At 60.1% G+C, this 56,574-nt stretch carries 50 protein-coding genes (2 of these 50 only partly in view); 27 read left to right on the top strand and 23 right to left on the bottom strand.

All coding sequences use genetic code 11. The annotated features are described in order from the left end of the window. Both nagZ and J3P95_RS16320 read left to right on the top strand, forming a co-directional pair. Positions 1 to 612, top strand: partial view of a beta-N-acetylhexosaminidase gene (gene nagZ, locus J3P95_RS16325; RefSeq protein ID WP_434563859.1) — the 3' portion only. Its footprint begins 387 nt before the window's first position; 612 of the gene's 999 nt are visible here — the last part of the coding sequence; the start codon falls outside the window, past its left edge; it ends in the stop codon at positions 610 to 612. A 12-nt stretch (positions 613 to 624) separates the two neighbouring features. Continuing rightward, complete coding sequence (locus J3P95_RS16320; RefSeq protein ID WP_434557824.1) at positions 625 to 1,365, top strand: S-methyl-5'-thioinosine phosphorylase; 741 nt, start codon at positions 625 to 627, stop codon at positions 1,363 to 1,365. A gap of 87 nt (positions 1,366 to 1,452) precedes the next feature. Here the strand turns inward: J3P95_RS16320 and J3P95_RS16315 are convergent, their stop codons facing one another. The 3 genes from J3P95_RS16315 to mfd are packed head-to-tail and all read right to left on the bottom strand — an operon-like array spanning position 1,453 to position 8,184. Further along, complete coding sequence (locus J3P95_RS16315; protein ID WP_434580521.1) at positions 1,453 to 4,146, bottom strand: DEAD/DEAH box helicase; 2,694 nt, start codon at positions 4,144 to 4,146, stop codon at positions 1,453 to 1,455. Positions 4,147 to 4,157: 11 nt separating this feature from the next. Further along, positions 4,158 to 4,724, bottom strand: coding sequence for a CsiV family protein (locus tag J3P95_RS16310; RefSeq protein WP_434557822.1), 567 nt, complete (start codon positions 4,722 to 4,724; stop codon positions 4,158 to 4,160). Positions 4,725 to 4,734: 10 nt separating this feature from the next. Then, entirely contained in the window at positions 4,735 to 8,184 is a 3,450-nt protein-coding gene (mfd, locus tag J3P95_RS16305; RefSeq protein WP_434580523.1) for a transcription-repair coupling factor, read from the bottom strand. Between the two features lie 169 nt (positions 8,185 to 8,353). Here mfd and J3P95_RS16300 point away from each other — a divergent pair, with 169 nt between their 5' ends. Then, a complete protein-coding gene (locus tag J3P95_RS16300) occupies positions 8,354 to 9,817 on the top strand; it encodes a glyceraldehyde-3-phosphate dehydrogenase (protein WP_434557820.1) in 1,464 nt (487 codons plus the stop codon). A 58-nt stretch (positions 9,818 to 9,875) separates the two neighbouring features. Here J3P95_RS16300 and J3P95_RS16295 read toward each other — a convergent pair whose 3' ends face one another. Next, positions 9,876 to 11,177, bottom strand: a complete 1,302-nt coding sequence (locus J3P95_RS16295; protein ID WP_434580525.1) for an MFS transporter — start codon at positions 11,175 to 11,177, stop codon at positions 9,876 to 9,878. 131 nt (positions 11,178 to 11,308) lie between these two features. Here J3P95_RS16295 and J3P95_RS16290 point away from each other — a divergent pair, with 131 nt between their 5' ends. Then, positions 11,309 to 12,295, top strand: coding sequence for an FAD:protein FMN transferase (locus J3P95_RS16290; RefSeq protein WP_434581188.1), 987 nt, complete (start codon positions 11,309 to 11,311; stop codon positions 12,293 to 12,295). 224 nt (positions 12,296 to 12,519) lie between these two features. Continuing rightward, the gene (sthA, locus tag J3P95_RS16285) at positions 12,520 to 13,914 is read left to right on the top strand and encodes a Si-specific NAD(P)(+) transhydrogenase (RefSeq protein ID WP_186609814.1); all 1,395 of its coding nucleotides are present in this window, start codon (positions 12,520 to 12,522) and stop codon (positions 13,912 to 13,914) included. 42 nt (positions 13,915 to 13,956) lie between these two features. Here sthA and J3P95_RS16280 read toward each other — a convergent pair whose 3' ends face one another. Both J3P95_RS16280 and J3P95_RS16275 read right to left on the bottom strand, forming a co-directional pair. Beyond that, the gene (locus J3P95_RS16280; RefSeq protein WP_434557818.1) at positions 13,957 to 14,679 is read right to left on the bottom strand and encodes a glycerophosphodiester phosphodiesterase; all 723 of its coding nucleotides are present in this window, start codon (positions 14,677 to 14,679) and stop codon (positions 13,957 to 13,959) included. After that, complete coding sequence (locus J3P95_RS16275) at positions 14,676 to 15,272, bottom strand: PilZ domain-containing protein (protein ID WP_434580526.1); 597 nt, start codon at positions 15,270 to 15,272, stop codon at positions 14,676 to 14,678. Before J3P95_RS16275 ends, J3P95_RS16280 begins: the two co-directional genes overlap by 4 nt. Positions 15,273 to 15,366: 94 nt before the next feature. On the opposite strand from J3P95_RS16275, the gene J3P95_RS16270 reads away from it, so the two are divergent. The 3 genes from J3P95_RS16270 (at position 15,367) to J3P95_RS16260 (ending at position 18,616) form a co-directional block, all read left to right on the top strand. Next, the gene (locus J3P95_RS16270; protein ID WP_434580528.1) at positions 15,367 to 16,617 is read left to right on the top strand and encodes a lipoprotein-releasing ABC transporter permease subunit; all 1,251 of its coding nucleotides are present in this window, start codon (positions 15,367 to 15,369) and stop codon (positions 16,615 to 16,617) included. A gap of 7 nt (positions 16,618 to 16,624) precedes the next feature. After that, the gene (gene lolD, locus J3P95_RS16265; protein WP_162843734.1) at positions 16,625 to 17,308 is read left to right on the top strand and encodes a lipoprotein-releasing ABC transporter ATP-binding protein LolD; all 684 of its coding nucleotides are present in this window, start codon (positions 16,625 to 16,627) and stop codon (positions 17,306 to 17,308) included. Between the two features lie 63 nt (positions 17,309 to 17,371). Beyond that, a complete protein-coding gene (locus J3P95_RS16260) occupies positions 17,372 to 18,616 on the top strand; it encodes a lipoprotein-releasing ABC transporter permease subunit (protein ID WP_434557815.1) in 1,245 nt (414 codons plus the stop codon). A 161-nt stretch (positions 18,617 to 18,777) separates the two neighbouring features. On the opposite strand, the gene J3P95_RS16255 is transcribed toward J3P95_RS16260, so the two are convergent. Both J3P95_RS16255 and J3P95_RS16250 read right to left on the bottom strand, forming a co-directional pair. Next, positions 18,778 to 20,136: a heavy metal sensor histidine kinase gene (locus J3P95_RS16255; RefSeq protein WP_434557814.1), complete on the bottom strand. Its 1,359-nt coding sequence runs from the start codon at positions 20,134 to 20,136 to the stop codon at positions 18,778 to 18,780. Next, entirely contained in the window at positions 20,133 to 20,813 is a 681-nt protein-coding gene (locus J3P95_RS16250; RefSeq protein WP_434557813.1) for a heavy metal response regulator transcription factor, read from the bottom strand. The genes J3P95_RS16255 and J3P95_RS16250 overlap by 4 nt, the downstream gene beginning before the upstream one ends. A 167-nt stretch (positions 20,814 to 20,980) precedes the next feature. Between J3P95_RS16250 and queF the strand changes: the two genes are divergently transcribed. Continuing rightward, positions 20,981 to 21,811: an NADPH-dependent 7-cyano-7-deazaguanine reductase QueF gene (queF, locus tag J3P95_RS16245; RefSeq protein WP_434557812.1), complete on the top strand. Its 831-nt coding sequence runs from the start codon at positions 20,981 to 20,983 to the stop codon at positions 21,809 to 21,811. 74 nt (positions 21,812 to 21,885) lie between these two features. On the opposite strand, the gene J3P95_RS16240 is transcribed toward queF, so the two are convergent. Together J3P95_RS16240 and J3P95_RS16235 are read right to left on the bottom strand one after the other, a co-directional pair. Beyond that, the gene (locus J3P95_RS16240) at positions 21,886 to 22,152 is read right to left on the bottom strand and encodes a DUF4404 family protein (RefSeq protein WP_434557811.1); all 267 of its coding nucleotides are present in this window, start codon (positions 22,150 to 22,152) and stop codon (positions 21,886 to 21,888) included. Between the two features lie 109 nt (positions 22,153 to 22,261). Beyond that, on the bottom strand, positions 22,262 to 22,882 hold the full coding sequence (locus tag J3P95_RS16235; protein WP_434557810.1) for an HAD family phosphatase: 621 nt from the start codon (positions 22,880 to 22,882) through the stop codon (positions 22,262 to 22,264). A gap of 203 nt (positions 22,883 to 23,085) precedes the next feature. Here J3P95_RS16235 and J3P95_RS16230 point away from each other — a divergent pair, with 203 nt between their 5' ends. From J3P95_RS16230 to rssC, 3 genes are all read left to right on the top strand, one after another. Then, positions 23,086 to 23,775 carry an MlaA family lipoprotein gene (locus J3P95_RS16230; protein WP_186636509.1) on the top strand — a complete coding sequence of 230 codons (690 nt, stop codon included), beginning with the start codon at positions 23,086 to 23,088 and terminating at the stop codon, positions 23,773 to 23,775. A 343-nt stretch (positions 23,776 to 24,118) separates the two neighbouring features. Continuing rightward, a complete protein-coding gene (gene rssB, locus J3P95_RS16225) occupies positions 24,119 to 25,300 on the top strand; it encodes a two-component system response regulator RssB (RefSeq protein ID WP_434557809.1) in 1,182 nt (393 codons plus the stop codon). Continuing rightward, positions 25,300 to 25,782, top strand: a complete 483-nt coding sequence (gene rssC / locus J3P95_RS16220; RefSeq protein WP_434557808.1) for an anti-sigma factor antagonist RssC — start codon at positions 25,300 to 25,302, stop codon at positions 25,780 to 25,782. The genes rssB and rssC overlap by 1 nt, the downstream gene beginning before the upstream one ends. Positions 25,783 to 25,889: 107 nt before the next feature. Here rssC and tal read toward each other — a convergent pair whose 3' ends face one another. From tal to dusA, 4 genes are all read right to left on the bottom strand, one after another. Further along, the gene (gene tal, locus J3P95_RS16215) at positions 25,890 to 26,816 is read right to left on the bottom strand and encodes a transaldolase (protein ID WP_434580533.1); all 927 of its coding nucleotides are present in this window, start codon (positions 26,814 to 26,816) and stop codon (positions 25,890 to 25,892) included. A 182-nt stretch (positions 26,817 to 26,998) separates the two neighbouring features. Beyond that, the gene (locus J3P95_RS16210; protein WP_434580535.1) at positions 26,999 to 28,987 is read right to left on the bottom strand and encodes a 3'-5' exonuclease; all 1,989 of its coding nucleotides are present in this window, start codon (positions 28,985 to 28,987) and stop codon (positions 26,999 to 27,001) included. Continuing rightward, entirely contained in the window at positions 28,984 to 30,720 is a 1,737-nt protein-coding gene (locus J3P95_RS16205; RefSeq protein WP_434557806.1) for a DEAD/DEAH box helicase, read from the bottom strand. The genes J3P95_RS16210 and J3P95_RS16205 overlap by 4 nt, the downstream gene beginning before the upstream one ends. Before the next feature lie 160 nt (positions 30,721 to 30,880). Beyond that, entirely contained in the window at positions 30,881 to 31,867 is a 987-nt protein-coding gene (dusA, locus tag J3P95_RS16200) for a tRNA dihydrouridine(20/20a) synthase DusA (RefSeq protein WP_434580539.1), read from the bottom strand. Between the two features lie 177 nt (positions 31,868 to 32,044). On the opposite strand from dusA, the gene J3P95_RS16195 reads away from it, so the two are divergent. Together J3P95_RS16195 and J3P95_RS16190 are read left to right on the top strand one after the other, a co-directional pair. After that, entirely contained in the window at positions 32,045 to 32,320 is a 276-nt protein-coding gene (locus J3P95_RS16195) for a BrnT family toxin (RefSeq protein ID WP_434580540.1), read from the top strand. Next, the gene (locus J3P95_RS16190; RefSeq protein ID WP_186636505.1) at positions 32,298 to 32,606 is read left to right on the top strand and encodes a BrnA antitoxin family protein; all 309 of its coding nucleotides are present in this window, start codon (positions 32,298 to 32,300) and stop codon (positions 32,604 to 32,606) included. Before J3P95_RS16195 ends, J3P95_RS16190 begins: the two co-directional genes overlap by 23 nt. 185 nt (positions 32,607 to 32,791) lie before the next feature. Here J3P95_RS16190 and J3P95_RS16185 read toward each other — a convergent pair whose 3' ends face one another. The 3 genes from J3P95_RS16185 to J3P95_RS16175 all read right to left on the bottom strand — a co-directional run bounded on the left by J3P95_RS16185 (position 32,792) and on the right by J3P95_RS16175 (position 34,354). Then, on the bottom strand, positions 32,792 to 33,514 hold the full coding sequence (locus tag J3P95_RS16185; RefSeq protein ID WP_434557802.1) for a metallophosphoesterase: 723 nt from the start codon (positions 33,512 to 33,514) through the stop codon (positions 32,792 to 32,794). Between the two features lie 70 nt (positions 33,515 to 33,584). Then, positions 33,585 to 34,184, bottom strand: a complete 600-nt coding sequence (locus J3P95_RS16180; protein WP_434557801.1) for a putative adenosine monophosphate-protein transferase Fic — start codon at positions 34,182 to 34,184, stop codon at positions 33,585 to 33,587. Then, a complete protein-coding gene (locus J3P95_RS16175; protein ID WP_186609798.1) occupies positions 34,184 to 34,354 on the bottom strand; it encodes a YhfG family protein in 171 nt (56 codons plus the stop codon). Before J3P95_RS16175 ends, J3P95_RS16180 begins: the two co-directional genes overlap by 1 nt. A 171-nt stretch (positions 34,355 to 34,525) precedes the next feature. Between J3P95_RS16175 and J3P95_RS16170 the strand changes: the two genes are divergently transcribed. The 4 genes from J3P95_RS16170 (at position 34,526) to J3P95_RS16155 (ending at position 38,285) form a co-directional block, all read left to right on the top strand. Continuing rightward, a complete protein-coding gene (locus tag J3P95_RS16170) occupies positions 34,526 to 35,746 on the top strand; it encodes a putative DNA modification/repair radical SAM protein (protein WP_434580546.1) in 1,221 nt (406 codons plus the stop codon). After that, positions 35,737 to 36,594: a TIGR03915 family putative DNA repair protein gene (locus tag J3P95_RS16165; protein WP_434580548.1), complete on the top strand. Its 858-nt coding sequence runs from the start codon at positions 35,737 to 35,739 to the stop codon at positions 36,592 to 36,594. The genes J3P95_RS16170 and J3P95_RS16165 overlap by 10 nt, the downstream gene beginning before the upstream one ends. Before the next feature lie 111 nt (positions 36,595 to 36,705). After that, positions 36,706 to 37,392, top strand: a complete 687-nt coding sequence (locus tag J3P95_RS16160) for a cysteine hydrolase family protein (RefSeq protein WP_434557798.1) — start codon at positions 36,706 to 36,708, stop codon at positions 37,390 to 37,392. A gap of 5 nt (positions 37,393 to 37,397) precedes the next feature. Next, positions 37,398 to 38,285 (top strand): LysR family transcriptional regulator, encoded by an 888-nt coding sequence (locus tag J3P95_RS16155; protein WP_434557797.1) that lies wholly within the window; start codon positions 37,398 to 37,400, stop codon positions 38,283 to 38,285. 6 nt (positions 38,286 to 38,291) lie between these two features. Here J3P95_RS16155 and J3P95_RS16150 read toward each other — a convergent pair whose 3' ends face one another. After that, the gene (locus J3P95_RS16150) at positions 38,292 to 39,209 is read right to left on the bottom strand and encodes a LysR family transcriptional regulator (protein ID WP_434557796.1); all 918 of its coding nucleotides are present in this window, start codon (positions 39,207 to 39,209) and stop codon (positions 38,292 to 38,294) included. Between the two features lie 227 nt (positions 39,210 to 39,436). On the opposite strand from J3P95_RS16150, the gene J3P95_RS16145 reads away from it, so the two are divergent. Further along, positions 39,437 to 40,732, top strand: coding sequence for a dicarboxylate/amino acid:cation symporter (locus tag J3P95_RS16145; protein WP_434557795.1), 1,296 nt, complete (start codon positions 39,437 to 39,439; stop codon positions 40,730 to 40,732). 11 nt (positions 40,733 to 40,743) lie between these two features. Beyond that, positions 40,744 to 42,276 carry an amino acid racemase gene (locus J3P95_RS16140; RefSeq protein WP_434580551.1) on the top strand — a complete coding sequence of 511 codons (1,533 nt, stop codon included), beginning with the start codon at positions 40,744 to 40,746 and terminating at the stop codon, positions 42,274 to 42,276. Here J3P95_RS16140 and J3P95_RS16135 read toward each other — a convergent pair. Next, on the bottom strand, positions 42,263 to 43,180 hold the full coding sequence (locus tag J3P95_RS16135; RefSeq protein ID WP_434580553.1) for an AraC family transcriptional regulator: 918 nt from the start codon (positions 43,178 to 43,180) through the stop codon (positions 42,263 to 42,265). The genes J3P95_RS16140 and J3P95_RS16135 overlap by 14 nt on opposite strands. Positions 43,181 to 43,423: 243 nt before the next feature. Between J3P95_RS16135 and J3P95_RS16130 the strand changes: the two genes are divergently transcribed. After that, the gene (locus tag J3P95_RS16130; RefSeq protein ID WP_434580555.1) at positions 43,424 to 44,635 is read left to right on the top strand and encodes an MFS transporter; all 1,212 of its coding nucleotides are present in this window, start codon (positions 43,424 to 43,426) and stop codon (positions 44,633 to 44,635) included. 149 nt (positions 44,636 to 44,784) lie between these two features. Next, positions 44,785 to 45,039, top strand: a complete 255-nt coding sequence (locus J3P95_RS16125) for a hypothetical protein (protein ID WP_434580556.1) — start codon at positions 44,785 to 44,787, stop codon at positions 45,037 to 45,039. A gap of 49 nt (positions 45,040 to 45,088) precedes the next feature. Here J3P95_RS16125 and J3P95_RS16120 read toward each other — a convergent pair whose 3' ends face one another. The 4 genes from J3P95_RS16120 to J3P95_RS16105 form a co-directional block, all read right to left on the bottom strand. Further along, positions 45,089 to 45,568, bottom strand: coding sequence for a hypothetical protein (locus tag J3P95_RS16120; RefSeq protein ID WP_434580557.1), 480 nt, complete (start codon positions 45,566 to 45,568; stop codon positions 45,089 to 45,091). Between the two features lie 132 nt (positions 45,569 to 45,700). Beyond that, positions 45,701 to 46,843 (bottom strand): mechanosensitive ion channel family protein, encoded by a 1,143-nt coding sequence (locus tag J3P95_RS16115; protein WP_434557789.1) that lies wholly within the window; start codon positions 46,841 to 46,843, stop codon positions 45,701 to 45,703. Positions 46,844 to 47,033: 190 nt separating this feature from the next. Then, a complete protein-coding gene (gene chrA / locus J3P95_RS16110) occupies positions 47,034 to 48,389 on the bottom strand; it encodes a chromate efflux transporter (protein ID WP_434557788.1) in 1,356 nt (451 codons plus the stop codon). Positions 48,390 to 48,554: 165 nt separating this feature from the next. Continuing rightward, on the bottom strand, positions 48,555 to 48,746 hold the full coding sequence (locus tag J3P95_RS16105; RefSeq protein ID WP_434557787.1) for a hypothetical protein: 192 nt from the start codon (positions 48,744 to 48,746) through the stop codon (positions 48,555 to 48,557). Positions 48,747 to 48,770: 24 nt separating this feature from the next. Between J3P95_RS16105 and J3P95_RS16100 the strand changes: the two genes are divergently transcribed. The 5 genes from J3P95_RS16100 to J3P95_RS16080 all read left to right on the top strand — a co-directional run. Beyond that, positions 48,771 to 50,342, top strand: coding sequence for a sensor domain-containing diguanylate cyclase (locus J3P95_RS16100; RefSeq protein ID WP_434557786.1), 1,572 nt, complete (start codon positions 48,771 to 48,773; stop codon positions 50,340 to 50,342). Between the two features lie 204 nt (positions 50,343 to 50,546). Further along, entirely contained in the window at positions 50,547 to 53,123 is a 2,577-nt protein-coding gene (locus J3P95_RS16095; RefSeq protein WP_434557785.1) for a bifunctional diguanylate cyclase/phosphodiesterase, read from the top strand. A gap of 70 nt (positions 53,124 to 53,193) precedes the next feature. Then, positions 53,194 to 53,988: an exodeoxyribonuclease III gene (gene xth / locus J3P95_RS16090; protein WP_434557784.1), complete on the top strand. Its 795-nt coding sequence runs from the start codon at positions 53,194 to 53,196 to the stop codon at positions 53,986 to 53,988. Between the two features lie 114 nt (positions 53,989 to 54,102). Then, entirely contained in the window at positions 54,103 to 54,924 is an 822-nt protein-coding gene (locus tag J3P95_RS16085) for an arylamine N-acetyltransferase family protein (protein WP_434580561.1), read from the top strand. A 137-nt stretch (positions 54,925 to 55,061) separates the two neighbouring features. Beyond that, positions 55,062 to 56,574, top strand: the 5' portion of a protein-coding gene (locus tag J3P95_RS16080) for a nucleobase:cation symporter-2 family protein (protein ID WP_434557782.1). It continues 8 nt past the right edge of the window; the window shows 1,513 of its 1,521 coding nt (coding positions 1-1,513); it begins with the start codon at positions 55,062 to 55,064; its stop codon lies off the right edge, out of view.

The raw sequence follows: 56,574 nt of genomic DNA, 5'->3' as shown, positions 1-56,574 counted from the left end.
AGTCGTTCCTTTGACGGCGATCCCGAGCGCGCCGCACTATTGGCTGGTGCTTTCATTCGTGGCATGAACGCCGCGGGAATGGCCGCCACCGGCAAGCACTTTCCAGGGCACGGCTGGGCCGAGGCCGACTCCCACGTCGCCATTCCCAACGACGAGCGCAGCCTCGAACAGATCCGCGCCAACGACTTGGTGCCCTTCGCCAAACTGAGCAAACAGCTCGCGGCGGTGATGCCGGCCCATGTCATCTATCCGCAGGTGGATGCGAGTCCAGCGGGGTTCTCCCGGCGTTGGTTGCAGGACATTCTGCGAGGCGAGTTGCAGTTCGATGGCGTGATCTTCAGTGATGACTTGTCCATGGCTGGCGCCCATGTGGTCGGCGATGCCGCCAGTCGAATCGAGGCTGCGCTGTCGGCAGGTTGCGACATGGGCCTGGTGTGCAACGACCGCGCGGCCGCCGAGTTGGCCTTGAGCGCTGCTCAGCGTCTCAAGGTCACGCCATCGGCCCGGATCGCCCGCATGCGTGGCCAGGCGTTCGCCACCACTGAATATCGTCAGGACCCACGCTGGTTGACAGCTATCGGCGCGTTGAAAGCCGCCCAACTGATCGATTAAAGGACGTTTTACATGACCGTTTACGCAATTATTGGCGGCACCGGCCTGACCCAGCTCGAAGGCTTGACCATTCGCCAGTCCCTCTCGGTGGAAACGCCCTACGGCGCGCCATCGGCCGACGTGCAGATCGGCGACTATGCCGGACGCGAGGTCTTGTTCCTGGCGCGCCACGGCCATCCCCATCACCTGCCGCCTCATCAGGTGAATTATCGCGCCAATCTCTGGGCCTTGAAGCAGGCCGGCGCCCAGGCTGTCCTGGCCGTCAATGCCGTGGGCGGGATTCACGCTGCAATGGGCACCGGTCATTTCTGCGTGCCCCACCAGTTGATCGATTACACCAGCGGTCGCCAGCACACGTATTTTGCGGACGACCTGGAAGCGGTGACCCACATCGACTTCAGTTATCCGTACACGGAGTCGCTACGCCAGCAGTTGATCGCAGCCCTGGCCGCCGAGGGCTGTGGCTATAGCAGCCATGGTGTCTACGCCTGCACGCAGGGCCCGCGCCTGGAAACCGTGGCTGAAATCGCCCGCCTGGAGCGTGACGGTTGCGACATTGTCGGCATGACCGGCATGCCGGAAGCGGCCTTGGCCCGTGAGCTGGAGCTGGATTACGCCTGCTTGGCCTTGGTGGTGAACCCGGCAGCAGGCAAGTCCACGACAGTGATTACCATGGCCGAGATCGAGCAGGCGCTGCATGACGGGATGGGAAAAGTGAAGTCGACGCTGGCGCGGGTGTTGATGGCCGGTTGATGAGCTTGTGCAGGACGACGGAGGGAGCCGAGCCTTTTCGGCTCCCACTAAAAGCCCCGGAAGCGGCTTTTATCAGGGCGGGATGACCTAGCGTTTTTCCAGCTTCTCCGGCAGCGGTGCGAACAGTGCTTCGATGTCCTCATTCTGCAGTTTCCAATCTCCGGCCACGCGGCCATCCAGTACACCCGCCGCCAGGTCGGATTTTTCTTTTTGCAGCAGCTGAATCTTCTCCTCCACGGTGCCACGGGCGATCAGCTTGTAGACAAATACCGGTTTTTCCTGGCCGATGCGGTAGGCGCGGTCGGTGGCTTGGTTTTCGGTCGCCGGGTTCCACCACGGGTCGTAGTGGATCACCGTGTCGGCTTCGGTCAGGTTCAAGCCTACGCCGCCAGCCTTCAGGCTAATGAGAAAAATCTGACGCTTGCCGCTCTGGAATTCCTTCACGGGAGTGCGCCGGTCGCGCGTTTGGCCGGTCAGGATCGCATAGGCGACGCCGCGCTTTTTCAGTTCCTCTTCAATTAACGCCAACATGGAGGTGAACTGCGAAAACAGCAGCACCCGCCGGCCTTCTTCAAACAATTCTTCGAGCATTTCCATCAAGCTGTCGAGCTTGCCCGAGGTGCTGCCCCGGGCGGGCAGGGTTGCGTCGTTGATCAGGCGCAGGTCACAGCACACCTGGCGAAGCTTGAGCAGCGCTTCGAGGATGATGATCTGGCTGCGCGCCACGCCTTTGCGAGTGATCTCATCGCGGACTTTCTTGTCCATGGCCAGGCGCATGGTTTCGTAGACGTCCCGCTGGGTATCGCTGAGCTCGACCCAATGGATGATCTCGGTCTTGGGCGGTAGTTCGGTCGCCACTTGTTCCTTGGTCCTGCGCAGCAGGAAAGGTTTGATCCTACCGTTGAGGTGCTGCAATCGTACGTCGCTGTGGCGTTTTTCGATCGGCACGCGGTAGTCGCGGTTGAAACTCTTGACGTCGCCAAGCCATCCCGGCAGCAGGAAGTGAAACAGCGACCACAATTCCCCGAGGTGGTTTTCCAGCGGCGTGCCGGACAGGCAGAGCCGCTGCCGGGCGTTGAGTTCGCGGGCGGCCTGGGCGGCTTTGCTGGTGGGATTCTTGATGTACTGGGCTTCATCGAGGATGAGTACGTGGAGGGGCTGCGCTGTCAGTCGTTCGACATCCTTGGGGAGCAGGGCATAGGTGGTAAGGATCAGGTCGTAATCAGCCAACCGCTCGAAATGTTTCTTGCGCCCGGCACCGTACAACGCCAGTACCTTGAGCTGCGGGGTGAAATGGCTTGCCTCGTCGAGCCAGTTGGGAATCAGGCTCGTCGGCATCACGACCATGCACGGCCGGTCGAGGCGACCGGCGATTTTTTCGCTGAGAATGTGTGCCAGGGTTTGTAGGGTTTTGCCCAGCCCCATGTCATCCGCGAGGATACCGCCGACTTCCAGCTGCCGCAGCGATTGCATCCAGCTCAGGCCTTCGAGCTGGTAGGGGCGCAGCGTTGCGTTCAGGCCTTGCGGCGCGGTGGCGGTGTAGTCCTTGATGTCGCGCAGGCGCTGGGCGAGGCCGCGGATGTGTTCACCGCCCTCCCAGCGCAGGGGCATATCCTGCAGCGGGTTCAGGCGCAGGGCGTCCGCGCTGTTGAGTCGCAGTTTGGTGGTGCCGGGCTCTTGCAGGTAAAACTCGCCGAGCGTCGCCAGTACCGGTTTCAGCCGGCCGTAGGGCAGGGCCACCTGCTGCGGACCGAATTCCGAGTTTGGACGGTTGGGCAAATTGACCAGGATGAGCTCGTCATCGCGACGCCTGGCCAGCCGTTCCGGGTTGAACAGTTCGATGTGCGAGCGCATCAGGTTCAACAGGATCGGCAGCAGGCTCAGTCGCTCGCCGTTGACGATGATGCCCAGCTCCAGGTCGAACCAGTCACGCTCCGGTGTGTCCTCGACCGTGGCGTACCACTCGTCCACCGCCGTCAGGTCGAAACCGAAATCTTCGTCGATCTGCAATTCCCAACCCTGGCTTCGCAGTTTCGGCAGATCGTTGAGGGTAAACGTCAGCCAGGCACTGTCATTGACCATTTCGTACAGTTCGCCAGCGCTTTCCGGCAGCGCCTTGCTTTGCCGGGTCGCCACCTTGAAACCGAGGATTCGCAGCTGTTCGCGGTAGGACTGTTCGACATCGGTCTGGCGTTTTATCCGCAGCGTCTGGGTTTCCTGGCGAATCAGCACGTCGGTGTTGCGCTGGCCGCTGACGTACTCGTCCAAATAGCTGAACGAGAGCGCGGCGCGGTGCTGGATGTAGCGCTGCATCTTGCCATTGCGCGGCTCGAAGGCGCTGAATTCGACACTCGCCAGCCACAGCCGTGGCACCGGCTGCACGTTGTCCACCAAGACCTGCGGTGCGGCCTTGGGACTGCGGTTGTCCAACACTGTCTGGAGTTTTTCCAGCAACTGCGCATCTTTTTCGGCGGCAGGGTAGGCCAGGGTTTCCTGGACTTGCAGCAGTACGGCGGCGCAATGCTTGCAGTTGATGCGCACCGGACAAGAGCAGGCCGCTTCGAGCAGGATCAACGCACCTTTGGCCGACTCCTTGAGGCGAATGGTCTGACGATAGACGCTTCCGCCGGAACCTTCGCAACTTGCAATAATGGTGCTGTCACCGGCCTCGACGATCCTGACGCGGTTTTCCAGGGCGTAGCGGCGCCCACGCTCCAGGCTTTGTTCCTTGAATCGATTGACCCAGGAAGGAGCCAGGGGTTTGCTCAGGGGCGAGGGCATAGGCGCGCCGATCAGTCCGGAATCACGTCGGGAGCCTGCCGTGGCGCAGGCGCGGTCAGCGAGGTGATCTTGATCAGCAAGCCTAGATGGCCGTTATCGAGGAAGTTCAGTTGGCCATTCTTGGTATGGCTCTGCTGCTTGAGCCGCTCGCTGGCGGTGACTAAGCCGTTGGCGTCGATTTGATTGACCCAGAAGTCCGCGTCGACGTCGGTGAAGCGACCGAGCTTCAGTTCGAGGGTGCCCTCGATGGGAAACTGACCGAACTGTTCGGCGCCGTCGCTGACGGCGATTTTGCGCCCTTGTTCGCCCAGGTTCTGCTGCCAGGCCTTGTGCACCAGCACGGTGTATTGGCCGCTGGCGTTGAGTTTCTCGACGATGTTGCCCAGTGCCGGCGTGCGCTGGCTGTCCGCGCCAAGGCGTTGCGCGCCGGCGTCCCAGTCTTCCGGCGCGGCGCGGCTGATAATCGCCGGTTCAGCATTCTGGCGGACCAGGATCATTTCAACCTGGTACAGGTCGTCGGCAAACGCCAGGGGAGCGATCAGGGTCATCAACAACGTCAAGGAGCGAAACAGGCGCATTGGGCGTCCTTCAAGCAGTGGTCGGAGTGAGGCGCTCGAACAGCGCTTCAACGGTATTGAAACGCTCTTCCGGGCGTTCCATGGGCACCATGAACTTGAACATCGTGGCGCCTTCGAACTTGTAGCGTTTGGGCTGGCCCTGGATCAGCTTGATCAGCACCAGCGGATCGACCGGCGTCTGGGCTTCGAATTCGATACGGCCACCGTTGGGGCCGCCGTCGACTTTCTTGATGCCCAGTTGCTCGGCCCTGAGCTTGAGCAGCGTGGTGCGGACCAGGTTCTTGGTCGGCTCCGGAAGCAGGCCGAAGCGGTCGATCATCTCCACTTGCAGGTCCTTGAGGCCTTCTTCGTCGGTGGCCGAGGCGATGCGCTTGTACAGGATCAATCGGGCATGGACGTCCGGCAGGTAATCTTCCGGGATCAGCGCCGGCACTCGCAGGTTGATCTCCGGCCCGCCGCCCAGGGGCTGGTCGAGGTTCGGCTGCTCGCCCTTGCGAATCGACTTGACTGCGCGTTCGAGCATTTCCATGTACAGCGTGAAGCCGACGGCCTGGATCTGGCCGCTCTGACCATCGCCGAGCAATTCGCCGGCGCCACGAATTTCCAGGTCGTTGGTGGCCAGCACAAAACCGGCACCGAGGTCCTGGGTATTGGCAATGGCTTCCAGGCGCTTTTCCGCGTCCGGGGTGATCTGCTGGCGGGGCGGCGTCAGCAGGTAGGCATAGGCCTGGTGGTGACTGCGCCCAACCCGGCCGCGCAACTGGTGCAGCTGGGCCAGGCCGAACTTGTCGGCGCGCTCAATGATGATGGTGTTGGCGCTTGGCACGTCGATGCCGGTCTCGATGATGGTCGAGGCGATCAGCACGTTGAAGCGCTTGTGATAGAAGTCGCTCATCACCTGTTCGAGTTCGCGTTCGCGCATCTGCCCATGGCCGATGCCGATTCGGGCTTCCGGCACCAGCTCGGCCAGGTCGGCGGCGCATTTGTCGATGGTCTTCACGTCGTTGTGCAGGTAGTAGACCTGGCCGCCGCGCAGCAGCTCACGCAGCAAGGCTTCCTTGACCGTGCTCTTGTTCTGCTCCATGACGAACGTGCGCACCGACAGGCGACGGGCCGGCGGCGTGGCGATGATCGACAGATCGCGCATGCCCGATACCGCCATGTTCAGCGTGCGCGGGATCGGCGTGGCGGTGAGGGTCAGGATGTCGACTTCGCTGCGCAGCGCCTTGAGCTGTTCTTTCTGGCGTACACCGAAGCGGTGTTCCTCGTCGATGATCACCAGCCCGAGATTCTTGATCTTCACGTCATCCTGCAGCAGCTTGTGCGTACCGATGACGATGTCGATCTTGCCCTCGGCCAAGTCGGCAATGGCGGCGTTCACTTCCTTGGTGGATTTGAAACGGCTCATCACTTCCACGATCACCGGCCAGTCGGCGAAACGGTCGCGGAAACTGTTGTAATGCTGCTGGGCGAGCAGGGTGGTCGGTACCAGGATCGCGACCTGTTTGCCTCCGTGCACGGCAATGAAGGCGGCGCGCATCGCCACTTCGGTCTTGCCGAAACCGACGTCGCCGCACACCAGCCGGTCCATCGGCTTGGGCGCGAGCATGTCGGCGCGCACGGCTTCGATGGTGGTCTGCTGGTCGACGGTTTCTTCGAACGGGAAACCCGCGCTGAACGTTTCGTAGTCGGCTTTCGGGTCGGCAAACGCATGACCCTCCCGCGCGGCCCGGCGGGCATAGATATCGAGCAATTCGGCGGCGACATCGCGCACCTGTTCGGCGGCCTTGCGCTTGGCTTTCTGCCAGGTTTCCGAACCCAGGCGGTGCAGCGGCGCCAGGGCGTCGTCGCTGCCGGTGTAGCGGGCGATCAGGTGCAGGTTCGCCACCGGCACGTAGAGTTTGGCGCCCTCGGCGTATTCCAGGGTGAGGAACTCGGCGGCCTGGTTATCGATTTCCAGCGTTGCCAGGCCCAGGTAGCGGCCTACGCCATGGTCGATGTGCACCACCGGCGCGCCTTCGCGCAGTTCCGTGAGGTTCTTGATGACCGCGTCGTTGGCGGCGTCGGCGCGTTTTTCACGGCGGCGGCGCTGCATTACGCGCTGGCCGAACAGCGGGCTTTCGGCGACCAATGCCAGGGCCGGATCCTCGAGAACCAGTCCGTCGTTCAGCGGGGCGATGGTGATCGCCAGGCGATCCTTGCCGGCGACAAAGTCCGGCCAGCTGTCGACGGTCTTCGGCCGCAGTTTCAGGCGTTCGAGCAGCTCCAGCAATACTTCGCGCCGTCCCGCGGACTCAGCGGTGAACAGCACGCGGCCGGGGAACTCGTCAAGAAAACCGGCCAGGGCCGCCAAAGGTTGCGTGGCCTTGGCTTCGATCGCCAGATCCGGCAGTGGCTTGGCCGGGAAGCGTTCGCGACCGGCACCCACTTCCACGTCCTGCTGGCTCGCCACCACGCGTGGCCAGCTCTTGAGCCGGGCGAAGCAGTCTTCCACCGGCAGGAACAACTCGGCCGGCGGCAACAAAGGCCGGGCCGGATCGACGCGGCGTTCCTCGTAGCGGTTGCGCACGTCGTTCCAGAAGTTTTCCGCCGCCTGCTCGATGCCTGGCAGGGAAAACACTTGGGTGTCCTGGGGCAGGTAGTCGAACAGGGTGGACGTCTCTTCGAAAAACAGCGGCAGGTAATACTCGATACCCGCAGGTGTGATGCCGCTACTCAGGTCCTGGAAGATCGGGCAGCGGCGGAAATCCACATCGAAGCGCTCGCGAAACCGTGCCTTGAAACGGGTCACGGCGTCTTTTTGCAACGGGAATTCCTTGGCCGGCAGCAGGCGGATCGACTGGACCTTGTCGATGGAACGCTGGTTTTCCGGGTCGAAGGTACGCAGCGTCTCGATCTCGTCGTCGAACAGGTCGATGCGATACGGCAATTTGCTGCCCATCGGGAACAGATCGATCAAGGCGCCGCGCACCGTGAACTCACCGTGCTCGTACACCGTATCGACGTAGCGGTAGCCGCTGGCCTCGAGCCGGGTGCGCATTTGCTCGACGTCGAGCTTCTGGCCGATGTCCAGCACCAGGCTGCTGCCGAGCAGGAATTGGGTTGGTGCCAGGCGATGTAGGGCCGTGGTGATGGGCACTACCAAAACGCCATGACTGAGCTCCGGCAGCCGATAAAGGCTGGCGATACGCTGGGAAATGATGTCCTGGTGGGGCGAGAACAGATCGTAGGGCAGGGTTTCCCAGTCCGGGAAATGCAGCACGGGCAAATCCGGGGCGAAGAAAGCCAGCTCCTGTTCGAGCCGCTCGGCGCTCTGGCTGTCAGCGGTCAATAACAGGGTGAAGCGCTTTGCAGCGCTGGCAGCCTCGGCAATGGCCAGGCTCAGGGCGGCACCGGGCAGGTTGCCCCAGTGCTGTTTACCTGCCGCGGCAGGGAGAAGCGGAAGACGCAGAACGGGCACGGAAGGTTGAGCTCCAAGCGTTGCGACAAAGTCGACAATTGTAGCGGGGGAAGTGCCCGGCTGTCAGTCGCGGACTACTCTTGCAGCACCTAAAACCACGGCGCGACGGGCGCGCATTGCTCCGCAGAGGACTCGGCGTCATAATGTAGCCCCTTTTTTCAGCCCCTACATGTGGAAGGTTACCGTGACTCAGAAGCCCGACCAGTGTCTTGGTGAATGGATTGATCGTGAAGCCCTCGCCGAAGCGATGATCCCTCTCATCGGTCAGCTCTACCGCAATAACAACGTGGTGAGCTCGATCTATGGCCGCAGCCTGATCAACCAGTCTGTCATCGCGATCCTCAAGGCCCACCGCTTTGCTCGCCACCGTTCTTCCGATGACAGCGAACTCTCCGTCCACGAAACTTTCCCCCTGCTCAAGGCCATGAGTGAGCTCAAGCTCGGCGCGGCTTCGGTAGACCTGGGCAAGTTGGCTTTCAAATTCCGCAACGAAGGCAATGGCCGTAGCGCCGAGCAATTCGTTCGTGAAGAAATGGCTGATGTGGTCGGTCAGCAAAACGCTTCGGCCCGCAAAGGCACCGACGTCGTGCTGTACGGTTTCGGTCGTATCGGCCGCCTGCTGGCGCGCATCCTGATCGAAAAAACCGGTGGTGGCGACGGCCTGCGCCTGCGGGCCATCGTCGTGCGCAAGGGCGCCGAGAATGACCTGACCAAGCGCGCCAGCCTGCTGCGTCGCGATTCGGTCCATGGTTCGTTCAACGGCACCATTACCATCGATGAAGAAAACAACACCATCACCGCCAACGGTAACCTGATCCAGGTGATCTACGCGAAGAACCCGGCCGAGGTGGATTACACCCAGTACGGCATCAAGGACGCCCTGCTGGTGGACAACACCGGTGTATGGCGTGACGCCGACGGCCTCGGCCAGCATCTGGCCTGCCCGGGTATCGACCGTGTTGTTCTGACTGCGCCTGGCAAGGGCAAGCTGAAGAACATCGTTCATGGCATCAACCACAACGAAATCACCCCTGACGACAAGATCGTGTCCGCCGCTTCCTGCACCACCAACGCCATCGTGCCGGTGCTCAAGGCTGTGAACGACAAATTCGGCATCATCAACGGTCACGTTGAAACGGTTCACTCGTACACCAACGACCAAAACCTGATCGACAACTTCCACAAAGGTGATCGCCGTGGTCGCAGCGCCGCGCTGAACATGGTCATCACCGAGACCGGTGCTGCCACCGCTGCCGCCAAGGCCCTGCCTGAGCTGGCCGGCAAGCTGACCGGTAACGCGATCCGTGTGCCGACCCCGAACGTGTCGATGGCCATTCTCAACCTGAACCTTGAGAAAGCCGCCACCCGTGAGGAAATGAACGAGTACCTGCGCTACATGGCGCTGCATTCCGATCTGCACAAGCAAATCGACTACGTCAACTCGCAGGAAGTCGTTTCCACCGACTTCGTCGGCTCGCGCCACGCCGGTGTTGTCGACGCCGAAGCGACCATCGTCCAGGACAACCGCGTTGTTCTGTACGTCTGGTACGACAACGAGTTCGGCTACAGCTGCCAGGTGGTTCGCGTAATGGAAGACATGGCTGATGTGAATCCGCCTGCGTTCCCGCGCTAAGCCTTAACCGCTTGTGAAAACGCCCTGACTTGTCAGGGCGTTTTTTTTCGCCTGGAATTTATCGGGCACCGCTGACCACTGAGGCCTGCGCCGTTCGCAGTTCGTGCCGGTTGCCCTTGAAGAGCACCAGCGTCGCAACCAAACCCAATACCGCCGCGCCACTGAGCCAGATCCCCGGCGCGGCCTTGTTATTCAGCACATGGATCAGATAAGTACAGGCCGCCGGGGTAAACCCACCGAACGTCGCCGTCGCCAGGCTGTAGGCCAGTGAAAAACCAGTGGTGCGCACTTCGACGGGCATGATCTCCGTCAAGGCGACCACCATCGCTCCGTTGTACGATCCATACAGGAACGACAACCACAACTCGACGATCAGCAAATGGCTGAAACTGGGGTTCGCCACCAGCCAGGACAGCGCGGGGTATGCAGTCAAGATTGCGAGAATGGTCGCACCCAGCAGCAAGGGTTTGCGCCCGATCTTGTCGGAAAACGCGCCCATGACTGGCAGCCAGAAAAAATTCGATAAGCCGATACACACCGTGACCAGCAGGGCATCCAGGTCTGACAGGTTCAGCTCGGCCTTGCCAAATGTTGGTGTGTAGGCAGTGATCAGGTAGAACGACACAGTGGTCATCACCACCAGCGCCATGCCCGCCAGGACGATGCCGAAATTCTGGCCGACGGAACGGACGATTTCCGACAGGGTAGGACGGTGTTTTCTTGCCTGGAATTCAGGCGTTTCTTCCAGCGAACGGCGAATCACGAAGATGACCGGCACGATCAGGCAACCGATCAGGAACGGCACGCGCCAGCCCCATTCACCCATTTCCACGGGGCTGAGCCAATGATTCAGAGCGACTCCCAGCAAGCCGGCAAACACGACGGCGGCCTGTTGGCTGGCGGATTGCCAACTGACAAAAAAGCCCTTGCGCCCCGGCGTGGAAATCTCCGCCAGGTACACCGAAACACCACCCAATTCGACCCCAGCGGAGAAGCCTTGCAACAACCGCCCCAGCAGCACCAGCAACGGCGCTGCCACGCCGAGGGTGGCGTAACCCGGCACACAGGCAATCAGCACGGTGCCGGCGGCCATCATCGCGAGGGTGATGATCAGGCCTTTGCGGCGGCCGTGGCGGTCGATGTAGGCGCCGAGAAAAATCGCCCCCAAGGGACGCATCAGGAACCCAGCGCCGAATGTCGCCAAGGACAGCATCAGCGAGGCAAAGGCACTGTCGGTGGGGAAGAATGTCTTGGCGATGGCCGTGGCGTAGAAGCCATAGACCATGAAATCGAACATCTCCAGGAAGTTGCCGCTGACAACGCGAAAAATCGCCTTGCCGTTGCTCGTTTGGGAAGGCATGTGTAGGTACTCACTCTGGCCAATCTTGTAGGGAAGCATTGCTCGCTGCGGGAGCGCTGTAGCCCATAATGGCCGGCGTGGTTTTGAGGGGAGATGAAGATTTGTTAACTGGACGATGGATTGGGCTTGTGATGCTGGCCGGCGTGTTGTCCGGTTGCGGCAACGGCGACACCCTTGAACGCTTCGATGGCCCGACCATGGGTAGTCGCTATTCGATCCAGTACGTCAGGCATGTCGCCACACCCGGTCTGAAAGAGGTGCGCGGCGAGGTGGAAAACATCCTTGCCGAGGTCGATCGGCAATTTTCCACCTATCGCGGTGACTCGGACATCGAGCGTTTCAACGCGCTGCCAGCCGACAGTTGTGCGGTCATGCCAGGTCCGGTTCTCGAATTGATCCGGGTCGGTGAGCAGCTGTCTTCGCAAAGCGATGGCGCTTTCGACCTGACCGTGGAACCTTTGCTGAATCTATGGGGGTTTGGCCCTCAGTCCCGTACCGAAGAGGTGCCCAGCGCCGACGCTTTGGCCCAGGTACGGCAACGTGTCGGCTATCGGCATTTGCACATCGACGGCGAGCGGTTGTGCAAAGACGCCGCGGTCGAGGTCGACTTCAACAGCATCGCGGCGGGCTATGCCGTCGACCGCATCGCCGCCCGGCTCAAGGCATTGGGCATCGACAGTTATCTGGCCGAGGTCACTGGAGAACTCAAGGCCGTCGGGCGCAAGCCGGATGATTCCGCTTGGCGTATCGCCCTGGAAGAACCCCGGGACGACAAACGAGTGGCGGAGCGGGTCATTGAGCTCAAGGGTTATGGCGTTTCGACCTCGGGCGACTACCGTAGATATTTCGAGCGGGGCGGCAGGCGATATTCCCACACCTTTGATGCACGCACCGGTGCGCCGGTCCTACACAGCCTGGCGTCCGTCACGGTGATTCATCCTTCGGCGATGATGGCCGATGGACTGTCGACGTTGTTGCTGATTCTCGGTCCTGAACAGGGTTGGGACTATGCCCAGGAGCATGGCATCGGGGTATTTTTCGTCTTGCGGGGCAATGACCGTTTCGTCGTTCGCACAAACGATGCGTTTGAACGGATGGCCGGCGGAAAAACCCAATGATGACAGCGCCCTGAAAGGTTACCTGTGGCGAAATAGCGCAGGTAAAGGGGAGCGCCCCCTAGCCTACGACGCGACCAAGGGGTAATGTGCGCGGCGTTGACGCTTCTAATAGACTGTGGCCGGTGGCGTGAACCGGTCCGAAAATTGTTCCTTCATGCCGCCGGCCGGCATGATTTAGCCGTCGGAGCCAAGTGTGGCGCCGCGGCCTGTTCTGAGGAGTACGCATGGCTGTCTACAACTACGACGTGGTGGTATTGGGTTCCGGCCCGGCGGGAGAGGGTGCGGCCATGAACGCCGCCAAGGCAGGGCGCAAGGTGGCGATGGTCGACAGCCGTAGGCAGGTCGGCGGCAACTGCACCCACTTGGGCACCATCCCGTCCAAGGCCTTGCGTCACTCGGTCCGGCAGATCATGCAATTCAACACCAACCCGATGTTCCGGGCCATCGGCGAGCCGCGCTGGTTCTCCTTCCCGGACGTGCTCAAGAGCGCCGAGAAGGTGATCTCCAAGCAAGTGGCCTCGCGTACCGGCTACTACGCCCGCAATCGGGTCGACGTGTTCTTCGGCACCGGCAGCTTTGCCGACGAGCAGACGGTCGAAGTGGTCTGCGGCAATGGCGTGGTCGAGAAACTGGTGGCCAAGCACATCATCATCGCCACGGGATCGCGTCCGTATCGCCCGGCCGACATCGATTTCAACCACGCGCGTATCTACGATAGCGACACCATCCTGAGCCTGGGGCACACCCCGCGTAAGCTGATCGTCTACGGCGCCGGCGTGATCGGTTGCGAATACGCCTCGATCTTCAGCGGCCTGGGTGTGCTGGTGGAACTGGTGGACAACCGCGGCCAGTTGCTGAGCTTCCTCGACTCGGAAATCTCCCAGGCCCTGAGCTATCACTTCAGCAACAACAACATCACCGTGCGCCACAACGAAGACTACGAGCGCGTCGAAGGTTGCGACAACGGCGTGATTCTGCACCTCAAGTCGGGCAAGAAGATCAAGGCCGACGCCTTGCTCTGGTGCAACGGCCGTACCGGTAACACCGATACCCTGGGCCTCGAAAATATCGGCGTGAAGGTCAACAGCCGCGGCCAGATCGAAGTCGACGAGAACTATCGTACCTGCGTGCCGAACATTTATGGCGCCGGCGACGTGATCGGTTGGCCAAGCCTGGCCAGCGCCGCCCACGACCAGGGCCGTTCGGCTGCCGGCAGCATTGTCGACAACGGCAGCTGGCGCTTCGTCAACGATGTGCCGACCGGCATCTACACCATCCCGGAGATCAGCTCGATCGGCAAGAACGAGCAGGAGCTGACCCAGGCCAAGGTGCCATACGAAGTGGGCAAGGCGTTCTTCAAGAGCATGGCTCGGGCGCAGATCGCCGGCGAGCCGCAAGGCATGCTGAAGATCCTGTTCCACCGTGAGACCCTGGAAGTGCTGGGCGTGCACTGCTTCGGCTACCAGGCATCGGAGATCGTGCACATCGGCCAGGCGATCATGAACCAGCCGGGCGAACTGAACACGTTGAAGTACTTCGTCAACACCACGTTCAACTACCCGACCATGGCCGAAGCCTACCGGGTAGCGGCCTACGACGGGCTCAACCGGCTTTTTTGAGCGGCTCCGGCCGGTGGCCTGAGCCGGCCGGGGAGACCGATTTCAGCAATTCTCGAGGGTGGCAGTGGCCAAACCGGGAAAGTCTGTAATCAGGCTGTCAGCGCCAAAGTCGGCGAGCCTGCGCATGAGCGCGGGCTCGTTGACGGTCCACACCGACACATGCAGCCCCTGGCGCTGCGCCTTGACCAGGCGTTCCGGCGTGCACAGGGTCCAGTTCAACGCGAGAATCTCGCAGCCATAGCTTTGGGCGACCTTCAACGGGTCGAGCCAGGCGTATTCGGCCACCAGTCCACGGGAAACGTCTGGCGTCAGGTCCAGGGCGGCCTTGAGTACTTCCCGGGAACTGGACGTAATGGTGATCTTGTCCAGCAGTCCGAAACGCTGGGCCATCTCGCGGATCCCCAGCACGGTGGCGGCAGCCCGGGTGCGTGATGCGCTTTTCACCTCCAGTTGCCAGTGCTCGAAATCACACTGTTCGAACAGTTCTTCCAGGCGCGGGATCGGGCAAGGCTTGATCCAACCCGGTCCACCCTTGCGCGCGTCGTAGGTCACCAGTTCGGCAGCGGTGTGCTCAACGACCTTGCCCCGACGGTCCGTGGTGCGCTTGAGGGTCGGATCGTGGATCACCATCAATTCGCCGTCCATTGACAAGTGCAGGTCCAGCTCGCAACGGCGCACGCCGTGCTTGAGACATTCCTGGAAACCGATGAGGGTGTTTTCCGGTGCTTCGCCCTTGGCGCCGCGGTGGCCATAAATGAGGGTCACGGTTCTTCCTTATCGATGCCAGATTCGTTCAGTTCTCGGGCCAGGCGTCGTTCCTGAGCCTGTTTTTGCAGGATATAGCGGGCCAGCAATTGCCGCTGGGCGTCAGTCGGGTGTTCAAACTCGGTGCCTACGTCATAGCCACCGCCCTTGGGGTCGCAATGGGTGACGCGCGCACGGAGCAACAACCCCAACGCCTGGGGCATCAGCACCAATTTGATCGAAAGGTGGGCGCCGACGGCGATGGGGGTGGGGTATTGGAAGTCGATGCCGCCTTCGGAGATGATCACCGGCTGGGGCTCGCCGATTTCGCCGAGTACCGTCACGGCGATGATCTGGCTGAGCAAATCGATGCGCTTGTTCATGGCCTTGAGATAGGCCGCGATGCTGCGTTCGCGCTCGCTGATCTGGCGCAACAGGTGTTGTGACTCGAATTCGCTCAGGTGCAGTTCGCTGAGCAGATTGAACAGTGGGGACTCATCCTGCAACACTTCCTGGCTGGCAGCTTCAGGAATGGACAAGGGCCGAATTTCCAGTGCGATCGTGTCCTCGATACGGTAGTATTCGCGGCGATCTTCTTCATCTAATGTCGACATGGCGAACCCATGGTAGCGGCGGTGGTCTGAGTGTAAAGCTGGTTTGTGACCCCCGCCACAAGGACGTTCCTTTTCCCTCCGAACAAGCCCCGACATGTTCAGACCTCTCTTCGTATTTATCGGCACGCGTTATACCCGTGCAAAGCGTCGCAATCATTTTGTATCGTTCATTTCCCTGACTTCCATCATCGGACTCGCCTTGGGCGTGGTCGTGATGATCGTCGTGCTGTCGGTGATGAACGGCTTCGATCATGAAATGCGCACCCGCGTGCTGGGCATGGTGCCCCACGCGACCCTCGAAACCGGGGAAGCCATCAGCGACTGGCCAAGCCTGGCCGCCAAGGTCAAGCAGAACCCTCAGGTGCTGGCCGTTGCGCCCTTCACCCAGACGCAGGGGCTGCTGACCAACGACGGCAAAGTCTCCAAAGTCTTGCTCAACGGCATCGACCCCGGGCTCGAGCGGAACGTGTCGATCATCGACAACTTCATGAAACAGGGCAAACTCGACGACTTGGCGCCGGGCAGCTTCGGCATCGTGATCGGCGACAAGGCTGCGGCCAAGCTCGGCGTGGCCATCGGCGACAAGCTGACGTTTGTCGCTCCGGAGGTCACCGTGACGCCGGGCGGGATGTTCCCGCGCATGAAGCGCTTTACCGTGGTCGGCATTTTCCATGTCGGCGCCGGCGAGCTGGACGGCTACCTGGGCGTGACCAATCTCCAGGATCTGGCCCGCCTGCATCGCTGGAAGCCGGATCAAGTGCAGGGCCTGCGGCTGAAGTTCGACGACCTGTTCCAGGCGCCGCGCGTTGCCTGGAGCATTGCCCAGCAGCTCGGCGAAGACCGTTACTACGCCCGTGACTGGACCCGCACCCACGGCAACCTGTACCAGGCGATCCGCATGGAGAAGGCCATGATCGGCCTGCTGCTGTTGCTGATCGTGGCCGTGGCGGCCTTCAACATCATCTCGACGCTGGTGATGGTGGTGAACGACAAGAAAGGCGACATCGCCATCTTGCGCACCCTTGGCGCCACGCCGGGGCAGATCATGCGCATCTTCATGGTCCAGGGCACGGTCATCGGCGTGATCGGCACGTTTGTGGGAGCCTTGGTCGGGATGTTCGCCGCATTGAATGTCAGCGCCGCGATTGCCGCCCTTGAAGGGCTGCTCGGGCACAAGTTTCTCAACGCCGACGTGTATTTCATAGACTACCTGCCATCGCAGTTGCAGTCCGATGACGTGTTGATGGTCTGCGGCGCCGCGTTGATCCTGAGTTTCCTCGCCACCCTGTACCCAGCCTGGCGTGCCGCGCGCACCCAGCCGGCAGAGGCGTTACGTTATGAGTGAGTCGGGCATGAGTGAAAAAGCTATCTTGAGCTGCCGCAACCTGGGCAAATCCTACGAGGAAGGACCGGAGTCGGTGGTGGTGTTGTCGGGCCTGCAACTGGAGCTGCATCCTGGCGAGCGCGTGGCGATTGTCGGCACCTCCGGATCGGGCAAAAGTACTTTGCTGAACCTGCTCGGTGGCCTAGATACGCCGACTGCCGGCAGTGTCTGGCTGGCCGGTGAAGAACTGTCGGCGCTGAACGAGAAGGCCCGGGGCCTGCTGCGCAACCGGTCGCTGGGTTTCGTCTACCAGTTCCACCATCTGCTGCCCGAGTTCACCGCCCTGGAAAACGTCTGCATGCCGCTGTTGATCGGCCGCACGGCGATTCCCGAAGCCCGGCAGCGCGCCACGGCGTTGCTGGAGCGGGTAGGGCTGGGCCATCGCCTGGAGCACAAGCCGGCCGAGCTGTCCGGTGGTGAGCGCCAGCGTGTGGCGATTGCCCGCGCCTTGGTCAACAAGCCGGGGCTGGTGATGCTCGACGAGCCCACCGGCAACCTCGATTCCCACACCGCACAAGGCATCCAGGATTTGATGCTGGAGCTCAGCACCTCGATGCGTACGGCGTTTCTTGTGGTGACTCACGACATGAACCTGGCCCGGCAGATGGACCGCGTCCTGCACTTGCAGGAAGGTTGCTTGACGCCCATCTGACTGGCCAGAACCCGGTACTTGCTGCAAGTGTCGGGTCTTTTATTTTCATACGGTGCCCCGCGAATGTTCAGACCGTTATCGATCTTTATCGGCACGCGCTATACCCGCGCCAAGCGCCGCAATCGCTTCGTTTCGTTCATCTCCATGACCTCGATGATCGGCCTCGCCTTGGGCGTGCTGGCGATGATCGTCGTGCTGTCGGTGATGAACGGCTTCCAGCGCGAAATGAGCTCGCGCATCCTCGGCATGGTGCCTCACGCCACCATCGTCGGCGTCAATCCGATCGACGATTGGCAGCCGGTGGCCGCCGCGGCGTTGAAAAATCCTGAAGTGACGGCCGCCGTGCCGTTCACCGAGATGGAAGGGATGTTGAGCCACAAAGGCTCGATGCAGCCGATCCAGATCAGCGGCGTTGACCCGGCCCAGGAGGGCCAGGTCTCGATCGTCGCCCAGCACATCGTCCAGGGGCGTCTCGATGCCCTGAAGCCGGGCGAGTTTGGCGTTGTCATCGGCGAAATCACTGCCCGGCGTTTCCGCCTCAACGTCGGCGACAAGCTGACCTTGATCGTGCCGGAAGTCAGCACCGCGCCGGGCGGCATCACGCCACGGATGCAGCGGTTGAACGTGGTGGGTGTGTTCAAGGTTGGTGCAGAGCTGGACGGCTCGATGGCGCTGATCCACCTTGCCGACGCCGCACAGATGCAGCACTGGCAGCCGAACCAGGTGCAGAGTGTGCGCCTGGCGGTGAAGGATTTGTACGCGGCCCCGAAAGTCTCCGGTGATATCGCCACCGGCCTTGGCGCGGCCTACAAGGCCGACGACTGGACCCACACCCAGGGCAGCCTGTTCAGCGCCATGAAAATGGAAAAGACCATGATCGGCCTGCTGTTGTTGATGATCGTCGCGGTGGCGGCGTTCAACATCATCGCCACCTTGATCATGGTCGTGAACGATAAAGGCGCGGACATCGCCATCCTGCGCACGATTGGCGCCACACCGCGGCAGATCATGGCGATCTTCATGGTCCAGGGCACAGTGATTGGCGTCGTCGGTACGCTCATCGGTGGCGTGCTGGGGGTGATTGCGGCGTTGAATGTCAGCGCGCTGGTGGGCTGGCTGGAAAGGGTCAGCGGCCAACACATCTTCAGTTCTGATGTGTACTTCGTCAGCAATTTGCCGTCGGAACTTCAGCGTGGCGACGTGGTGTTGATCTGCTCGGCGGGGTTCATCCTGAGCTTTCTTGCCACCGTGTACCCGGCGTGGCGCGCAGCGAAGATCGAACCGGCGCAGGCGTTGCGGTATTCCTGATAGCCCGTGAAGCCCCCCGTGGCGAGGGAGCTTGCTCCCGCTGGGCTGCGCAGCAGCCCCAAAAGCGGCGGGCTTATTATGGATGATGTGCAGACTTTCAGATTTTTTGGGAGCGCTTCGCGCTCCAGCGGGAGCAAGCTCCCTCGCCACAGGGTTTTGTGTCAGGGCTGACCGGCCTTTGGCAACTCAATCACAAACCGCGTCCAGCCATCAGCCGATTCGCAGCGTATCTCCCCGCCATGGGCGCGGATGATCGAGCGGGTGATGGCCAGTCCAAGCCCCGCATGTTCGCTGCTGCCTTCCTGGCGGGACGGATCGGCGCGATAGAAGCGATCGAACAGGCGCGGCAACAAATCTGCTGCAACCCCCTCGCCACTGTTTTCCACGCTTACGCTCACCCCTTGAGCCCCATCGATAATTCGCACCCGCACTTCGCCGCCAACGGGGGTGAAGCGCAGGGCGTTGTCCAGCAGGTTGGAAAAGGCCCGACGCATCATGTTGCGGTCACCCTCGATGCAGCTTTCGCCCTCGCGACCCAGCCGCACATTGGCGTCTTCGGCTAACGGTGCGAAAAAGTCCAACAGCACGTCCACTTCCTCGGCCAGTTGCAGCGGTTCGCGATTGAGCGCCAGCAGGCCGTGGTCAGCCTTGGCCAGGTAGAGCATGTCGTTGACCAGTTGCGCCATCCATTGCAGTTCTTCGAGATTGCTGTGCAACGCCTCGCGGTAATCTTCCAACGAGCGCTCACGGGTGAGGGTGACTTGGGTATGAGTCAGCAAATTCGACAGCGGCGTGCGCAATTCATGGGCGATATCGGCAGAAAACCCGGAGAGCCGCTGAAACGCATCATCGAGGCGCCCGAGCATGTCGTTGATGCTGTGGGCCAATTCCGCCAGTTCGGCAGGCATATGCTCTTCTGGCAGTCGGGCATCGAGCGAGCGGGCCGAGACGCTGCCGGCAATCGCGCCCATGCGTCGCAAGGGGCGCAAGCCACGCCGGGCAGCCCAGGCGCCGAGCAGGGCGGTGGCCACTGCCGAGAGGCCGACGGTCAACCAGATCAGGCGCTGCATGCGCTGCAGGAAGTGCTGGTGATGAGTGATGTCGAGCAGCAGCGTGAGCTGCGCTGAGTCCGCGCGATCAAGATACAGCGGCGCATTCAACACCCGATAATCAGTGTCGGCGTCGCTGAGCGTGGACAAGCCGGGCCGCTGCGGCACTTGCGCTGGAATTCGAATCGAGCCGCCATGCCAGCGGACGCCTTCGTTGTCCTTGATGCGCAAGGCCAGGTCTGCCTGACGGCTCAACTCATCGTCCAGAAGTTTGCGCGGATCGTGGCCATGGCTGTCCTGCAAGGCGCGCCGCACGCCAATCAACTTGGCTTCGAGCACTTGCTGGTCCAACTCGATGAAATGTGCCTCGCTGCCTCGGCTGAACAGTACGCCGGCGAACAATGACACGACGGCGGTGCAGGCCGCGAAAAGCAGCGCCAACCGGTTGCTCAGCGACCAGCGGCGGGTCACAGGTTGCGCTCTTCGAGGACATAGCCCATGCCGCGCACGGTGTGGATCAGCTTGTTGGGAAAGTCATCGTCAACCTTGATCCGCAGACGCCGGATCGCCACCTCGATGACGTTGGTGTCGCTGTCGAAATTCATGTCCCAGACCTGCGAGGCGATCAGGGACTTCGGCAGTACTTCGCCCTGGCGCCGCAGCAACATTTCCAGCAAGGCAAACTCCTTGGCGGTCAGGTCGATGCGTCGGCCATTGCGTTCGACGCGGCGGCGGATCAGATCCAGGCGCAAGTCGGCCAGTTGCAAGCTGGTTTCCTGGGCCGCCGAACTGCCTCGGCGCAGCAGGCTTCGAACCCGGGCCAGCAGTTCGGAAAAGGCAAAGGGCTTGACCAAGTAATCGTCGGCACCCAGTTCCAACCCGTGGACCCGGTCCTGCACCGCATCGCGCGCGGTCAGGAACAGCACCGGCGTTTCCAGCCCAGCACCGCGTACCGCTTGCAGGATCTGCCAGCCATCGCGACCGGGCAGCATCACGTCGAGAATCAGCAGCGCGTATTCACCGCTCAGGGCCAGTTGCTCGCCGGTGATGCCATCGGCCACCAGGTCGGCGTTGAACCCGGCTTCGCTCAAGCCTTGGCGCAGGTATTGGCCGGTTTTCAGTTGGTCTTCGACAATCAGCAGTTTCATGGGTTGCTCGCGGCTGTGTTTGAACGAGGGCGTTATACCGTGGTGCATGGTGTCATGGGGCAAGCTGACAAAGTTGTAATGCGACTGCAAGCCAGTTGGCGGAGCAAGGGCTCAAGAGAACCGTAAAGACTGGTAGAATCCGCTGATTCTTCAGTCAGGTTTCCGTCATGCATCCCGCAGCCGAACACTCGCCGCTGGGCAAATCCAGCGAATACATCGCCACGTACACGCCGTCACTGCTGTTCCCGATCCCGCGCACCGCGAAATGGGCGGAGCTGGGACTGACAGCCGAGACCCTGCCGTACAAGGGTGTGGATTTCTGGAACTGTTTCGAGCTGTCCTGGCTGTTGCCGTCCGGCAAGCCAGTGGTGGCTATCGCTGAATTCGCGATCCCGGCGGATTCGCCGAACATCATCGAATCCAAGTCCTTCAAGCTGTACCTGAACTCCTTGAACCAGACGGCGTTCAACGACAGCGCGAGCCTGCAAGCCACTCTGCGCCAGGACCTGTCGGCCGCGGCGGGCAAGCCGGTAGGCGTGCGGATTCGCAGCCTCAAGGATGTCGAAAGCGAAGGCGTCGTCGCCTTGCCTGGTGTGTGCGTAGACGACCTGGACATCAGCGTCGACTCCTACGAGCATCCGCGTCCCGAGCTGCTGCGTTGCGATGCATCGCGTATCGTCGAGGAAAGCCTGCATAGCCATTTGCTCAAGTCCAACTGCCCGGTGACCAGCCAGCCGGACTGGGGCAGCGTGGCGGTGGAATATCGCGGTGCGGCGCTGGACCACGCGAGCCTGCTGGCCTACATCGTCAGCTTCCGCCAGCATTCGGACTTTCACGAGCAGTGTGTCGAGCGGATCTTCCTGGACCTGCAGCGCTTGCTCAAGCCGGAGAAATTGACGGTGTATGCGCGGTATGTGCGGCGGGGTGGGTTGGATATCAATCCGTATCGCAGTACTGAAACGGTGCAGTTGCCGAACCAGCGCTTGGTTCGTCAATAAATATCCCTTCAAGGGTATGTAAGCCAACAGTAAAAAGCCCCGCTATCGCCAGCGGGGCTTTTGCATCCGGTCATTCAGATTCCCATGTTGCCCAACGTCAGCATGATGTTGCGCAAGGTGCCCGCGATACCCGGGTGGTCAACTTCAAAGCGCTCCACGGCCAAGTTTACGCCATCGGCCAAACTGGGATTTTGAAGAGCGTTTTCCAATTTAATCTCGGCTTCAAGTTGAGCCATGAGCTCGTGCAGATTTTCTCGCTCCGACTCGGACAACGGCGGGTTCTGTTCCAATTGCTCGCGCAAGGTATCGAGTTGGTCTTGCAGTTCGCGGCGGGCAGGCATTGGCGTACTCCCTTTATTGATAGGCACTTCCATGGACCGTGACGCGGCGTCAAAAGTCCGTGGCTTGCCTTAAGAGTAATCCACACTTACGCGCCCTGCATGATCCTGGTCAGGGCTTCTCGCCTTTAAGTCGGCGCAGGCTGATATCGGCCAAGCAGGTATCGAGTTCGCCCAGATGATCGATCACCGAATGCACGCCCAGGCCGAACAGCTGCACGGTGGCCTTGGCGCGTTTGGCCTCCCGTGCTTGTTGGCTCAAGGCCTGCCACTCGGCGGGCGCCAGGCCGCACAACGAGCCACAGGACGCCAGCCCGATGGTCCACAGACCGGCGTTGAGCCCCGACTGCAACAACTTCGGTTCGCTACTGACCAACACGCAGCCGTCCAATTGCTGGACGTCCAGCGCCATCAGCGATTGCCAGCAGGCATGCGGTGCTGGCCATGGCTGATTTGTTGCAGGAAGTTGCGGCGCCTTGATGAATGCCGGCAATGAGGCGGCGAGGCTATGGCTGACAGCAGGCGGCAATTCGTCGAGCCAGGCGCAGGGAATATCCAGATGCTGCAAACGTTGCAGGCTTTCCAATGCACCGGGTGTCGGTTGTGCGAGATCCGTCGGCGTGGCCCCTGGCTGGCGAACACGCGCGCCGAAATCCACCAGGCATCCACTCAGGCCAAACAGTACGGCGGTGAGGCTGGGAGCGGGGAGGGGCAGGGCTTCGGCGCGGGGCATGAGAACGTCCTTGAAATAACCAAGCAGCCTAACGAGGTCCTATGACATTCCGGTGACAATGAAATGAAGGCAGCGGATCGGGGAATGTTCCTACAGTCAGATGCTCTTTTCAGTGCTGCCTATCCACGCGTTCCGCCTTATACTAGCCACCTTACCGCCTGGGCTCGGCGCCCTTGCCAGATTAATCCAAGGAGTTTTTCCCTATGCGCTGGAGCCATCGTCTAGCTCAGCTGTGTCTGTCTGCCAGTGTCCTGCTGGTGCCGTTCGCCGCCCAGGCCGCCACGGAAGAAGATCCATGGGAAAGCGTCAACCGTCCGATCTTTACCTTCAACGACACCATTGACACCTATGCCCTCAAGCCGCTGGCCCAAGGTTATCAATACGTAACGCCGCAGTTCCTTGAGGACGGCATCCACAATATGTTCCGCAACATCGGTGATGTGGGCAACCTCGCCAACGACGTGCTGCAGGCCAAACCGGCCGCCGCCGGGGTCGACACTGCACGACTGATTTTCAACACCACCTTTGGCCTCCTGGGCTTCTTCGACGTAGGCACCAAGATGGGATTGCAGCGCAACGACGAAGATTTTGGCCAGACCTTGGGGTACTGGGGCCTGGGCAGCGGGCCGTACCTGATGCTGCCCTTGCTCGGGCCCAGCACGTTGCGTGATGCGCCGGCGAAGATGGTCGACAGCTATGCCACGCCGTACCCGTATATCGATAATGTGTCGGTGCGCAATTCGATCTGGGGCCTGAACATCGTCGATACCCGCGCCAGCCTGTTGTCGGCCGAGAAGATGGTCAGCGGCGACAAATATGTGTTCATCCGCAATGCCTACCTGCAAAACCGCGAATTCAAGGTCAAGGATGGCCAGGTCGAAGACGATTTCTGATTTCGATTTGTAAAACAAGAAGGCGGCCGAAAGGCCGCCTTCTTCGCTTTGGCGTCCGCCAAGGCACCGTTCCATCCTTCCATTGAGTTACGCTTCGCTCGGTTCTTATAACTCTCCGTGCTTTGACAAATAAAGACGGCAAGCGGCTATCTGCATGAGCTTGAAACGCCCCGCGGATGGGAGTACCGTCTGCGCCTTAGAAGGGCACCTCTGATGTATATGCGTGTAGGGCAAAAGCCTGAAACCTGTACGACAGAGAGGCTAGAAAGCGAATCCAGTAGTGCGCGCCAGGCCCGATTGCCCAGCCCGCTACGCCAACCTAATTCTGGCGCCGTTTGCCCACATGCCAATAACCAGTGCCACGCTGCTGATAATCGATGATGACGAAGTGGTGCGAGCCAGTCTCGCAGCCTACTTGGAAGACAGTGGTTTCAGCGTCCTGCAGGCCAGCAACGGCCAACAGGGTCTCCAGGTATTCGAGCAGGACAAGCCCGACCTGGTCATCTGCGACCTGCGCATGCCGCAGATGGGCGGACTCGAACTCATTCGCCAGGTCACCGAGCTGTCGTCGCAGACCCCGGTGATCGTGGTGTCGGGTGCGGGCGTGATGAACGACGCGGTCGAGGCCTTGCGCCTGGGCGCGGCGGATTACCTGATCAAGCCCCTCGAAGACCTCGCCGTGCTTGAACACTCGGTACGCCGGGCGCTGGACCGCTCGCGCCTGTTGGGGGAAAACCAGCGCTATCGCGAGAAGTTGGAAACGGCCAACCGTGAGCTGGAAGCCAGCCTGAACCTGTTGCAGGAAGACCAGAACGCCGGGCGCCAGGTGCAGATGAACATGCTGCCGGTCAGCCCCTGGACAGTCGATGGCTTCCGCTTTGCCCACCAGATCATCCCGTCGTTGTACCTGTCGGGAGATTTTGTTGATTATTTCCGGGTCGATGAACGTCGAGTGGCGTTCTACCTGGCGGACGTTTCCGGCCATGGCGCTTCGTCGGCGTTCGTGACGGTACTGCTGAAATTCATGACCACGCGCTTGCTGTTCGAATCCAAGCGCAACGGTACCTTGCCGGAATTCAAGCCTTCGGAAGTCCTTGGGCATATCAACCGGGGCCTGATCAGTTGTAAGCTGGGCAAACACGTCACGATGGTCGGTGGAGTCATCGACGAGGAGACTGGTTTGTTGACGTATAGCATCGGCGGTCACCTGCCGTTGCCAGTGTTGTATACACCCGACAGTGTTCGTTACCTGGAAGGGCGTGGCTTGCCGGTAGGCCTGTTCAACGAGGCGACCTATGAAGACCACGTGCTGGAACTGCCACCGGCGTTCAGCCTGACGCTGATGTCTGATGGCATTCTGGACCTTTTGTCGGAACCTACACTCAAAGAGAAAGAAGCGGCCTTGCCTGAACGGGTGAGTGCAGCGGGCGGCAGCCTGGAAGGCTTGCGTCAAGTGTTTGGATTAGCCACGCTCGGGGAGATGCCGGATGATATCGCCCTGTTAGTGTTGAGCAGGAACCTTTGATGAGTACCGGTAGAATCCAGTTCGCCGAGCAGGACGGCACATTTGTCCTGAAGTTTGTCGGTGAAGTGCGCCTGACCTTGTGTTCAGCGCTGGATGCGACAATCGAAAAGATCTTCACCGCGCTGAACTTCAGCGCCATCGTGATCGACTTGACCGAAACCCGCAGCATCGACAGCACCACCTTGGGCTTGCTGGCCAAGCTGTCGATCCTGTCGCGGCAAAAGGTTGGCCTGCTGCCTACCGTCGTCACCACCCACAACGACATCACCCGTCTTCTGCAATCGATGGGCTTCGACCAGGTGTTCAATATCGTCGGCGACCCGATACCATGCCCGGAGTGCCTGGACGATCTGCCTGACCAGGACCAGTCCGAAGAGGAAGTGCGGATCAAGGTGCTGGAAGCTCACAAGATCCTGATGGGCCTGAACGACTCCAACCGTGAAGCATTCCATGACTTGGTTAACGCGTTGGAGCGTCCTTGATTCTCTCTATCGGCTGAGCGGCCTTAGCGCAGCAGCTACATCACAACGGCCGCACAAAAAAGGGCGAACCCATTCAGGTTCGCCCTTTTGCATGTCGCTGACTCAGTTCAGAGCTTGGCTTGCAGCAACGCTTCCAGCTTCTCCTGGTCCCGAGCGAACTGGCGGATGCCTTCGGCCAGTTTCTCGGTCGCCATGGCGTCCTCGTTGGACAGCCAGCGGAACTGTGCCTCGTTGAGGCTCAAGCGTGCTTCTCCGGCTTGCCCAGGCGCCAGCTTGCGTTCCAGCTTGCCCTCGTCGGCGGCCAGTTTTTCCAGCAGTTCAGGGCTGACCGTCAAGCGGTCGCAGCCGGCCAATTGCTCGATCTGGTTGAGATTGCGGAAGCTTGCGCCCATGACCACGGTCTTGTAGTCATTGGCCTTGTAGTAGTTGTAGATGCGCGTCACCGATTGCACGCCCGGATCATCGGAGCCGGTGTAGTCGTTGCCATTGGCTTTCTTGTACCAGTCATAGATACGACCCACGAACGGCGAAATCAGGAACACGCCGGCATCGGCGCAGGCGGCGGCCTGGGCGAAGGAGAACAGCAACGTCAGGTTGCATTGGATACCCTCGCGTTCCAGCTTCTCAGCGGCGCGAATACCCTCCCAGGTGGACGCGATCTTGATCAGTACGCGCTCACGACCCACACCGGCCTTTTCGTACAGGTCGACCAGGCGATGGGCACGCTTGAGCATGGCCTCGGTGTCGAACGACAGGCGCGCATCCACTTCGGTGGAAATACGGCCCGGAATCACTTTCAGGATCTCTTGGCCCACCGCGACGCCAAAACGGTCGCTTGCCAGGCCTACGTCGCCCTTGCAGTCCGCCACGCAGGCGTTCAGCAGCTCGGCGTAACCGTGAATGGCCGACGCCTTGAGCAGCAGCGAAGGGTTGGTGGTGGCGTCTACGGGTCTGATGCGGGCGATGGCTTCGAAGTCGCCGGTATCGGCCACGACGGTGGTGAACTGCTTGAGTTGTTCCAGCTTGGAAGTCATGGGCGTGCTCTATCCTATGGGTCCGTTGACATTACCCGAGGGCCGGCAGCCACTCAAGGGTGTGAAGAGGTATCGATGGCCCCAGCGGCAACAACCTGAAAACGGCAGTTTGAAAGGCCGGGGCAACTATCGCTAGATACGATGCCAAAACAGCTTGCAGGTTCAACGCCACCGCCTGATGGTCATGGCTGTTGTGCGTTCAGGAACAAGCCTGCAATACCTTCCGGCAGACGTGCCGTCGAGATCAGGATCAGCCGCTGACCGGCCCGAGTCATTGCCATGTAGAATTTGCGCGAGTTCTGTTCGCACTCCTGGGCGGACAGTACGCCGGCCTGGGCCGTTTCTTTCATGAGTTTTTCCAGGCCCAACAGAAACACGATACTGGCTTCAAGCCCGGTAGCCGTGTCCAGGCTGGAAACACGCAGATTATCTACGTCGACGTGTACGGACTCCATGCTGTTCAGATCCCAGACTTTGCGCGAACCGAATCGCTCACTCAATGCCTTGAACAGAAGTTTCTTATTGGTATCTCGTCCATAGAGAACCAGCATGTTCGATAGGTTAATCTGCTGGGTTTGCAGGTAGTCGGCTATCTCGTTACAGGTCTGTATGACCGCATCCTGGGGAGTGTCTGATCGGATCAGCAGCGGTTCGATACCTTCATCCATGCCATCGAAATCAGGTTGCAGATAATCGTCCGGGTCGGTTTGGGTGAATTCGGCCAAGACAAGACCGGCAGCCCGAAGTATGGCCTGAGTGGTTCGGTAGGAGTGGTGAAGCTTCTTCGTTTTGCCCGCTACATCCAGGCCTACACGCTTCCAACTGAGTCGGCTTTTCAAAAAGCCCTGGTTGGGATCGGCGCATAAAAACAAGCTGCCTTCGGATTCGGTCAATGTGCTTTTGACCAGTTGAAACCAGGTCGGGGCGAAGAACTGAGCTTCGTCTACCAGGATATGCTGGTACTTATCGAGTTTATCGAGCGTCCTGAGGCACAAGTCACGGGACAACGAACTCCATAAGCAAGCGCCTTGCTTGCTCAGCGCGTCAGTGACTTGCCGGTAGAGAGACCACACTTGTGTTCGTTCTTCCTTGCGCAAAGCGAATCCCTGGCCGGCGCGTTCCGCGGCCAGATAGTCCTGCTCGTTGGAGATCAGTGACTCGTTGATGAAATCGAACTCATCCAGGAGTTGCTGATCATCGGGTTTTAACTCGGGAAAGGACTTTCGATAATGGGCGATTTGGCTAGTCACCCTGATGGGTGATGCCATCTCCGGTTGTGACTCAAAATGATTCACCCATTGCTGCCGTATCCATGCCAATGCCGTCATGATTGTCAGGTTGCGAGGCAAACCGTCCGGGCTTGCCTTTTTCAAGCGGTGCTTGAGGTCTTTAACCACCGGGACGTTATGGATCAGCATCAATATTTTCTGATCGGGAAACTTCTTTGCCAGGATCAAAGCTCGGTTAGCGGCAATCAATGTCTTGCCGCTACCCGCAACACCGTTGACCAGCCTCACTGAGAAGTCATGCAAGGTTTGTGTTTGTTCTTCAGGCAGCTCCAGATCCAGCTTACTGGCCCATTCTTGTTGTGAGTCCAGAAAGTAACGTGTGGTTTTTGGCGAGTTATTCCGCGAGAAATGGCGGCGAGTTGTACAGATTGCAGGTATCTCAGCTTCTGGAAAGTAGTGCCCCATAAGCATGTCGCTGGCTTCGTGGCTCAGTGAGCTAAGCAATTTGGCCAGTTGTTCATGGCCATGTTCAATAAAGGTGCTCTTGGACATCAGCCGCGGGCCATCAGGCCTTGAGTAATGCTGCCACAGGCGCCGGGTCTGTTCGGGGGTGCAGTTCCACATAACGATCAGCTTGCCGAGCTTCTGTCCGGTCGGCATCCCGTCGGGCTCGGTTGCTTCCAGGCGCAATAGCAGCTCCTTGAAGGCCTGCTGTTCGGTTGCAGCGAACAGTTGATCAGGATCCAGTGCTTCAAAGGAGGTTTCACACAACAACATAACCAGCCATTGATGTTGCGCGTGTTGAACGAAAAAATCCGGTGCCCAAGCTTCCCGAGCAAGGCACTGACGTACGACATGGTGATCGTCCAATTTGCGCAGCACGCGTTTAACGTGAACATGCGCGCCGGTGCTGCGTTGCCATTCAGGAATAAATAGCGTCATGGCGTGAGCACCACTTTGCTGCATCGGCTGATCAGGCTTGAATAATCATTGGCCCATTGCTGCGTGATGCTGTTGCTGCATTCGATTCCTTGCGTTAATTCAGGTCCGATGATGATCAATTTCGTCATGGCCCGGGTAATGGAGACATTCAATCGCTCAGGTTGGAAGAAAAATTCCGCCACAGCCCCAATGAATACCTCATCGCCACTGGCCATTGAAAAAATGATGAGCTCACGTTCCTGTCCCTGCATTCGCTCAACCGTATCCGCTACAATACCGCTGGCGATTTCGCGCCCGAAATGACGGGCCAACAGAGTTCGAATCGCCCGGCCTTGGGCTCGGTAAGGCGTGACAATGCCGATATCGGACAGGGCGATGCCCATGGTCTGGGCGACCTTGCAGAGTTCTACTACGTACTGGGCATCGCGATAGTTGCGCGTCTTGGCCGTTCTGTCGGCCGTGGGGATAAATACGGCGCTTGCGTCCGGATCAAAGACGCGGTCCATCGGGGACTTGACGTCAACGTAATCGAAACGTCGTGCCTTGTTAGGCCCTGCTGCACGTAACTTGCCTTTGTAGTAAGTGTTGCTCGGCCACTCGGTCAACCACTGGTTCATCCGATAGGTTTCTTCGAGCATTACCGTATGGTCGGCGGTTTGGGAGGTGAGACGGCCAAATATCGACATCGATTCACCGGACAGGATCGACTGGGACAACAGCACCGGTGGCAGTTGTTTCTGGTCTCCAATGAAGATAAATCGCCTACCTTTTCGCATGGCCATCAGCGCGAGGGGGAGGGTAATCTGACTGGCTTCGTCAAAGATCACCGTGTCGAACTTGAAATGCTCTAGCTGGCTGCCGGTGGCAAACGGTGTTGCGCCAATGACATAGCCACTTCCGTCCTCGGGTAAGTTCTCCCAGTCGGCGGGTGTTTTTGCCCAGTCGACCGTCTTGCTTACGTCCTCTCGCCGACCGCCAATCTTCACGGTCGGAATTTTGCGCTCGGCAATCTTGGCAAGGGCGTTGTTGATAGCCATATGCGTATGGGAGGTGACGAACACCCGTTCCTGACGCTCAACCAATAGTTGTGCAATAAGAGCCAGTGCGCGGGTCTTGCCTGTCCCTGGAGGCCCTTGGATACAAGTCATTTGCTCGGCGGCATAGGCCATGGCGACAGCGCGCGCCTGTAACTCGTTACACTTGTTCTTAACAGCGAAACTCTCGGCATAATCCAGCTCCGCGTCGTTGAAAGTAATGATCGGCGCGGTATCGAGCAACGGGACAATGATATTGTCGGCATGGACTGAATCGGCAATATCTTCCAGGGCCTTTTCATAGCGCGGCGTCAGATCCAGCGCGTCCATGTCGGCATAGCAAGGTCCGTCCTGGTACTGGTCCCATACCGTATGGGCCAGTTTCTCGCTCAGCAACCATCGGCCATCTTCTTCACGCTCGAATGTCATCCGGGCGCACAACAGGCCGGTAGACGGATCGCCCAAGTGCAACCGCAACATGTCCCCTTCACGAAAACGTGATTCACTGGCATCGAGAGAGGCCCAAAGACACGTCGCTTTGTCGGCTTTTTCCAGGCGCGTGAAACCCTGGGTCAAACCCTTTTCAAGCTTCTCATGTAATGGTCGCTGCCAGGTTTGCAAGAGTTGATGAAGGTTTGCATCGCGCTCGGCATGGACAAATTCAAAAAGCTTTTTAATAAGCGGATGCTGCCCTTGCATGGCGGTAATCGTCCTTGTGATCCGTGATGGCATAACAGTTTTACATACTGTTGGAGCAAGGTGCGAGTGTTGTGGATCCAAAAATCGCCCTTTGGAGCGAGTATCGAGTTAAATGCAAGTGGCGAGTTTTTAACTAAATCGTTTGCGTGACCGGCGCGCGTTAACGCCCCTCCAGCAGCTGTCCCGCCTGGTCCAGAAGCGCCAATGGATCCTTCGTCTTGTGGATGTCCACCGACAACAACTGCCGAAACCGCCGGGCCCCCGGGAAGCCAGTGCCCAGCCCCAATACATGCCGGGTGATGTGATGCATGGCGCCACCTGTGGCCAAGTGTTCGGCGATATAAGGCCGCAACTGTGCCAGGGCTTCGGCGCGGCTGATGATCGGCGCGGTACTGCCGAACAGCTGTTGATCGACCTCGGCCAGCAGGTACGGGTTGTGGTAGGCCTCGCGTCCGAGCATGACACCGTCGAACGTCTGCAGGTGTTCGTGGCACGCCTCGAGCGTCTTGATCCCGCCGTTCAGGACGATTTCCAGTCCAGGGAAATCAGCTTTCAACCGCGCCACCACGTCATACCGCAACGGCGGAATGTCACGGTTCTCCTTCGGCGAAAGCCCTTCCAGGATCGCAATCCGCGCATGCACAGTGAAACTGGTGCACCCGGCTTCGTGCACCGTGCCGACGAATTCACACAACTGCTCGTAACTGTCGCGTCCGTTGATTCCGATCCGATGCTTGACCGTCACCGGAATCGACACCGCATCACGCATCGCTTTCACGCAATCGGCCACCAGCTCTGGATGCCCCATCAGGCAGGCGCCGATCATGTTGTTCTGCACTCGGTCGCTGGGACAACCGACATTCAGATTGACCTCATCGTAACCGTGTTCCTCGGCCATCCGGGCACAGGCCGCCAAGTCGCTCGGAACGCTACCGCCCAGCTGCAAGGCAAGCGGATGTTCGGTCTCATGGTGGCGCAGGAAGCGCTCGTGATCACCGTTAAGCAGCGCGCCAGTGGTGACCATTTCGCTGTAGAGCAGGGCGTGTTTGGAGAGGATGCGCAGGAAATAGCGGCAATGGGCGTCAGTCCAATCCATCATCGGCGCAACGGAAAAACGGCGGGACAGCGAAGCAGGTTGTAGGGGCATTGGGAATCTGAGTCATCGGGGCGAATGGGCGTAGTTTATCAGGGATGCTTGTCGGGTACTTGGCGGGCTCTCGAGCCTGGCGACTCAATCGTTAATGACAACCAGGCAGAGCGCAGGCTCGGTCATCGTTTCGACGCACACCTTGTCTCCATGATTTAATGTGGCTACGATAATTACATGCAGATTACTTATGACCCAGCCAAAGACGCTCGCAACGTCGAAGAACGTGGACTTCCGTTTGCCCTCGTGCGGGACTTTGAATGGTCTACAGCATTGATCCTGGAAGATGATCGATTCGACTACGGCGAGTGTCGCTATCGCGCGATGGGGTACATAGGGGATCGGCTGCATGTCGTAGTGTTTACCCCACGGGGTGACGCAGTCCACGTCATCAGCTTTCGTAAAGCCAACAAACGGGAGGTCAAAAATCATGACCAAGAAACCCAGTCCTGAGAGGGTCGATACGGCGAACCCCGAATGGTCGACCGAAGACTTTGCCAAGGCCAAACCAGCCAGCGAGGTGCTTGTGGGGTTGTTCGGCAAAGCTCAGGCAAAGGAAATGCTCAAGCCAAAGCGTGGTCGGCCAAAGGCGGTAGCCACTAAAGAACACGTCAATGTTCGTTTCGATGCTGACGTGCTGGAGAAATTCAGAGCTTCTGGGCCGGGCTGGCAAACACGGATGAACGCCGCCTTGGCCGATTGGCTCAAGACGCATACACCGGAAGAACTGAAGGCTTAGCCGCCAGATATTATTCCCCAAATAATTAGCCGCCGATGAGGCGGCTTTTTGCTGTCTGCTGATTGGTTTTGTTTCGGTAATGTCTAGTCCTGAAACAGGTGTAAACCTATTCAGGACTAGACAAGGTATGGGGGCGCCAGCGATTGCGGTTGGCCCAGCGCCTGCGCGCGAGACGGGCCGTTATTTCATTGTGTCGTGCCTACGCTGATAACGGCTTGGCTGTTGATTTCCACGAGGCTTAACGCACCGTCGGAAAAGGAGCAGCCGGTGTCCATATAAACCACGTTGCCGAGGCGCGTGACCTTGGGGACGGTTGAGTGCCCGACGTAGAGCGCGTGGAGGCCCTTGATTGAAGTCTGGTCCTGTCGTTCTATTTTTTCTCGGGCATACAGGGCTTGCGCCAAGGCTTGGTGTTGACACTGCTCTCCCAGTTTCCCGGTAATGGCGTCTTTCGCACTCTGCCAATCATCGTTAAGGCCGATCATCGGCGCCTGGGCATGTACGACCCCGACCGTTTCGTTTGGCGATAGATGGATTTCGATCATGACTGGAAGTTTTTCGAAGGCCTTTAACAGCTTGTCCTGGATGGCAGGCTTCAACGTGTAGAGCCAAGCGCCACCGTTGCGGATATGCCTGGGTCTGTCCCCATGGCCGGTGATACCGTCGATCAGCATTTGCTCATGATTGCCGCGCACCGCGTGAAACCAGGGCTTCTCAAGCCAGTTCAATACGCCCTCAGAGTCGGGGCCCCGGTCGATAAGATCGCCCACGGAAAAAATACGGTCCAGTTCGGTATTGAAGTTCAGCGTGTTCAAGGCCGTGGCAAGTAACTCGAAATGACCGTGGATGTCGCCCACCACGAAGTCGCGACCTTGCTTGTTCGCGGGGAAGGAGGCGGTCCTGTACATGGTTTATCTTTTGGCAGATTTGGAGTGGGAAATGTAGCACTTAAATGGGGAGCAAGAGTGAGGCTTATGCTTAGGGTTGGATCGCCTGCCCGATACATTTCTCAAACACTTCTTCCATAGGCCCAAGCACGCCGTTGTAGGCCGCGATATTGGCGCAAATCCATTCGTCTTTTTCGATCCCCCACCAACTGATCTCAAATCCGGCATTCATGATCAGATGCTCAAACAGTATGCGCTGGGCGCGGCCATTGCCTTCGCGGAAGGGGTGCACGACGTTTATGTCGCAATAGGCATCTGCCACAGCCACGATCAACTCCGCTCGGTCCATGCCCTCGAACCAGTTCGCCGTCGCCAGTTTGGCGAAGATCTTGTCGGCTTCCTTTTCCATGTATTCGGGTTGGCAAAAGCGCGTGGCTTGTTTGGCCATGCCAACGGTGCGCAGCTCCCCGGCCCACTCGAACAGGTCGCAGAACAATGCTCGATGGATATTCTGTAGGTAGCTCAGGCTGTAGGGGGGAGGGTTGAATTCGACGCTTGCCGCTGCGATGGCCGACAGTTGTTGTTCGGCTTCGTCCAGGGTCGATTCGTCGCGGATCTCGAGTTTATTGCGAAGGACGGTGGAGCCCGCGTAGCAGTAGGCGTCTTCGCCTACGCCGTATTTGTCGGGCATCAGGTTCGGGTCTGGGTGAAGGTCTTCAGGACTTGTTCACGGGAGGGCAGCTTGCATTCGCCGTCTTCGGGAGACACCTTGAAGCCTTCCAGGCGCAGGCTGGCGGCGTAATTGGATCGGCGCGTCCTGGCCGCGTAGGCCTTCTTTGTCTCAAGGCTGACATTGCCCATGGGGCTGAACCTCAATCGCGTGGGTGAACGGATTATAGCCCATCCCGCCGCCAGGGCCTACGCCGTGGCCGAGATGATTCGGTCCTTCAGGAGCCTGGATTGACCAACGGAGCTTGCATCGCGGTGCGTCTCAAAATACTGTGTATGCATCCAGTGTCCGGGCATTCTTCCATGCAACTCATCGCTAAGCTCGGCATTCTTGCCGACGCCGCCAAATATGACGCATCTTGCGCCAGCAGTGGCGCCCCCAAACGCAGCTCTCGGGGGCGCGACGGGCTTGGCGCGACCGATGGCATGGGCATTTGCCATGGTTACACGCCGGACGGCCGCTGTGTTTCTCTACTCAAGGTGTTGCTGACCAATTTCTGCCTGTATGACTGCCAGTACTGCGTCAACCGTCGCTCCAGTAATGTCCCGAGGGCGCGATTCACGCCGGAGGAGGTGGTTCGCCTGACACTGGATTTCTACCGGCGAAACTGCATCAGCGGCCTGTTCCTCAGCTCCGGCATTATTCGCTCGGCGGATTACACAATGGAGCAATTGATCCGAGTGGCACGGCTGCTGCGAGAGGAACACCAGTTCCGCGGTTACATCCATCTCAAGACCATTCCCGATGCTGATCCGCTGTTGATCGAAGAAGCGGGACGGTTGGCGGACCGCCTGAGCGTGAACATCGAACTGTCCAGCGAGGTGAGCCTCAAGCGCCTGGCGCCGGAAAAGCAATTGACGACCATCCGCCAGGCCATGGGCACCATCCATCAGGGTCAACAAGCGGTGGCCGGCGAGCCTCGGGCGCCGCGTTTTGCCCCGGCCGGGCAAAGCACCCAAGTGATCGTGGGGGCTGATGCCACCGATGACCACGCCATCCTGAGCAATGCCGAGTCGCTCTACCAAGGCTACGGCTTGCGGCGGGTCTACTATTCCGCCTTCAGCCCGATCCCCGACAGCCCCGCCAGCGTTCCGCTGGCCGCGCCGCCATTGCTGCGCGAGCATCGTCTGTATCAGGCCGACTTCCTCATGCGCGGCTACGGCTACAAGGCCGGCGAGCTGCTGGGAAAAACCGCCAACCTGGACTTGGACATCGATCCCAAGCTGGCCTGGGCATTGGCCAACCGCGAGGTTTTCCCTCTGGACCTCAACCGCGCCGAGCCTGCGTTGCTGGCGCGTATCCCCGGCATCGGCCTGCGGAGTGTGCAACGCCTGGTAGCGCTGCGCAGGGAGCGGCGGATTCGCTACGACGATCTGGTGCAGATGCGCTGCGTACTGGAGAAGGCCCGGCCGTTTATCGTCACCAGCGATTATCGACCCGCCGACGCTCAAATGCGCAGCGGCTTGCTGCGGGCGCGTTTGCGCGAACCTCAAAGGCCTGTGCAAATGGGATTATGGGCATGATCGCGCTGGATTGTGACGATGAATTCGCCACATGGCGTGACCAGGCCCGAACACTGCTCGGACATGGAATCGACCCCTGCGACGTGACATGGTCCCAGGGCCCCACGGCCGATTTATTGGCCGTGCCGGCGCCCTTGCCGCAAGGTCCGGGACCGTTCCGCACGCGCGTTCCGGCGGCCTTGTTGGATCAGCTCGAACAGGCCAGCCGCTATCAGGGTGAGCAGCGCTGGAGTCTGTTGTATGAAGTGCTCTGGCGCGTCGCCCATGGCGACCGCACGGCCATGCTCGCCGGGGATCGACTGGGCAGCGAACTGCAACGGCGCATCAAGCAGGTCAGCCGCGAAGTCCATCATCTGCATGCCTTTGTGCGTTTCATTCCCTTGCCGCCAGCCGTGGCCGAGCGACTGGAACTGGATCTGGTGGCTTTCCACCAGCCGGCCCACGACATCCTTGAAAGCGCCAGTGGTCATTTCGCCGAGCGGCTGGGCCGGCAACGCTGGCTAATCGCAACGCCTCGCGACGGTATCCGTTTCGATGGCCAATCGCTGGATTACCAGCGGCGCTGCCCCGAGCAGTGGCAACAATGGGCCCGCCACGCCGAGGATCCCGGCGCCGAGTTGTGGCGCACCTATTATCGCCACATTTTCAACCCGGCAAGGCTCAATCCCACCGCGTTGCGACAGCACATGCCGGGGCGATTCTGGAAGCATTTGCCGGAAGGGAACTTGATTCCGCAGCTGGTGGGACAGGCGCGGCAGGGGAAGCAGCGGGATGGGCAAGCGTCGGAGGTGGGGGAGAGGGAAGGTAAGCGGATAATCGTTGGCAGCATGGCAGAGGCACTGCGTTGAACGACGTATCTGTGCAAACCCCAAACAAGTCCTGTGCCGCGCACACTGTGTTCCGGTGCAGACCATCCCCCTAGCATTCCCTCGTCCAATCCACGAATGAAGGAATCTCCCATGCAACGTTTCGCCCGCCGTTTCCTCAGTGCTTGTGTCTTATCGGGCGTTCTCGCCAGTGCCGGCGCCTCGGCCGAAAGTCACCCGACCATCCGCGCCATGTCTGGCGCCGTGCCGGTCAGTCAATTGCCTTCCGGTAAAACCGCGTTACTGGTTATTGATTTTCAGAACGAGTACTTCACCGGTAAGATGCCGATCCCCGATGGCCCTGCAGCGCTGGGCAATGCTCGCAAACTGATCGAGTTCGCCGATGAACATCAAATGCCGGTCTACCATGTCCAGCACATTGCGCCTGCCGGTTCGCCAGTGTTTGCCCTCGACGGTGAAACCGTGAAATTCCACCCTGACATGCAGCCCCGAGCCAAGGATCCGATCTTGCAGAAAACCACCGTGAGCGTGTTCGGCAGCACCGACCTGGACAAGCGCCTGAAAGCCGCGGGCATCGAGAACCTGATCGTCTCCGGCCTCATGACCCATGCGTGCGTGGCGGGGGCTGCCCGTGATGCTGCACCCATGAGCTACAAGGTGCTGGTGGCGGCCGATGCCTCGGCCACCCGCGCGATTACCCGAGCCAACGGGGACTCGGTCGACAAAGACACTTTGCACAAGGCTGCCCTCGCCGAGATCGAGGACACGTTCGGTGATGTGATGAACACCGCCGACATCATCAAGTTACCGGTGCGCTAAAGCCCATGAATCAGATGCTCGCCATGCGCGTGTTCCGCTGCATCGCCGAAGCCAAGGGTTTTTCAGCCGCCGCCGAGCGACTGGACACCACGCACTCCTCGGTGTCCCGGCATTTGCAGCAACTGGAATCCGCGCTGGGCGTGCGTCTGATCAACCGTAATACCCGGCACATGAGTCTGACGGCGGCAGGGGAAGGGTATTACGCAGCTTGCGTGGATATTCTCGATCGCGTGGACGCTGCGTCCCATGCCGCCGCCCTGGAACAGGAGCGGCCCTCCGGACTGCTTCGAGTCAGCGCGCCGCTGGTCATTGGCACGTTGGAGCTCGCGCATTGGTTGCCGGCGTTCCAGGCACGTTTTCCGGATATCAGGGTTGATTTGTCGTGCTCCGATTCCCTGATCGATCTGGTGGCCGATCGCTTCGATGTGGCGCTGCGAATTTGCGGACCGTTGGCCGACAGCAGCTTGGTCGCCCGGTTGCTCAGCATCTCGCCGCTGGTGCTCGTGGCGGCGCCGGCCTATGTGTTCAAGTGCGGTTTGCCTCGCAGCGTGGCCGAACTCTACGACCATCGATTGCTGACCTACGGGGTAGCCACTCAGTGGACGCTCGGCAATGAAGGCGGCGAATCGACCACGCTGGATTGCCAGGGCACATTTCATACGGACACCATTACCGCCCTGCACGCCTGCGCCCGCGCGGGCGGTGGCATCGCCGCGTTCACCTTGGCGACGGTGCAGGATGACTTGCTGGCGGGTAGGCTGGTGCGGATCCTGCCTGAGCACACCCTCGGGGAGCGGCACTACTACGCGCTTTATCCTCATGCCCGGCATCTGCCAGCCAAGGTTCGGGCGTTCGTCGATTACATGGCGCAGTACTACCAGGGTAAGGCCTGACCAGGACTAAGCCGACGGGCTCAACGAAGCCCCTTCCAGGGTCTTCCATAACTTGCGCATCGTCGGATTGCGATTGGCAATCGCACAATACGAGCGAATCTCCAGCCGCGTACTCCATTGCTCGTCACCGGCCCTGACCAGCAACCCTCGCTCCAGCTCATCGATCACTGCGCTTTGTGGCAACCAGGCCACGCCGTAGCCTTCGATTGCCATGCGCATCAGCAGCATCGCCATGTCGGCTTCATAACAGCGCTCCAGCGCGGCCGGGGCCGGGCCGTTCTTGATGACAATGTCGGCGACACGGCCGAGAAACGTCGTGGCCGTGTAGGCGAGGTACGGGACGGCTTTGCCGGAGCGGCCCGGCAGACGGAACAGCGGCTCGCCCTTGCGATTGGGCGCACAGAGTGGAATGAATGCGTCGTGGCCGAGGGTCAGGCTGCCAAAACGCTCGACGTCCAGCAGAATGGGCGCGAGTGGGTGATGGTAGACCATCATCAAGTCGCAACTGCCTTCTTCCAGGGCAATGACCGCGTCGTGGATATTGGCGGCCACTACCCGGGCGTTGAACTGCTCGTTGTGTTGTTGGAATTGCGAAAGCCACTTGGGCAGGAAGGTCATCGACAGGCTATGGCCTGCGGTGATCTGGATCGAGCGTCCCGGCATGCGTTCCACATCGCGCAAGGTTGAGCGCAACCTCAAGAGTCCGGCCAGCGCTTCCCTGCTTTCATCGCAGAAGGTAATGCCCGCCGCCGTCAATTGGACGGGGTAGGTGCCACGGTCCACGAGTTTGACCCCCACCCATTCCTCAAGCGAACGAATGCGCCGCGACAAAGCCGATTGCGTCACACACCGGACTTCGGCTGCCCGAGAGAAGTTCTTACATTCGGCAATCGCCAAAAGATCGTCCAGCCATTTGAGTTGCATCTTGGAATCTCCCGCTGCGATCGACAGATTCTAGAACTCATTGCCCCGGCCTATCGCAGCGAATTCGAAATTATTCCAAAAACGCATGGCGTCAGCCGGATTACTCATCATGTCGCTCAATCCGCTCCCTAGAATCGTCCTCGTAGCGTTGATGACTCGCAGCAGCGTGCGGTCAGCGTATTCCCCGCCAAGTAAAAAAAATCCAAGAACTACTTGAGGACAGTACCGTGAAGAAGAACAAGCTCCCGCGTCGAATAGCAATGGGCATTGCCTTAGGCGTGCTGACGGGTTGGGCGTGTCATCATTTCGCAGGGAGCGAGCAAAACGCCAAGGAGATTGCGGCGTATTTCTCGATGGTCACGGATATTTTCCTGCGCATGATCAAGATGATCATCGCGCCGCTGGTGTTCGCGACGCTGGTGGGGGGCATCGCCAGCATGGGCAATTCCCGTTCCGTGGGCCGGATTGGCGCCCGGGCAATGGCCTGGTTCGTGACGGCGTCGGTGGTCTCGCTGCTGATTGGGATGGGGTTGGTGAATTTGTTTCAACCCGGTGCCGGATTGAACATGGAAGTGGCCCAGCATGCGACCGCCGCCGTGCCGGTCAACACCGGCGATTTCAGTCTCAAGGCGTTTATCGGTCATGTGTTTCCTCGCAGCATTGCCGAGGCGATGGCCAATAACGAAATCCTCCAGATCGTGGTCTTTTCGCTGTTCTTCGGCTTCGCGCTGGCTGGCGTCAAACGCGCCGGTTTCATGCGTATCACCGATTCCATCGAGGAGCTGGCGAAAGTGATGTTCAAGATCACCGACTATGTCATGGCCTTCGCGCCGATTGGGGTGTTCGCCGCCATTGCGTCTGCCATCACCACCCAGGGGCTGGGCTTGCTGGTGGACTACGGCAAGCTCATCGCCGAATTCTACTTGGGCATCCTGATTCTCTGGGCACTGTTGTTCGGTGCCGGGTACGTGTTCCTCGGACGTTCCGTGTTCCACCTTGGCAAGCTTATTCGCGAACCGATCCTACTGGCGTTTTCCACCGCCAGCAGCGAATCCGCGTACCCCAAAACCATCGAGGCGCTGGAGAAGTTCGGCGCGCCTAAGCGCGTATCCAGTTTCGTCCTGCCCCTGGGGTATTCGTTCAACCTGGACGGCTCGATGATGTACCAGGCCTTCGCCATCCTGTTCATCGCCCAGGCCTACAACATCGACCTGAGTTTCACTCAACAGGTGCTGATTCTCCTGACGCTGATGATCACCAGCAAGGGCATGGCCGGCGTCGCGCGTGCCTCGGTCGTGGTGGTCGCGGCAACGTTGCCGATGTTCAACCTCCCGGAGGCGGGGCTGTTGCTGATCATTGGTATCGATCAGTTCCTGGACATGGCGCGCACTGCCACCAATGTGGTGGGCAACAGCATTGCAACGGCAGTCGTCGCCAAAGCCGAGCCGCACGAGGAGCCTGCTGAGGACGGCCGCGAGCAGGCTACCGTCCGGTCAGCCGTCGAACCGGTTCCGGTGGTTTGAGGAGCCAGGATATGAGAGCGAAGGGGAAGTCGATTCGCAACGCGCTTGCGGTGCGCAAGCTAGGCATCGTCGGTGGCCTGGGGTCGCTGGCTGGCGCTGATTTGTTTAATAAACTGGTCAAGTCCAGGGCCGTGCTGGAGGAGCCGGGTCGCTACCATTTCCTGTTTGAGCAGCACCCCTTCAAAGACGTGCTGCTGCCCTTGGACGAAAGCGCGAGCATGACGTCGCGCCAGTTCTACGTCTTCCAGGTCTGCAAGGCATTCGAGGCCAATGGCCTTGATGCAGTGATGCTGCCATGCTTCGCGAGCCAGACTTTCCGCGCGCAGATCCAGGCTGAATTGGGTATCGCGGTTCTGGACATGATGGCCGCCCTGAGCCGACACGTCCGCCGCCGCGTACCGGTCGGGGCAACGTTGGGCGTGATTGCTTCCGACTTCGTGCGCCATTGCGGTTTGTTCGAAGATCACTTCGGCAAGGACTTCCCCATCGTCTACCCCGCCGTCGAAGCACAATCGAATGTGATGGAGGCGATGTACGGCCTCGATGGCATCAAGGGCGGTCACTTTGAAGGCGCACCGTTCGAGGCGGTTTTCCAGGCGTGCCTTTCGCTTCAAGCCCAGGGCGCCACCCTGATTCTGCCCGGCATGACTGAGCTTTCGCTCATCGGCAATGACTTGCAGCGCCGTGGGATCGCCGTGCCGGACATCAATCAGGTTTACGTGGATTTCGCGACGACGGACCGCGAGCCGCCGAGCCGTCCGGCGTTCAAGCTGGGTGTGGTTGGCGGTGTCGGGCCTGCGGCCACGGTGGATTTCATGGCCAAGGTGGTCAGCCATACGCCGGCTCGCAAAGATCAGGACCACATCAAGATGGTTGTCGAGCAAAACCCGCAAATACCCGATCGAACGGCCAATCTGCTGCGCGCCGATACCGACCCGACGATGGCGTTATACGCCGCGTGCAAGCGCCTTGAAGCGTCGGGCGCCCATGCCATCGCGATCCCCTGCAACACCGCCCACGCGTTCGTCGAACGTATCCAGGCGCATTTGACGGTGCCGATCGTGAATATGCTGACCGAGACGGTGGACTGGATTGTGGACGAATACGGCGCCGGCAAGGCGGTCGGCCTGCTGGCGACCTCGGGTACGTTGCAAAGCCAGGTCTATCACCAGGCTGCCAACCGCGCCGGGCTTGAGCTTGTTGCGCCCGGTGTCGATTATCAAGCCATGGTAATGGAGGCGATCTACGGGCCCCGCGGTATCAAGGCCGGCTACACCGAAGGGCTCTGCAAGGAGCAATTGCTCCTCGCGGCCGAACACTTGTGCGAATTGGGCGCGAAGGTGTTGATCCTCGGGTGTACGGAGTTGCCGCTGGTGCTCGGCCATTGCCCGGCTTACGAGCTCAACGGCCATCGCGTGGCGTTGGTAGACCCGACGATGATCTTGGCGTTGAAATGCATTGCGCTGGCCGGGAAGCTGGATGAGGCGCCGGGCGACTCCAAGGCTCCGTCGCCACAAGGGTTCAGTTCAATCAGACGGTTTTGATGACGCTCGGCGGCCTGCGCAAGGCGGCAATGTCGCGCTTGGGGGATTCGCCGAACAGGCGGCTGTATTCACGGCTGAACTGCGAGGGGCTCTCATAGCCCACCCTGTAGGCGGCGCTCGCCACGTCCAAGTACTCATTGAGCATCAAGCGCTTTGCCTCGTTCAACCGCAGCCACTTCTGGTATTGCAGCGGGCTCATCGCCGTGAGCTGGCGAAAATGATGATGGAACGTCGGCGCGCTCATCTGCACTCGGGCCGCGAGGTCGTCGACGCGGATTGGCCCGGTGTAGTTCAGTTTCAGCCAGTCGATCGCCTTGGCGATCCGGTGCCCCTGGCTGTCGACGGAGGCAATCTGCCTCAGTCGCGCTGCCTGGTCGCTCATCAACAGTCGGTAGTGGATTTCACGCTGGATTAATGGCGCCAGGACCGGGATCGCTTCGGGCTCATCCAGCAAGGCCAGCAAACGCGCGAACGGCGCCAGGAAATCAGGCGTAGCCGTGCCGACCCCGGCGCCAATCCCGACCGGCCGCTCAACCCGTGGCGCCAGGCTGCCCTGGGCGACCAGATCGGCGACGATGCCCAAGTCCAACCTCATGACCAGGCCCAGGCACGGCTGTTCCGGGCTTGCCATCAGCACTTCGGAATTTGCGGGCATGTCCAGCGATGTCATGAGGAATCGCCTGGTGTCATAGCCATAAGCCTGGCCGCCGATCCAGACCTGTTTCATGCCTTGGGCGACGAGGACGACGCTCGGTTCGATCATGCAGGTCGCGGGCGGGGCAGGGGCGTCGCGGCGGAAAAAACACAGGCCGGCGATCGACGTCTCGAAGTCGCCCGTTCCGGTCGCCCGGGTACCGATGAGGCTCGCGAGGCGCTCTTGTGGCGATCTGCCTGGAGTGGTCATGTCGATCTTCTGTCGGGTTGATAGTTATGGGCAGAACCTTAACCCGCCAAGCGAAGCGTTGCCTACGGCCTGCAGACACGTTCACAGGATCGGGCAAGAACTCCAGTGAAACGTTCTACCGGCCAACGGCGCGGGTCCTTGAAACTGCGGGTCGAATCCAATCAACGGCGGCGAGTCGCCGTTTCATCTCCGGGCGTTGCATAGGCCCGACGTTTAACCCATCGATAATCAAGGCTTTCATCAATGACCACTACCTCATTGCCCAAACCGCAGGGCCAGCCTGCGTGGGGTGCGGTGCTCGCCATGGCGCTAGCCGCCTTCGCGCTCGTGGCCTCGGAGTTCATGCCGGTCAGCCTGCTGACGCCGGTGGCGACGGATCTTCACATTAGCGAAGGCCAGGCCGGCCAAGGCATTGCCGTCTCCGGCGCATTTGCACTGGTCACCAGCCTGTTCATCGCATCGGTTGCCGCGCGAGTCGACCGCAAATGGCTACTCTCGGCGCTGACAATGCTGATGATCGTGTCTGGAACAGTGGCTGCCATGGCGCCCAATTACGCGATATTCATGGTCGGCCGTGCGTTGATTGGCGTTGCGATTGGCGGCTTCTGGTCGCTGTCGGCGGCCACGGCCATGCGCCTGGTACCGGAGGACAAAATCCCCCGCGCCTTGGCTATCGTCAATGGAGGCAATGCCTTGGCGACGGTGGTGGCCGCGCCGTTGGGCAGTTTTCTCGGGGCGATCATGGGTTGGCGGGCCGCGTTCTTTTGCATCGTGCCTGTCGCCGCGCTTGCCCTCGTCTGGCTGCTGTTGCGCCTGCCTTCGATGCCCGCCAATGCGAAACGAGGCACTGGCAACCCTTTCAAATTGATGGCCCAGGCGCCGGTGGCATTGGGCATGCTGGCGGTCAGCACGTTCTTCATGGGTCAATTCATGTTGTTCACTTATCTGCGCCCATTCCTGGAAACAGTGACGCAGGTGAGCGTGTCGCTGCTGTCGTTGATGCTGTTGGTGGTGGGTTTGGCGGGTCTGCTCGGCACCTTCCTGATCGGCTCATTCCTGGAAAATGGCTTGTATCGAACGCTCGTCATCATCCCATTATTGATGGCAGCAATTGCCCTCGCCTTGGTTGCGTTCGGTGAGTCGGTGATCATCACCGCCGTGCTGCTGGGTCTCTGGGGCCTGGTGGCGACAGCGGCCCCAGTTGGCTGGTGGACCTGGCTGGCCAGGTCCTTGCCCGAGAATGCCGAAGCAGGCGGCGGATTGATGGTGGCGATCGTCCAGCTTGCCATCGCCACGGGCGCCACCGTTGGGGGCGTCCTGTTTGATGCGAGCGACTATCGTGCGACGTTCGAAACCAGCGCCGGCGTACTGGGCATTGCTGCCGTCCTGGCCTTCCTGGCGGCTCGCCAGTCTCCGCCCGTTTCGAGTGCGGCGACGTCCGGTGCGCTGGGTTGATCAGAGACGATGCGGCGAGTGCAAAGCCACAAAGTGCTTGAATGAACCGCTGGGCGGCTGCGGTTGGTGGCACATTGATATCTTGCTAAGCTTTGGACTCGTTACCTGTCGAGTTGGTTAGTTTTGTGTCTACCGAAAGAGTTTCCCAATTGGAACAAGCGCTCCTCGCGGTGATCGCGGCTGCGGGCAAGATGGGCATCAGTTGCGATGAGTTGTGCGCTCAGGCAGTGGGCGGGTTGGTGTCCGAGCGCTACTGGAGCTGGGCGGATGCCCAACATGCACAAGGCGCCGCCGACGAGATCGATAATGCCTGGGCAACTCTGGTTGGCAGACAAACAGCGACCCATGGGGCTCGGGAACTTGAATCAGGGCCTGACGCCCGACTTGAATCGGCGGCCGGCTAAACGCTTCGGTCTCCGCGAAAATGGGCGACTCAAGGTCGCCCATTTTCATTCACAGTCCCAGGCCTTCCTCGACAACCGAGAGGAAGGCATCTTCATCCAGCGTCAGCGGTTCTGAGCGCTGCTGTCCGGTTGGCCGCAGATGCCAGACCGATTCGCCGTGCGCGCCCACGGTGCGCAGGATGCAGCGCTCCAGGCCCGTCATGTGGATTTCGATGCAGCCGTCCGAACTGGAGGAGAAGCGCGCGATCGGGTCGAGCACGATGCGCCGATGATTGCCTTCGATCACCAGTTGGTCGATGGCGTAGTTGTAGGTCGAACCACTGCAATGGCGTTCAAAGACGTGGGTCGGATTGTGTCGGATGTCCAGGCCGGCCTCACAGACCGGCGCCAGCCAGGTTTCGATCTGACGGTACAAGTCATAGACCTGGCCGGGCCAATGTTCAATGGCCAGGTCGGCGCAATTGTCGGTATCGGCCGGGGTTCGATGGGCCTGCCTCAATTTGGCCGCGAGTTCGTCTGCCTTGCTCATGTCTATTCCCTGTCGTGGTGATAGGTTGAGCTTAGCTGAAGGGGCTGAGTGTTCATTTGCACTGGGTCATGAGTCGTTTCATTTCGATTGGCGAAGGGCCGGATTCGGGCAGCTCACACGGGATAAAGCGCATCAATGCCGCGCCCCAAACGACGCCGCAGCCTGCGCGGGCACATTATCCGTGGACATTCGCTCGGGTGTATCCGGCAGCGAAGCGATGTGCACGGCGCGGGACGGCATGGCGAAGCGCACGCCGATCTTGGCGAATTCCTCCATCATGTCCAGGTTGATGGCCTGCTGGATGTCCATGTACACGTTGTAGCTGGGATCCAGCACGATATACACCGTCTCGAATTCCAGTGCGCTTTCACCAAACCCGCGAAAGTGCGCGCGGTCGAAGCGGGTCTTTTCCTGAGCCTTGATGATGCGTTCGACGATAACCGGCACTTGGCGCAGTTGTTCTGGCGAGCATTGCTGGGGCAGAGCAAATTCGAAAACGATGCGCCGCTCCTGGAGCCGCTTGTAGTTCTGGATCGTGGTGCTGATCATCCCGGCGTTGGCCATGACGATCTGCTCGCCGCCCAGGCTGCGGATCCGAGTGGTTTTCAGGCCGACGTGTTCTACGGTGCCGGCCAGGGAGCCCACCACAATGAAGTCCCCGACTTCGAAGGGCTTGTCCACGGCGATCGACAGCGAGGCGAACAGATCCCCGAGGATGTTCTGCACGGCGAGCGCCACGGCGATGCCGCCAACCCCGAGGCTGGCGATAAAGGCCGTAATATTCACGCCCAGGTTGGACAGCATGGCCAACAGCACCACCGCCCACAGGAACACCTTCGCACCCCATAGGCTCAGGGTGGCCAAGGCACTTTTCTGATGAATATCGGTATGGCTGTGACGGGCGAAATAGTGCAGCAACGCCAGGGCGATCGCCCGGTTTGCCCACAATCCCACCTGCAAGGCGGCCACCACGAACCAAAGGCTGCTGACCCGGCCCAACCAGCGTTCCGGTAGGTCCAATATGCCGATGCCAATCAGAATCGAGGCCAATAACAACAAGGTATTGCTGGTACTGGAAAGCACTTCGACAGCGATGTGGCTGAGGTAGGCATCAGGTTTTTGAGCCCGGGCACGCACGTTTTTCAGGAGGAAACCGACGCCTGTCCTGGCGATGATAAAACTCACCGCCGTCACGGTCAGTGCCAGTAACCAGTTGGCGATGGAGATGCCCAGCAGTTGGGTGTCGGTAAAGATTTCGAGGGAGGTTGAATCCATTGACGGGTCACCTGTGCCATTGCTGTTCAGGTCGGGACCCAGGCCGATTTGACGCGAAGGCCTTGGCCGGGCCATGAACCTGATTAGTTCGCCTCGGCCACGGGCCGTTCAATTTTCTTGCCGGAGCTGTTGGAGGTTCCGGTAGCGGCGGCGTAGGTTGCGAGGCAATCTACCTGAGCAAACGCCTCGTCTAGCGCAGCAAGTGCACCGCCAACCCGGCAAGCCCGCATGCCAACAGCACCTGGATCACCCCGCGCTTGTAGCGAAATAGCGCAATGGCCGCTGCTGTCGCGATGATTGCCGAGGGCCAGTCCAGCGCACCGGCGAACCCGTTGGGCCAGAGTACGTGGTAGCCAAAGAAGCACGCCAGGTTGAGGATCACGCCGACTACGGCGGCGGTAATGGCGGTCAGGGGGGCGGTGAACTTCAAGGAATCATGCGTCGATTCCACCAACGGCCCGCCTGCCAGGATGAACAGGAAGGACGGCAGGAAAGTGAACCAGGTTACCAGCGAGGCCGCCACGGCGCCGGCCATGAAGGCCTGGTCGGGACCGAACACTTGCATCACGTAGCCGCCGACGAAACCGACGAATGCCACCACCATGATCAGCGGCCCGGGCGTGGTTTCGCCCAGCGCCAGGCCGTCGATCATTTGGGTCGGCGTCAGCCAGCCAAAGTGCTCGACGGCGCCCTGATACAGATAGGGCAACACCGCATAGGCGCCACCGAACGTCAGCAACGCGGCCTTGGTGAAGAACCAGGCCATTTGCGTGAGAGTGCCTTCCCAGCCGAAAAGCATCGTTAGCAGACCCATCGGCAATGACCACAACAGGGCGCCGATCATCGCCAAGCGAACGAGTCGAGCGGGGCTGAACCGGGCGTGTTCCGGTGGCGGGGTGTCGTCGTCTATCAGTGCCGGGCCGTAGGATCGATGATTGGCCCCATGGCCACCCAGGCTGAATTTTTCCGGTGCCCAGCGGCCACCGAAATAGCCGATGACAGCGGCGCCCAATACGATAAGGGGAAAGGGAACATCAAACGCGAATATGGCCGTGAATGACGCCGCGGCGATGACCCATAACCAGCCGTTCTTGAGCGCGCGCGAGCCTATCCGATGCGCAGCATGCACCACGATTGCCGTTACCGCGGGCTTGATGCCGTAGAAAATTCCCGCCACTGCCGGCACTTCGCCAAAGGCGACATACAGCCAGGACAACGCAATCAGGATGAACAGCGACGGCAGGACGAACAACGCCCCGGCAATCACCCCGCCCCAGCTGCGATGCATCAGCCAGCCCAGGTAAGTGGCCAACTGCTGCGCCTCCGGCCCTGGCAGCAACATGCAGTAATTGAGCGCATGCAGGAAGCGTCGTTCGGAGATCCAGCGACGGCGCTCCACGAGTTCCTGGTGCATGATCGAGATCTGTCCCGCCGGGCCGCCAAAGCTGATGAAGCCCAACTTGAGCCAGAACCAGAAAGCTTCCCGCAGACTGACGGTCGCGGGGCGGGTCAATGGGACGTCGGCGGCCGGGGTCGGTTTGCTCATGGTCGTCGGGTATTTGTAGTCAAGGGCTGCCAACGTTATGGCGCGTGACGCAATTTAGATAGCCCCCGACAAGCTTTGCTTGTAAAAAAACGCACTTTCACGGGGCTGGACAACCTACGCAAAAATAATCCGGGCCCGTCCTCATGCCGTCTTTCAAGATATTCATCAAGGAGTCGGTCGATGAAGCAACGTTTTACAGTGCAATCCTGATATCGATTCCAAGGGCATCGCGGTGATTTGCAGCGGGGTTTTTGGATCCATTGAACCACCCATCGGCTTCGTTCCAATGGCTAATTGCCGCCCTACAAGCGGCAGGCTAAGCTCACGAATATTGGGGGCTTTGAGCGATTCGCTCATGTATTGCCCCCCTCAGGAATTCGCTTGCCTATCCCCACTTTTGATCCGTTCCACGCTCCCGGTGGTGCTCTCAAGCGCCTGCCGTTGCTCAAGGCAGCGGTTGCGTTTATCGCCGCTGTCTGCCTGTGCCTGTGTGGCTTGCTCTACCTGCAGTTGGAACAGTCCCGTCGCTACGACCTGGCGTCGGCCCGCGTCGCCTCGGCCAACCTGACGCGGGCCATGGCCCAGCAGGCCCAGGACACGTTCCAACAGACTGACCTGGTCCTCGCGAGCCTGGCGGACTGGATGCAGATCGACGGTTTCGGCCCTGCGTTACAACCGCGTCTGCAACAGACGTTCGCCCGGCGCGTGCAGTCGTTGGAGCAGTTGCATGGGCTGTTCCTGTTTGACAAGGACGGACATTGGGTCATCACCTCCTTCGCCAGTCTGCACAGGGGAGCGGGGGTCGCGGATCGCGAATATTTTGCTTTCCATCAACAGAATGCTTCCCTGCTTGCGCATATCGGGCCGGCGATACGCAGTCGCCAGAGCGGTGAGTGGATCATCCCCGTTTCAAGGCGATTGAACGATTCGGACGGCAATTTCCAGGGCGTGCTGATGGCCGGGGTCAAAATGGCCTACTTCGATCAGTTCTTCAAAAGCTTCAGCCTCGATGACGAAGGCGAGATGGTCCTCGCCCTGGCCGACGGCACCTTGCTGGCTCGCCGGCCTTTCGATGAGACCAGGATCGGCCGCTCCCTGGCCCAGGAAGCGGTGTTCCAGCATGAGACGCAAGGGACCGCCACGGGCAATGCCGTGATCCGCTCCGCCGCCGATGGGGTCATCAGGCTTTATGATCATCAGCATTTGCACGCGTATCCATTGGTGGTCACCGCCGCGATGTCTGAAGAAGCGATCCTCGCGGGCGGGTACGACAGAGCGTTCCAATCCAGTCTCATCGTGGGCCTGGTCGTGTTGGGCATCTGCCTGTTCGGCTGGGTATTCGTGCGCCAGGTGCGTAACAGCGAGCGAATTGAAGCCGACCTGCGCAGGGCCCAGGAGGCGCTGGAGCTGATCGCCACCCATGACAGCCTGACCGGACTGGCAAACCGCCGCTTGTTCGAGCGCGCCCTGGACATCGAATTTGGCCGAGGCGCCCGCCAGCGCAGCCCGTTGAGCCTGATCATGCTCGATATCGATTTCTTCAAACGCTACAACGATACCTACGGGCACGTTGCCGGGGACCACTGCCTGGCGGAAGTTGCGACCGTCCTCAAGAATTGCTGTCATCGCAAAGCCGACCTGGCGGTGCGTTACGGCGGTGAGGAGTTCGCTGTGCTGCTGCCTGACACCAACCTGCAGGGCGCGATGGCATTGGCCGAGCAGATCCGTCGCAGTGTCATCGACAAGCATATTACCCATTCGGCTTCCCCCTCCGGTTATCTGACCGTGAGCCTGGGCTGCTATGCCTTCGTGCCTAGCAGCCTGGACAGTACCGAAGTGTTTATCCAGCGCGCCGATGCGGCGCTCTATCAAGCCAAGCACAGCGGTCGCAACTGTGTCGAGGCCTTGTCCAGGGAAGGCGTGCTCGATGCTTTGGAGCGCTCCGATCGTTGAGATTCGTTGGAATCATCAGTAGCGCAGGACAGTCCATTGTTCGACCCGTGGCGCAAGCGATGCGTAGGCCCTTTCGTCAAATTCCGTGGGCTCGTCATCTGTCACAGCGGTGGCTGCTAAGGTTAAGAAAACGCCAGGGCCGAGCGCCGCTCATGAAGTAAAGCTGTACGGCGAATCCAGCGCCGCAAGGACAGGAGCACGTCAATGGACACCACTGCCGCTACCCCCTCTGACGCCAAGCGTCACACGCCGATTACCCGTCGCCTGGTGGTGGCCGTCGGCGGATTGTTTGTCCTGGGGGTTCTGGTGGCCGTTGTCGCGCTGTTCAACATCGCGCAAAAGTTGGATACGGAGGATGTGCGCAAGACCCATTTCTATATCGAACGCGCCCTTGATAATCGCATCACCGCCTCGAAAAACTACATCGCCAGCTACGCCTACTGGACCACGGCCTATGATCACCTCAACGGTGAAGTCAACGTGCAGTGGGCCTATGCCGAACAGAACATGGGCAAGACGCTATTCACCAATGATGACTATGAAGGGGTATTCGTCATTGACCGTGAGCGCACCAAATACGCCGTGGTGCGAGGGCAGCATGTCCAGGCAGAGGCAACGGCCTACATGGATACGCCGCTGGCGGACCTCATGGATCAGCTCCAGGCGCAAGCTGACCTGACGACGCCCGCGATCCGTTACACCTTGTTCGAAGGCTGGCCGGCCGTGGTTACGGCTTCGGTGATTCTTCCCAATGACGAACGCCCCCGGGTCGCGCCTGAAGGGACGTCGGTCTTGCTGTTCGTCGATCAGCTGACGCCCGTCAAACTTCGCAAGCTGGGCAAGAGCTACGGCCTTACCGAGTTGACCCTCGTCAAAGACACCGCGTTGGAGCCCGGCCAGGCCGCCGTGCCGCTGGATAGCACGGGGTATAGCCTGGTGTCGCGGCTGGAGCGGCCGGGCCAGCAGTTGCTCTGGTCCCTGCTGCCGCCATTGGGTGGTGCGTTGCTGATCCTGGCGTTGCTCACCGCTTACTTTTTTCGCTATGCCATGCGCACGGCTCGACAGGTAGATGCCAGCTACGACAGCCTTGAAAAGTCGAAACAAGCGCTTGAAGCCAGCGAAGAGCGCTTTCGCGCCGTGGCCGAGGCCGCGTCCGACTGGATCTGGGAAATCGACAGCCAGCAACACCTCACCTACCTGTCGGGTCGCTTCAATACCGTCACGGGATTTTCCGACCAGCAGTGGCTGGGCCAGGACATCGAACAACTGTTGTATTGCGACACGACGCCGATCGCGCTGTGGCTGGGCAAACTGGTGGAGGATCAGAACGCCAGCAACCTGCGCTGTTCCTACCGTGATCATTCCGGGCAGTTGCGATTCTGTCGGGTTTCGGCGCGGCCGATCTATGACAAGACCGTCGTTACGGGGTATCGCGGCACCGCCAGCGACATCACCGACGAGGTGGCAGCTCATGCCCAGGTCCAGCATCTTTCGCTGCACGATGCGTTGACCGGCCTGCCGAACCGCAACAAGTTGGCGAGGCACCTGGACGATGCCTTGGTCGCCAAGGAGCATGCCGCGCCGTTGGCCCTGCTGATGGTGGACCTGGACAACTTCAAGCCGATCAACGATTCGCTTGGCCACCCGGCCGGCGATGCGGTGTTGCTGGAAGTCGCCCAGCGCCTGCGCGACAGCACGCGCGAGCAGGACCTGGTGGCGCGCCTGGGAGGCGATGAGTTCGTGGTGGTACTCAGTGGCGTGGAGCACAGCGCTGAAATTGATCGATTCTGCGCGCGATTGATCGACAGCCTGCAACAGCCGATTCACTACGAGACCCATTCGCTGCACATCGGCGCCAGCATCGGCATTGCCGTCAGCCGCCGCCAAGGCTATGTGCCGAGTGAGTTGATCCGCTGCGCCGACATCGCCTTGTATCAGGCCAAGTCAGAGGGCAAGAAGACCTGGTGCTATTTCGTCTCGCACATGAACGACCAGATCCAGCATCGTCGCCAGCTGGAAAGCGACCTGCGCCAGGCGGTGAAGAACAACGAGTTCATCCTGCATTTCCAGCCGCGCTACAAAGTCGATGGCAGGGAAATCGTCGCGGTCGAGGCGCTGGTTCGCTGGCAGCATCCGACCCAAGGCTTGTTGGCCCCCGACGCTTTTATCCCGCTGGCCGAACAAACCGACCTGATTGTCCCGCTTTCACGCTGGGTATTGCGTGAGGCCTGCCAGACCGCGTTGACGTGGCCGGGAGCGTTGATGGTTTCGGTCAATCTTTCCCCGGCCCAATTCGAACGCAGCGATGTCGTGGAGGATGTACGCCAAGTGCTGATCCAAACCCATTTCCCGGCGAGTCGCCTGGAGCTGGAAATTACCGAAAACGTCATGCTGAACGATGTGAATGGCGCGCTCCAGGTCATGAATGCGCTCAAGGAGTTGGGCGTGCGCTTGAACATGGACGACTTCGGCACCGGTTATTCATCCCTCGGTTATTTGCGTACCTACCCATTCGATGGCATCAAGATCGACAAGCGCTTCATCGCCTCCATGAGCAACAGCAGTAACGATCGGGCCGTGGTCCAGGCGATCATCAACCTGGGCAAGGCGATGGGCTTGACCGTCACTGCCGAAGGCGTTGAAACGCTGGCCCAACTGGGGTCGCTGGGCTCGGATGAATGCCACGAAGTCCAGGGTTATTTCCTCAGTCGGCCAATCGACAAACAGGCATTCGCGAACTTGCTCCAGAGCGGCCAGTCGTTAGCGCGAACCAATTCCTGAACAGTGGTTGCAACCTGGGCGGCTTCCTCACGGTCACAACCAGTGTGTTGGCATTCAGAGTTTTTGGCCCATGAAGAACCTGCGAATCGCAACCTTCAACATCAACGGCATCCGGGCCCGGTTGCCTAACCTGCTGGAATGGCTAGAACGGGAGAAACCCGACGTCGTATGCCTGCAGGAACTCAAGGCGGCGGACAAGGATTTCCCGGCAGCGGAACTGGAGTCGGTAGGGTACGGATCGATCTGGCATGGCCAGGCTTCGTGGAATGGGGTTGCGATCCTGGCCCGCGATGCGCAACCGCTGGAGAGCCGGCGCGGCTTGCCGGGGGGCGACGACGACAGTCACAGTCGCTACCTGGAAGCGGCGGTGCACGGTGTCCTGGTGGGCTGCCTTTACCTGCCCAACGGCAACCCGCAGCCAGGCCCCAAGTTCGACTATAAATTGGCCTGGTTCGAACGGCTGATCGATTATGCGCAGGCGCTACAGGCAAGCGATCATCCGGTGGTCCTAGCCGGAGACTACAACGTGGTGCCCACCGACATGGACATCTACAACCCGCGCTCCTGGCTCAAGGATGCGCTGTTGCAACCGCAAAGCCGCGAATGTTACCAACGCTTGCTGGACCAGGGCTGGACGGACTCGTTGCGTCATCTGTATCCAGACGAGCGTATCTACACGTTCTGGGATTATTTCCGTCAGCATTGGCAGAAGAATTCCGGGCTGCGCATCGATCATCTGCTGCTCAACCCGGCGGCCAGCGCTTACCTGAGCGAGGCGGGCGTGGACGCCTGGGTCAGGAACCAGCCACATCCCAGCGATCATGCTCCCACCTGGATCCGGTTGTCGTCGCGAAAGCAGCGTTAAGGATTTGGGGGCAGTCACCAGTCAGATTTGTCCGCTGGAGGGAAATGCCTTATACCTGCCGCAATGGCCGCGACCCTACCGCAGGCCCTGCACCTGACAGGAAAGGACATCCCCATGAGCGAACCGCGACTGAGCGATACCGGCCGTTATTTGCGCCGCCTGGGCTTCAACACGGCCCCACCGCCAACCCTCGATACGTTGCGCCTGCTCCAAGGGCGTCATACGGCCGAGTTTCCTTTCGAGACCCTCTCGTCACTGCTGCGTCAGCCGGTGCCCATCGACCTTGAATCCGTCGAACGCAAGGTTTTTGAGCAAGGGCGCGGCGGTTATTGCTATGAGCTCAATCAATTGTTCCTGGCGCTCTTGCAGGAGCTGGGCTTCGACGCCCGGGGCATCACCGGACGGGTCGTCATGAACGCGCCGGAGGGCGCCTGGCCCGCGCGCACTCATCGCTTGAGCCTGGTGACGCTTGACGGCGTGCGCTATATCACCGATGTCGGCTTCGGCGGCATGGTACCCACCGCGCCGCTGTTGCTGGACAGTTGCGACATCCAACCGACGCCTCACGAGCCGTACCGCATCGAGGCCAATGAAGACGGCTATCTGCTGCGTGCCGAGGTCGCCGATGAATGGCGGCCAATGTACCTGTTCGATCTGCAACGCCAGGAAGAAATCGACTACACCGTCGGCAATTGGTACGTCTGCTCCCACCCGCAATCGCCGTTCATGGGCCGGTTGATGGTCGCTCGCACGGGCGACGGGCTGCGCAAGACACTCAACGGCAACAGCTACGCTGTGCACCGGATTGGACACGGCAGCGAGAGACGCACCATTAACGATATCGATGAACTCATCGATCTGCTGGAAAAGGAGTTCGGTTTGAATGTGCCGCCCCGAGAGGAGCTGCGGCCCGCGGTACAGCGGCTTTTGGTGTAAGAAGCTGAACCTTCTGGTTCGGGAATTGCAACCCTGTCGACGACGCAGGGGTAACAAGTTGTATACAACTCTATGGACATTTGTCCCGAGTTTTGAATACAGTGTGCCCATAACAAAAAACAGGGAACCCCCGAACTATGAAAACGCCCCATGATTCACTCCCACGGCCCGAGGATGAAAATCTCGGTGTCGGCGCGAATATGGCTTACGGCCTGCAGCATGTGTTGACCATGTACGGTGGCATCGTCGCGGTACCGTTGATCATTGGCCAGGCGGCGGGGTTGTCACCGTCGGACATCGGTCTACTGATCGCCGCGTCATTGTTCGCAGGGGGGCTGGCAACACTGTTGCAGACGCTCGGCGTGCCGTTTTTTGGCTGTCAGTTGCCGTTGGTCCAAGGCGTTTCGTTTTCGGGCGTCGCCACCATGGTCGCGATTGTCGGCACCGGTGGGGAAGGGGGCTTCCAGGCCATCCTCGGCGCGGTCATTGCCGCATCCCTGATCGGCCTGCTGATTACGCCGGTGTTTTCGCGGATCACCCGGTTCTTCCCACCATTGGTCACCGGCATCGTCATCACCACCATCGGCCTGACATTGATGCCGGTGGCGGCGCGCTGGGCAATGGGCGGCAACAGCCATGCGCCCGATTTCGGCAGCATGGCGAACATCGGCCTGGCTGCGGTGACCCTGGTGTTGGTGTTGTTGCTGAGCAAAATGGGCAGCGCGACCATCTCGCGGCTGTCGATTCTGCTGGCGATGGTCATCGGTACGGTCATCGCGGTGTTCCTTGGCATGGCAGATTTTTCCTCTGTCGGCGAAGGCCCGATGTTCGGCTTCCCGACGCCGTTCCATTTTGGAATGCCGACCTTTCACATCGCCGCGATCCTGTCGATGTGCATTGTGATCATGGTGACGTTGGTGGAAACCTCCGCCGATATCCTGGCAGTGGGTGAGATCATCGACACCAAGGTCGACTCGCGGCGCCTGGGTGACGGTCTGCGGGCGGACATGCTGTCGAGCATGATCGCGCCGATTTTCGGTTCCTTCACCCAGAGCGCCTTCGCCCAGAACGTTGGCCTGGTGGCGGTGACCGGAATCAAGAGCCGTTTCGTGGTGGCGACTGGCGGGGTGTTCCTGGTCGTGCTCGGCCTGTTGCCGTTCATGGGGCGGGTGATCGCCGCAGTGCCCACCTCGGTGCTCGGTGGCGCCGGTATCGTGCTGTTCGGCACCGTGGCCGCCAGCGGCATCCGGACCCTGTCGAAGGTTGATTACCGTAATAACGTCAATCTGATCATCGTCGCCACGTCCATCGGCTTTGGCATGATTCCTATCGCTGCCCCGAACTTCTACGATCATTTCCCCAGCTGGTTCGCGACGATCTTTCACTCGGGCATCAGCTCCTCGGCGATCATGGCGATCATCCTGAACCTGGCGTTCAACCACTTCACCGCGGGTAATTCCGACCAGCAGTCCGTTTTCGCCGCCGGTACCGAGCGGGTGTTGCGTTACCAGGACCTGGCGGCGCTGCGCGAAGGGGATTACTTCAGCGACGGCAAGCTGCACGACTGCGACGGCAACGAGATTCCGGTGGTAGCGGTGCCTGAGCACCTGGCGCCAGAGCACGGGCCGGTGCGGCTTAAAAGCAGCGAGC

Source organism: Pseudomonas sp. Z5-35 (assembly GCF_051131945.1).
Classification (GTDB): Bacteria; Pseudomonadota; Gammaproteobacteria; order Pseudomonadales; family Pseudomonadaceae; genus Aquipseudomonas; species Aquipseudomonas marvdashtae.
This window is presented reverse-complemented; position numbering and strand designations above follow the sequence as displayed.

Excerpts from the sequence above, each read along its gene's own strand:
- J3P95_RS16320 (WP_434557824.1), top strand. The coding sequence starts at position 625 with ATGACCGTTTACGCAATTATTGGCGGCACCGGCCTGACCCAGCTCGAA.
- J3P95_RS16315 (WP_434580521.1), bottom strand. The coding sequence starts at position 4,146 with ATGCCCTCGCCCCTGAGCAAACCCCTGGCTCCTTCCTGGGTCAATCGA.
- J3P95_RS16310 (WP_434557822.1), bottom strand. The coding sequence starts at position 4,724 with ATGCGCCTGTTTCGCTCCTTGACGTTGTTGATGACCCTGATCGCTCCC.
- J3P95_RS16300 (WP_434557820.1), top strand. The coding sequence starts at position 8,354 with ATGTGGAAGGTTACCGTGACTCAGAAGCCCGACCAGTGTCTTGGTGAA.
- J3P95_RS16295 (WP_434580525.1), bottom strand. The coding sequence starts at position 11,177 with ATGCCTTCCCAAACGAGCAACGGCAAGGCGATTTTTCGCGTTGTCAGC.
- J3P95_RS16290 (WP_434581188.1), top strand. The coding sequence starts at position 11,309 with ATGCTGGCCGGCGTGTTGTCCGGTTGCGGCAACGGCGACACCCTTGAA.
- sthA (WP_186609814.1), top strand. The coding sequence starts at position 12,520 with ATGGCTGTCTACAACTACGACGTGGTGGTATTGGGTTCCGGCCCGGCG.
- J3P95_RS16275 (WP_434580526.1), bottom strand. The coding sequence starts at position 15,272 with ATGTCGACATTAGATGAAGAAGATCGCCGCGAATACTACCGTATCGAG.
- J3P95_RS16270 (WP_434580528.1), top strand. The coding sequence starts at position 15,367 with ATGTTCAGACCTCTCTTCGTATTTATCGGCACGCGTTATACCCGTGCA.
- lolD (WP_162843734.1), top strand. The coding sequence starts at position 16,625 with ATGAGTGAAAAAGCTATCTTGAGCTGCCGCAACCTGGGCAAATCCTAC.
- J3P95_RS16260 (WP_434557815.1), top strand. The coding sequence starts at position 17,372 with ATGTTCAGACCGTTATCGATCTTTATCGGCACGCGCTATACCCGCGCC.
- J3P95_RS16250 (WP_434557813.1), bottom strand. The coding sequence starts at position 20,813 with ATGAAACTGCTGATTGTCGAAGACCAACTGAAAACCGGCCAATACCTG.
- queF (WP_434557812.1), top strand. The coding sequence starts at position 20,981 with ATGCATCCCGCAGCCGAACACTCGCCGCTGGGCAAATCCAGCGAATAC.
- J3P95_RS16240 (WP_434557811.1), bottom strand. The coding sequence starts at position 22,152 with ATGCCTGCCCGCCGCGAACTGCAAGACCAACTCGATACCTTGCGCGAG.
- J3P95_RS16235 (WP_434557810.1), bottom strand. The coding sequence starts at position 22,882 with ATGCCCCGCGCCGAAGCCCTGCCCCTCCCCGCTCCCAGCCTCACCGCC.
- J3P95_RS16230 (WP_186636509.1), top strand. The coding sequence starts at position 23,086 with ATGCGCTGGAGCCATCGTCTAGCTCAGCTGTGTCTGTCTGCCAGTGTC.
- rssB (WP_434557809.1), top strand. The coding sequence starts at position 24,119 with ATGCCAATAACCAGTGCCACGCTGCTGATAATCGATGATGACGAAGTG.
- rssC (WP_434557808.1), top strand. The coding sequence starts at position 25,300 with ATGAGTACCGGTAGAATCCAGTTCGCCGAGCAGGACGGCACATTTGTC.
- tal (WP_434580533.1), bottom strand. The coding sequence starts at position 26,816 with ATGACTTCCAAGCTGGAACAACTCAAGCAGTTCACCACCGTCGTGGCC.
- J3P95_RS16210 (WP_434580535.1), bottom strand. The coding sequence starts at position 28,987 with ATGACGCTATTTATTCCTGAATGGCAACGCAGCACCGGCGCGCATGTT.
- J3P95_RS16205 (WP_434557806.1), bottom strand. The coding sequence starts at position 30,720 with ATGCAAGGGCAGCATCCGCTTATTAAAAAGCTTTTTGAATTTGTCCAT.
- dusA (WP_434580539.1), bottom strand. The coding sequence starts at position 31,867 with ATGCCCCTACAACCTGCTTCGCTGTCCCGCCGTTTTTCCGTTGCGCCG.
- J3P95_RS16195 (WP_434580540.1), top strand. The coding sequence starts at position 32,045 with ATGCAGATTACTTATGACCCAGCCAAAGACGCTCGCAACGTCGAAGAA.
- J3P95_RS16190 (WP_186636505.1), top strand. The coding sequence starts at position 32,298 with ATGACCAAGAAACCCAGTCCTGAGAGGGTCGATACGGCGAACCCCGAA.
- J3P95_RS16185 (WP_434557802.1), bottom strand. The coding sequence starts at position 33,514 with ATGTACAGGACCGCCTCCTTCCCCGCGAACAAGCAAGGTCGCGACTTC.
- J3P95_RS16180 (WP_434557801.1), bottom strand. The coding sequence starts at position 34,184 with ATGCCCGACAAATACGGCGTAGGCGAAGACGCCTACTGCTACGCGGGC.
- J3P95_RS16175 (WP_186609798.1), bottom strand. The coding sequence starts at position 34,354 with ATGGGCAATGTCAGCCTTGAGACAAAGAAGGCCTACGCGGCCAGGACG.
- J3P95_RS16170 (WP_434580546.1), top strand. The coding sequence starts at position 34,526 with ATGCAACTCATCGCTAAGCTCGGCATTCTTGCCGACGCCGCCAAATAT.
- J3P95_RS16165 (WP_434580548.1), top strand. The coding sequence starts at position 35,737 with ATGGGCATGATCGCGCTGGATTGTGACGATGAATTCGCCACATGGCGT.
- J3P95_RS16160 (WP_434557798.1), top strand. The coding sequence starts at position 36,706 with ATGCAACGTTTCGCCCGCCGTTTCCTCAGTGCTTGTGTCTTATCGGGC.
- J3P95_RS16155 (WP_434557797.1), top strand. The coding sequence starts at position 37,398 with ATGAATCAGATGCTCGCCATGCGCGTGTTCCGCTGCATCGCCGAAGCC.
- J3P95_RS16150 (WP_434557796.1), bottom strand. The coding sequence starts at position 39,209 with ATGCAACTCAAATGGCTGGACGATCTTTTGGCGATTGCCGAATGTAAG.
- J3P95_RS16140 (WP_434580551.1), top strand. The coding sequence starts at position 40,744 with ATGAGAGCGAAGGGGAAGTCGATTCGCAACGCGCTTGCGGTGCGCAAG.
- J3P95_RS16135 (WP_434580553.1), bottom strand. The coding sequence starts at position 43,180 with ATGACCACTCCAGGCAGATCGCCACAAGAGCGCCTCGCGAGCCTCATC.
- J3P95_RS16130 (WP_434580555.1), top strand. The coding sequence starts at position 43,424 with ATGACCACTACCTCATTGCCCAAACCGCAGGGCCAGCCTGCGTGGGGT.
- J3P95_RS16120 (WP_434580557.1), bottom strand. The coding sequence starts at position 45,568 with ATGAGCAAGGCAGACGAACTCGCGGCCAAATTGAGGCAGGCCCATCGA.
- J3P95_RS16115 (WP_434557789.1), bottom strand. The coding sequence starts at position 46,843 with ATGGATTCAACCTCCCTCGAAATCTTTACCGACACCCAACTGCTGGGC.
- chrA (WP_434557788.1), bottom strand. The coding sequence starts at position 48,389 with ATGAGCAAACCGACCCCGGCCGCCGACGTCCCATTGACCCGCCCCGCG.
- J3P95_RS16105 (WP_434557787.1), bottom strand. The coding sequence starts at position 48,746 with ATGAGCGAATCGCTCAAAGCCCCCAATATTCGTGAGCTTAGCCTGCCG.
- J3P95_RS16095 (WP_434557785.1), top strand. The coding sequence starts at position 50,547 with ATGGACACCACTGCCGCTACCCCCTCTGACGCCAAGCGTCACACGCCG.
- xth (WP_434557784.1), top strand. The coding sequence starts at position 53,194 with ATGAAGAACCTGCGAATCGCAACCTTCAACATCAACGGCATCCGGGCC.
- J3P95_RS16085 (WP_434580561.1), top strand. The coding sequence starts at position 54,103 with ATGAGCGAACCGCGACTGAGCGATACCGGCCGTTATTTGCGCCGCCTG.